We start from the raw sequence: 57,206 nt of genomic DNA, 5'->3' as shown, positions 1-57,206 counted from the left end.
ACATATGTTGAAACTAAGATGGACTATTCTACAGGTAAAGTAGAAGAAGTATTTAAGAAGTCTTATTCTGAAGGATTAAGAGCTAAGGTTAACTGCTATGGTGCAAATGATGTAACAGAGGGTGTTGCAATCATGCACAAAGAAGGCGTTGACGTTTCTATCACAGGAAACTCTACTAACCCTACTCGTTTCCAGCATCCTGTAGCAGGTACATATAAAAAAGAATGTATCGAGCAGGGTAAAAAATACTTCTCAGTTGCATCCGGCGGTGGTACAGGCCGTACACTCCATCCGGATAACATGGCTGCAGGACCGGCTTCTTATGGTATGACAGATACTATGGGACGTATGCACTCTGATGCACAGTTCGCCGGATCTTCTTCCGTACCGGCTCACGTTGAGATGATGGGTCTGATCGGAATGGGTAACAACCCGATGGTAGGTGCAACCGTTGCAGTTGCAGTTGCGATTGAAGAAGCTGCTAAAGAAGGTAAGTTCTAAATAAAAGATAAAAAAAGTATCAAGGAATGGCTTAAAACCGTGGTTTTGGGCCATTCCTTTTTGTGTAAATACATGGAAGGAACTATATAAAAAACTGCAAAATCATTTTCGTATGTTACTTATATGTTACACTTGGGTTAAGCAGACACTTACTATATCTTAAATAAGAGGAAAAGCATTTTGGGTCAAAAAAAGAAGGATGGGAACCTTTCCTATAAAGGTCGCTATCGCTTAGGTAACCAATTCATATTTAGGCATCCGGTAGTATTATTCATCGTAAAAGATAAAAATCGTTGTCGGCTTTTTCCTCCTTCATACTTAGCATGATAAAAACTGTGATTTTTATGGATTCTTTGGTAAGATCCCTTTTGGAAGAAGCTGAAAGCGATGAGTTAAATGGTTCAAATCATGGGTTAATGATGGTATAATTAAGTCGTAATTTAAGGAAAGTATAGCAATTAAGTTAAAATTGTGTAGAAGACTAAGAAAGTTTTTTTAGCAAAGTTATTGAATCCGATAATAATTCCAATACGCCTCTATAAAATCCATTAATATTTCTGCATAGTTCTCACTTCTAATGATTTTTCTTTAAATTATTATATACTGCAGAGGGAATGGCGTCTATCTGCATCCCATAGTTAAAATAGATTTTTAGGGTTACAAAAGAAAATCTCTTTTCGATATTCTAAGAATTAAGAAGGCAAGGATCTAAGGAATGGCTTAAAAACATTGGTCTGAACCAAAAGAGAAAGGAAGTTATTAAAAATTACTATCATCCATATCCAGCCTTTTTCTATATCCAAATCATATGTTATAATATAATTACGACAAAAAAGAATTCGGAGGGAGAAAAATTGATTTGTCCGAAGTGCGGGAAAGAAAGTGTAGAAGATGCTTTGTATTGTGAATGGTGTGGTACATCTTTAGAGTCTAAAACCAGTCACAAAATCTATCTCATTTACAACGATAAAAAAAGTATAAGAGTTTTACTTTGATAACTTTAGCATTTATGTTGGGCGGATTTTTTATATTAAGTAACAGCAATGAAGAGTTAGCGGAATATCATATTAATGGGCCGGGTCGATTCCTTACTGGAAATCCTCTCGGTTTAAGATTGGTTGGATGGATTCTTCTTATTGTATCCATGCTGATACTGATATTATATTTATATGGTTACAAAAAGCAAACGACCAAACCCATTATTAAATTAGATGCAGAAGGTATAGAGAGTTATTTTCGTAGTAATGGTTTTATAGGAAAGATTTGTTGGAATGAGATTACAAATTTATATCTTACATATGTACAAGGTGCAAGATACTTAATCATTGATTTTAAAACTAAAAAAGAAGTATACGAAGCTTCAAGAAAATATATGTGTCTCTATGAGAAGAGACAATAGATTTTTAAACAATATAGAGAATTGACTAAAGGCCTAATCTGCTTCTATAAGCTGATTTTAGAATCCAGCTTATAGAAGATCATTTCTTATAGAAAAGGAGGCAATAAAGTGATCGCTAAAGATCATTCTTATGAACATCATACCATTCAGAAACTGTTAAGTTCCCATTTTTTGTGATGATACGATTCCCGTTCTCTGTAAGATAGACAACTCTTCCAACCAATGTTTTTCCTGTTGAAGTGTCGACACCTTTAACCTTCTGGCCTCTGGGATGAATGGCCTGTTTCGTTAAATGAGCTGTCACTTTTACCAAATGCAGATCATCAATGGTTTTTGCTGTTCTCTGCTTGTCTTTGGTACATATAAATACATTACTTCCAATATGAATTGCATTATAAGATGTTGATTCTTTCGTACGATCCTTAAAATAGTCTTTTTCCATTGGGATTCCTTCTTTCTTAATTCTTCTATAATAGTATATCCAAAAGGGTATCCCGTATCTCATACCCTTCGAATGCAAGGCCTCCGAACTGGTGAAAATGGACGTAATGTCTGCTGGAGATGGCTGTTGCAAGACAAAAGGCGCCACCTACGATAGTTATTTACCACTATTGGAGGAGCGCATTTTAAAAGCGCGACGGAAATAGTGGTAAATAACTCATAACAAAAATAAAGCTTCTTTCATACTATTTATTCGGATAGGACTACATTATTCTGATGTTTGACAAGCTGGTCTGCTTTCTCTATAATGAAACTAATAACAAGCATAGGAAGGGGCGAGTGCAATGTTATTTGGAAAGTTTTGTATTGGATTTTGCTTTACACAATCATTTAGAACAAGACATTGTGTAGAGCCTAATCTAAAAAATGAGTTTTTGAGGGGTGGCTTCTAGATCAGCTTGTGTTGGTCTGAGAGTCTATTTAACACACCTTTTTATGAGCTTAAATGATTGAATTTTCGGCCGTAGACAATGTTTTGTCTGCGGCTTTTTGTTGTCTGTAATTATATTGCTTGCGTCCAATGGACGAAGCATCGGAAGCGGAGGGCCTGCCTGTGGGTAGATGGGTACCTCCGCTTTTATTTTTGAAAGGAGAATTTCAAATGGAAAATAACGAACAGGATTTAACAGTAGGAAATGTACCAAAAAAGCTGATACAGTTTGCATTTCCTCTGCTTGGAGCAAATCTATTGCAGTCATTTTATAGTATTGTGGATATGTTGGTTGTGGGCCGTATTGTGGGAAAGGCCGGGCTTGCCGCGATCAGTAATGCCTCAATGATCAGTTTTATCATCAATTCGATTTGTATTGGAGTGATAATGGGAGGGACTGTTTTAGCAGCCCAATATGTGGGCGCTGATGATAAACAGGGACAGAAGGATACTGTTGGAACTCTTTTCAGCTTAGCGTTTATTGCTTCGCTCATTGTTACAGTGATAAGTTTGCTGCTGTATTCACCGGTCCTTTCGCTTCTTAATGTCCCTTCGGAGGCCATGGATGATGCATGTAGCTATATGCAGATCATCTGCATGGGAACGGTATTCGTTTTTGGCTATAACGCGGTTTGCTCACTTATGAAGGGATTCGGGGATTCCAAAACTCCGCTTTACTTTGTGGCGGTGGCGGCAGCAGTTAATATCATTTTAGATTTACTTTTGGTGGGCCCTTTTGGTATGGGAACAAAGGGAGCAGCATATGCAACTATTTTTTCGCAAGGGATTTCCTTGATCCTTTCTGTGTTGTATTTGAAGAGAAAAAATTTTATATTCGATTTCAAGTTGAAAAGTTTCATGATTCACAAAGACAAACTGATTGTCATTTTAAAAATTGGCCTGCCGACAGCTGTTCAAATGATAGTTGTAAACATTTCATATATGCTGATCACAGGCATGTTAAATACTTTTGGCGTTTCAGTGGCGGCGGCTTCCGGAATTGGGTTGAAAGTGAATACCTTTGCGGGTATGCCGTGCTGGGCCATAGGGCAGGCGGTAACTGCTATGGCCGGACAGAATATGGGGGCCCGAAATATAGAAAGGGTAAAGAAAACTACACAGAGCGGTTTATGGATCAATATAGTTGTTACTCTGATGGTTATCGTATTGGTCCAGGTATTTGCTGAAGACATCATTATGCTTTTTGATCCGGCCAGTGCAGACGTTATTGAACAAGGGATTCTGTATCTTCGTATTTGTTGTGGTGTCAACAGCTTGATTTATGCGGTAATGTATACGGTTGATTCCTTTGCGATTGGTGTAGGTTCCGCCAATGTGGCGATGTGCAATGCTCTGTTAGACGCTGTGGCCGTGCGACTGCCTGTCTGCGGGCTGTTGGCATTTATCTTTCCATATGGGTTTATTGGAGTCTACATCGGGCAGGCATTTTCTCCCATTCTGCCTGCGATCGCCGGATTAACTTTTTTCATGAGAAAGAAATGGATGTCTCAAAAACTTATTTAGTAAGAAATTAGAATAGAAACGGTAAACTAGTGCTTGACAAAGTGAGCGACTGCTCACTATAATAGAGGTGAGCAGTCGTTCACTAGAATTTCAATCAGTCAGGAGGGATCATATGACCACAAAAGAACGAATCTTAGAGGAAGCTATGAAACTATTTTCCATTTATGGATACGATGCTGTATCAGTAAGAAAGATTGCCAGTTCCGTCGGCATAGGCAACAGCGCATTATATAAACATTATTCAAGCAAACAAGCAATTTTTGATGCGATCGTGGATCAATGTAAGAAACATTTTATGGATCAATGCAATTATGCCCAAGATACCATGTCGCCCAGCAAGGAAGACTTTGTCACGATGTGCCTTTCCATGTTTAAATTCCAGATTGAAGATGAACTGATTGTAATGTTTCGCAGAATTCTGTTGATTGAGCAATTTAAGAATGAAAACATGTCCAGGATATTCAAAGAATTTTTTATTGATTGTCCTATTAACTCTCAAAAACTCATATTTCAAGAATTAATGGACCACGGTGTGATGGTAAAGAAAGATGCAGAAGTTCTTGCTATGGAGTTGTATTCTCCATTCTTTATGTACCACACAATAAAATGTGATAAAGAAAAATTAGAACAATTGTTAAAAGCCCATGCAGAATATTTTTTTACAGAAAATATCATAGGAGAACAGAGAAGATGAAACAATATGCGTTGATCAATAAAAACATCGTGCGGCATAATTCTAGTTTGAAGTTAGCCTACAAAAATGCAAAGCTGGAATATGGAAAGGGAAAAAGGAAGCCATTAAAAAGTTATTTGGGAAAGGCGGTTCAGTTATCCTCAGAAATATTAATCGGAAGCGAAAAAAGAAGGCCAGATATGACTTCGTCGATTACAAGCAAAGAACTATTATTAAAACTTCAGGAATCAAAAGTCACTGGAATGAGTGGAAACAGTTATTTGCTGTTCGATAAAATCAAACGGTTTCTTGCGTCAGACACCAAGGATCGGATTTTAATTATTAATGCTGTAGAATGCGATCCCGGGCTGGTACATGACGAATGGCTGCTAAAAAATAGAATGAAAGAGATTGTGTATGCTATTGACTGTTTAAAGGACACATTATCCTTAAACAACATTATTCTAGCCGTCAAACAAAAAAATGTAAAGCCTGGTTATAATTATTCTGTTGCTGAAGTTCCGGCCAGGTATCCGATGGGAGAAGAACATTTTTTGATGAAAGAAACACTTCATATTCCATTAGAAAAAGGGCAATATCCAGCAGACTTTGGTATATTAGTACTAAACCTTCAAAGCATTTATCAAATTTCAAAAATCATAAATAACTGTTACGACGGCGGGAGATTTATTACAATTGCTGATTTATCACATGCAGCTGCCAAAGTCGCATATGTATACCCATCAGATAACATCATAAGTATTTTAGAAAAGCAATTTGCTCACAGTGCAGGGCAGACAGTTTATAAGGGGACTGGAATCTTCTCTTGTTCTGTTGCCAGCCAAAAAGAAGATTTTTCATACACAGGAAACTTTGCAGCTTTTTCAAAACTTCCTGAAATACACAATGCTAATAAATGCAGAAATTGCCATAGGTGTGATAGAAAATGTCCGGCAGGCATTAGGGTCTCAAAAGTTGTTCATGTATTAGATGACAATTTATCAGACTCATTACTGGATAAGAGTGCACTTGAAAAATGCATACAGTGCGGAATTTGTACATATTACTGCCGAGCTTCTAAAAATGTTTCCTCCTATATCACAACTGCATTGGATTTATAAATTGAGATTCAAAAATCTGAGTGTAACTAGCAATTTACGAGTATATAATGCCTGGATCAATGGAAATTATGTGAATGCCTACATTAGGAATATGGCTGTAAACACAGATTATAAGGATCAAACGATAACGGTTCAACTTTATTTTCTACGCAACATTTAGCTGAAAAATTTTATTTCACAACCGAGGCTCACCGCCTCGGTTTCAGACTACTGCTTGATCAACTGTTTCATAATTTCTAGTGCAGTACAATAACCATAATGGAATCCCTGTTTTTTGCACTGGAAACCGTATTCGGTTTTCAGATCAGACAGTTTTGACTTAAAGCAGTCGTCGAGGTCCAGGTCATCCAAAGAAGATTCAAATTTTGCTGAAGACTCAATCAGATAATTATTTTGGTCTTCATTTTCCAAATAATATTCATACATTAGTTTTTCCAGATCAAATTCCATTGTTGTAATTCCTCCTGATAGTGATATGACTAGCTGCAATTATGTTATAGTCCTTTAAGAAGAAAAATAGGAATGTGAGACAGCAAGAAAGTCTGGGACAAAAGCCCCAGACTCTGTTATAATTGCTGGATATTAAATGCCGTGGTCTGAGGAGGAATGCTGGGTGCCTGAAAATTAGCATGGGTTATCCTCACCAGCTGGCCCGGCCAAAGATCACGGAATCTGATCGGCAATCCAAAACGGTTTGTAAATGTGGTTGTATTTGTGATGATAAATTTAGTTTGGTTATTTCTGTTGTTTGGGTTCTCTGTATAGAGAAAGTTGTTGTCAAAATCAATCAAAGTAATCCGTCCGGTAGTAACAGAGGGAGATGGCTGTGGATTTCTTCTAACAGCAATTAAAAAAGCATTAGCCTGAGGAGGGATACTCCTCGTCATACGCGATGAGAAAACAGCATTAATCCACATACCTGCCCTTAGACAGCATAGACACATATTTCGTCCGTTGGTGTTTATTACAACTGTGTTTCTATTGAGATTTAATCTGATCGTTTGTATAGAAGTAATATTGTTTCTTTCACGCACAGAGTAAGAAACTAATATAAATCCGTTAGAATTATTAAAACAGGAAACTTCTTCTATGAAACCATTATTGATTCTCATAGTATTTCCCTGTTGGACCATGGTTCCTGGAACTTCATTGCTCATACAGATATTACCGCCAGTAGTTTTTTATATATTTTATGTGGATTTTAATAAAATGTGAGTTGGGGAGAGGTTCAAAGTACTTGATCCAGCCAATTCTACTGTTGGTTTATCTCTTTATAAACCCATGGGCGGTTGTGCCTTTTGTGATTTGCTGATATAGTTTGATTGTCTCAGGTCTCTGGAAATAAAAACTAAAAGGCGGTACATAAAAATGAAGGAACAAAAAATAGGCACGTTTATTCAACAATTAAGAAAAGAAAATAATCTGACCCAAAAGGAGTTGGGAGAGCAGTTGAATATTACGGATAAGGCAATATCCAAATGGGAGAGGGGATTAAGCTGTCCGGATATCTCATTGATCATACCATTGGCAAGGATCTTAGGAGTTTCAGCCAGTGAATTGTTAAACGGATGTAAAGATAGCGAACCTCCCAGTAAAAAAACTGAGACTATTATTGAAGAAGCACTGGAATATTCGGATCGAACGAGTAAAAATAGATTGGAAAAGATTAAGATGGGGGTATTGATTTTTTGCTCCGTGACGTTTTTGTTAACGGTTTTTATCTGTTTTATCTGTGATTTCTATATTACAGGAAGGCTGACATGGTCTTTGGTTGTCACTGCCTCCCTCGTATTCAGCTGGCTGCTTTTATTGCCTTTATTAAAGGCGAAACAGGGCTGTATAAAGATGACACTTTATGTACTCAGCGTTACGATATTCATTTATCTGTTTGTTTTAGGGCAGATTTTAAATCTTCCTCTGGTGTATACATTAGGTTCTGCTGTTTCAGGAGTCTCTTTAGCAGGAATTTGGTGTATGTACTTTCTGTTTTATCAATTAAAACACAGATTGTGGGGTGCGTTCGGAGGTTTATTTTTGTTGGCCATTGCTGTGAGCCTGACAATTAATCATTTGACATCCTATTTCTTGAAAGATTATACGTCAGATATGATCAGCGATGCGGTCAATGTTATTTCGCTGGTCATATTGTCAATGATCTGCTTTGCAGTCGACCGCTATGTGGCTAAGAAAAGATATTAAAACAGAAATATAGCAGGCTGTCATTTAAAATCCGGTTATACCGGATTTTTTTCGTAGCAAATGAGTTTTGTCGTAAACTCTACGGAGCGTTGATTGTGTTTTTATGCTGGGGTTTTTATAATGACAAATGAGGTGAGAAAGATGGATAATAAAAAAATAGGCAGATTGATCTGTGAATTGAGAAAAGAAAGACAGCTGACACAATTACAGCTGGCGGACTGTATGAATATCAGCGATAAAACAGTTTCAAAATGGGAGAGAGGCCTTGGATGCCCGGATGTGTCTCTACTTCCTAAATTATCAGAACTGTTTGGAATTGATTTGGAGAAGCTGCTTTCAGGGGATCTGTCCGCCAATGATATTTTAGGAGGAAATATGAAAAAAATGAAGTTTTATGTCTGCCCGGACTGCGGTAACTTGATAACAGCTATGACTGACAGCGGGATCACCTGCTGCGGCAAAAAACTAAAGGCAGCTCAGCCGAAAAAGGCAGCCAAGGATGAACAGCTTACGGTGGAAATGATAGAAAATGACTATTATATTTCATCGGAGCATGAAATGACCAGAGAACATTATATCTCATTTACTGCACTGCTTACGGGAGACAGTATCATACTAAAGAAGCTGTACCCCGAATGGGATCTCCAGACAAGGATTCCTGCGGTGGGACATGGAATGCTGATCTGGCAGTGTACAAAACACGGCTTCTTTTATCAGCTGTTATAGTCTGTCTTATTGTTTTCCATGGTTGGTTTGATTATAATAAAGGATAATGAGGATTATAAGCAATGACATAGAAGACAGCATCAATAAAACAAGAGGAGGATTTGAAGAGAGCTTTCAGGCGGAAAACTTTTATAACAACCAGACACAGGATGAAAAGCACTTGAAGCTCATCTTGGATTTCTTGGAAGTCAGACCAGGCAGGAAGATCCTTGATCTGGGTACAGGTACCGGTTATCAGCCGTTATGCATTGCATCACTTTCCGATGTTTTGTTGCGGATCCTGCACCAAATGAAAATGATGCAGAACGGTTTGTGGATGCATACATGCAGATGAAAAAGGACGGACACATAAAGTTTTATACAAAACGAGAGTGGGAAGAGATAGGGGAAGCGGCAGGGCTTCACTATATAGATGGATTTGAAACAAGCATCCGCTTTCCGAAAAAGCGGGAAACTGCATGGGGATTTGAAGACATTCTGAACAGATTTGACCATGATGTGATTGCGGGTTATAACCTAAAGATCACGGACGATGAAATATGGGTCACAGAGAGAGTCAATAATTTTCTGTTTCAAAAGCCAAGAACGGAGGAGGGGAGATAAAATGAAAAGGATGATGTTAGTCTCTATGTTCCAAAACGTTGCCAATATCTTAAAAACAATCGAACCTGATCTAAAAAACAAAACAGTAACCTATATTCCCACGGCCAGTAAAGTTGAGCCATTAGGGTTCTTTGTGAAAATTGGGAAATGGAGATTAAAGAGACTGGGATTGTCCGTTGATGAACTTGAAGTTTCTACCGCATCTTATGACACGATAAAAGACAAGTTAGAGAAGAACGATTATATTTATGTAACCGGAGGCAATACCTTTTTCTTGATGCAGGAATTAAAAAGGACCGGTGCGGACAGGCTGCTGGTAAGTGAAATAGAAAAAGGGAAGTTCTATATCGGTGAGTCTGCCGGGGCCATCGCAACAGCCCCTGATATTGAGTATTCAGCCCGAATGGACCATAAAGAAAAGGCACCGGAATTGCAGAATTCTTCGGGATTAAGCGTGACTGGCTTTTATGTTGTGCCCCATTACCAGAACCGGGAGTTCAAAAAGGCGGTAGAAGAGATTATCAATAACTATTCCGAGGAGTTGGATTTAAAAGTGATAAATGACAACCAGGCATTATTGGTTGAGGGGGATAAGATTAGAATACTAGGTGGTAAGGGAACCTTCCAGTGATCTGGTCCGTGTCAGAGGGAAAGTTTATTCTAAGCTGACATATTTCAGGCATTCCACTAGCTCCATATCCTCTGCAGTGACAATTGAGTTAGTATCCACTAACGAATCATAACGGAGATTGACGAATTCGTAAATAGCAGGTCCCTTAAGGAAAGGGGGCCTGTTTTTTGTTCCATAGGAAAGTTCTCCCTATGGAATAAAAAAAACCTGCGGTCAGTATGCACGCAACCAATCGCATTTAGCGCTTAAAATTGCTAAGTCCCTCAAAGAGTGAGGGGTTGGGGAGATGAAGTGGACCCGCCTACTTTGTTTTTGTACTTTTTTACTGAGAATCAGAACGTTGTTATTGATAATCCGACAATTTTGACATATAATTAACAGTGATTGATAAAAAATTAACCAAAATGCACAATTTGAAGGAGGTATCACATGTTAGATCAGGCCTATTATGACAAAACAGATGAAATCATAGCGTCTCACGGGCTTACACAGGCGGCGTTGATTCCGGTCATTCAGGACATTCAGGCTGAATACCGCTATCTTCCGCCTGAGCTTTTGAGTTATGTGGCAGGTAAACTGTCCATCGATGAGGCAAAGGCGTACAGTGTTGCGACATTTTATGAGAATTTTTCCTTTGAGCCAAAAGGAAAGTATATCATTAAAGTCTGCAATGGAACGGCCTGCCATGTCCGCAAGTCGGTTGCTATTCTGGAACGGCTGTACAGTGAACTGGGGCTTTCGGGGGAAAAAGCCACCACAGACGATATGCTGTTCACACTGGAGACGGTCTCCTGCCTGGGGGCCTGCGGACTTGCGCCGGTGCTCACGGTAAATGACAAGGTATATCCGGCTATGACTCCGGACGCCGCAGCTGAATTGATCCGAGAACTGAGAGGAGCTTAAATCATGAAAAAGATAGAAAACAGAGAAGCTCTCGGCCGGATCCGCGAAGCTTCCAGAGAACAGGTGAAAAAAAGTAAATGCAGAGTTCTGATCTGTGCCGGCACAGGCTGCCTTTCCGGCGGATCAGGGGAGATCTATGACCGGATGTGTGAACTGGTAAAAGAATATCCTGACGTGGAGATCCATTTTGGCCCTGAGATTGCACACGGGGATGGGGAGATCGGCATTAAGAAAAGCGGCTGTCACGGATTTTGCGAGATGGGACCGCTTATGAGGATTGAGCCCCACGGTATCTTATATACGAAAGTTCAGCCGGAAGACTGTGATGAGATTTTTCATAGGACTATAGAAAAAGGGGAGCCGATCCGTCACCTGCTTTTTAAGAGAGACGGTATTGAGTATCAAAAACAGGAAGACATTCCTTTCTATAAAAAACAGACAAGAAATGTGCTGAAAAACTGTGGCCACATTGATGCGGAGCATATCGAAGAATACCTGTCCGTGGGCGGGTATGAGGCTTTGGAGAAAGCATTATTTGAGATGAAGCCGGAAGACGTGATCCGTGAGATCACTGAGTCAAATCTTCGTGGACGCGGAGGCGGAGGCTTCCCCACAGGATATAAGTGGTCCCAGGTGGCCGGACAGCCGGAAAAAGTGCGCTATGTGGTCTGCAACGGAGACGAAGGTGATCCTGGTGCGTTCATGGACCGGAGTATCATGGAAGGCGATCCCCACAAGATGATCGAGGGAATCATGCTTGCGGCCTATGCAGTAGGGGCAGAAGAGGGATATATCTATGTCCGGGCAGAATATCCGCTTGCCATCAGCCGGCTGAAGCGTGCCATTGAACAGGCGGAAGAAAGCGGGCTGTTGGGAGATCATATCCTGGGAACGGATTTTTCCTTCCATTTACATATCAATAAGGGTGCAGGAGCTTTTGTGTGCGGAGAGGGAAGCGCGCTGACCGCATCCATTGAAGGCAACCGTGGAATGCCGCGGGTGAAGCCGCCGAGGACGGTGGAACAGGGTCTGTTCGGAAAGCCGACGGTACTGAATAACGTTGAGACCTTTGCCAATGTTCCTATGATCATCGGGGAGGGAGCACAGTGGTTTAAAGGGATCGGACCGGAGAAAAGTCCTGGTACAAAAGCGTTTGCCCTTACCGGAAGCGTCAAGCATACGGGACTGATCGAGGTTCCGATGGGAACGACTCTAAAGGAGGTTATTTATGACATCGGGGGAGGAATCAAGGGAGACGGCAAGTTCAAGGCCGTACAGATCGGAGGGCCGTCCGGAGGATGTCTGATCACACCCCATCTGGATGTAAAACTGGACTTTGATTCCTTGAAGAAAATGGGTGCCATGATTGGGTCCGGAGGGCTGGTTGTCATGGATGACAGCACCTGTATGGTGGAAGTGGCACGGTTTTTTATGAACTTTACCCAGAATGAGAGCTGCGGGAAATGTGTCCCATGCCGGGAAGGTACAAAACGGATGCTGGAGATCCTGGAGAGAATCGTGGGAGGAAAAGGAGAACCTGAGGATCTTGACCTTCTGGAGGAGCTTGCCACGACCATCACAGAGACGGCACTCTGCGGATTGGGAAAAAGCGCGGCGCTTCCTGTAATGAGTACTTTAAAACTGTTCCGGGATGAGTACGTGGAGCATGTGGTCGACAAAAAGTGTGTATCCCACAACTGCAGTGCTCTTCGGAGATTTGTCATCAGTCCGGAACGGTGCAAAGGATGCTCCAAATGCGCAAGAAACTGCCCGGCCGGCGCCATCAGCGGGCAGATCAAGGAGCCGTATGTAATTGATAATGATAAATGTATTAAATGCGGGGCCTGTGAGAGCGCCTGTGCATTTGGTGCGATCCATATTGAAGGGTAGGAGGAGACGAACATGAGTTATATGACGATCAATAACAGAAGGGTGGAATTTACAGACGAAAAAAATGTTCTGTCTGTGATCCGCAAGTCCGGAATAGATCTTCCTACCTTCTGCTATCATTCAGAGCTTTCCACATATGGTGCATGCCGCATGTGTGTCGTTGAGGATGACCGGGGAAGGATTTTTGCATCCTGTTCTGAGACTCCCCGGGATAAGATGGTGATCTATACCAACACCCCGAGACTGAAACACCACAGAAAAATGATCATTGAGCTTTTGCTGGCTTCCCACTGCAGAGACTGTACTACCTGCACGAAAAACGGAGTCTGTGTCCTACAGAAACTATCCAGGCAGCTGGGCATCAAGGAAGTGCGTTTTCCGAATAATAAAAAACAGCTGCCGAAGGATTTGTCTTCCGAATGTATTATCCGGGATCCAAACAAGTGTATTTTGTGTGGCGACTGTGTCAGGACCTGCGATGAAATCCAGGGAATGGGAATCCTGGACTTTGCGTTCCGCGGATCTAAGATGCAGGTGACGACGGCCTTTAACAAGGATCTGGCACAAACAGACTGTGTGGGATGTGGGCAGTGCCGTGCGGTCTGTCCAACCGGAGCCATTACGATCAAACAGAATATCGAGCAGGTGTGGGATGCGCTGTCTGATCCTGAGATCCGGGTTGTAGTACAGATCGCGCCGGCAGTGAGAGTGGCCGTGGGAGATAAGTTCGGTATTCCAAAAGGAGAAAATGTGCTCGGCCGGCTCGTGGCCGCACTGCGGAGGATCGGATTTGATGAGGTATATGACACCAATTTCGGTGCAGATCTGACGGTTATGGAAGAGTCCAAAGAACTGTTAGAGCGCCTGGAGGTGGGGGATAACCTTCCGTTGTTTACTTCCTGCTGTCCTGCGTGGGTGAAATTCTGTGAGAACAGGTATCCGCAGTTTAAGGATCACATTTCTACCTGCCGGTCCCCTCAGGAGATGTTTGGGGCGCTGATGAAAGAGGAAGCACGCATGAATGACGCCAGTGATTCCAGGAAGGTAATGGTGGTCTCCATCATGCCGTGTACTGCAAAGAAAGCGGAGATCACAAGGCCGGAGCACTTTAATGACGGAGAACAGAACGTGGACTATGTGATCACTACCACAGAAGCAGCCCGTATGATCCAGGAGGCCGGCATCGATCTGGCTCAGCTGGAGCCGGAGGCACTGGATATGCCGTTTGGTATCTCCTCCGGCGCAGGTGCGATCTTCGGTGTGACCGGAGGTGTAACGGAGGCAGTTCTGCGCCGGCTGATGAACAGTGACAGGGCAGAAGACCTGGAAGCCATCAGTTTTACCGGTGTACGCGGGGTGGACGGGATCAAGGAAGCTTCCGTGAAGCTTGGAGACCGTGACGTAAAGATTGCGGTAGTCAATGGACTGCGCTGTGCGTCTGAGGTGCTGGATAAGATAGAAGCAGGAGAAGTACATTATGATTTTGTAGAAGTCATGGCTTGCAAAAGAGGCTGCATCACAGGAGGAGGCCAGCCGGTGCCGATCGGACCGAGAACCAAGAAGGCGAGAGTGCAGGGTCTTTACAAGATCGATAAAATGGCCCAGATCAAACTTTCCAGCCAGAATCCTATCGTTGCGACTGTCTATGACGGCCTTTTAAAAGGAAAGGAGCATAAGCTGCTTCACAATGAATAAAACACAGAAATTGAATGAAATTAAACCATAGTTCGATTTTTCTATAAAAAGCTCTCTGACATCGATGCACAGAACGCATCTTATGTTGTCAGGGAGCATTTTTATGTCAGATGATGTAGGTCTGCCCGATTTGCTCTATTACTTTCATCTGATACCAGCAACCAGAGAGTGAAGCAGGTCCGGTTCTAGGTTTCCCAGTCTGAATGTATATAATAGGCAAAAATAATGTAGAAAAAGTAAGATCTCATTGAAGTTTTTGCCGGGGAGGCTTACAATAATACAAGATAGAATGGATGTCTCCATGTTGGCAGAAGGCTGGAAAGGGGTTATGCAATGAATGAAAATATATTTCTGAAGGATCAGAAAAAGTTAGGGCTGGCGGAGTATATGGACTATAATCTGGACGGCCGGGGCAATTTAGGGGAGGACATTCCAGTCGCTGTTTACCGGCTGATGGAATATTCCTTGAGGGAAGAATTGGAGGAACGATACGGCAGGGAGGAGCAGATCCGTGTTCTGAGAGGAGCAGGATTCCGAGCCGGCGTGTATTTCGCCAAAAAGATGCTGGACCTGACAAAGGAACTGAACCAATTTGTAGCGCAGCTGCAGGAGCGCATGGAAGAACTGAAGATCGGTGTTCTCCGTATTGAAAAATATGACGAAGAGAGTGGAAAGTTTATACTGACCATCTCAGAGGACGCGGACTGCTCAGGATTGCCGCTTTTGGGGGAGACCGTGTGTAACTATGATGAGGGGTTTATATCCGGGGTCATGACGGTCTACATGAAGAAGGAATATTCGGCAGAGGAAGTTGACTGCTGGGCCACTGGGGACAGGGTGTGCAGATTCCGGGTAGAGCCGAAAAAAAGTTGAAAGTAGTGGGGAGTTGACATGGAGAACAAGAATTGTGAGGTGCTGTTTGAATATCTGAGAAGTATCCTGTATGAACGGCCGATCACAGCGCCTGATATAGAAGCCCTGGATGAGCCCTACAGAAAGTTAGGACAGGGGCTTTTGGTCTTACAGCAGTCCGTAGAGGAGCTGCTTACATTTTCAGCGGATATTTCTCAAGGGAATCTCTCTGGTCCTGTTCCGTCCAGAGAGAATATGTTGTGTTCAAATATGAAAAATCTCCATGCAAACCTGAATCATTTGACCTGGCAGGCAAAGCAGGTCGCGGCCGGGGATTATTCTCAGCGTGTATCTTATCTTGGAGACTTTTCTGAGGCCTTTAATACGCTGACAGCCCAGCTAAAGGAGAGAGAAGCGCTTTTAAAAGAAAAAGCAGAAATAGCCAACAAAAGAGCCCAGGTAATCGAAGAATATAATAACTTGCTGGTGGATGTCATCAAAAAGAGAGAAGAGTGGATCCTGATAGTGGATGCAGATACCAGAGATATTGTATACTGCAACAAGAGGAAAGAGGAACAGCAGGTGGATCCTGACTTATGCGAATTCTGTAAAGACAGGCTTTTTTTCAGAGACAAGATTTTAAATTGGCAGGACGGCAAGCAGTATAAGGTTTGGGAACTGGGGGATGAGCAGAACGGCTACTATCGGATCACAACCTTTGCCACGGAATGGGCGGGCCATGATGCTTTCGTCCACATCGTGGATGACATTACAGATGAGAAAAAATTGGAGAGCAATCTGTTTAACAAGGCATATTATGATTCCCTGACCGGTATCCGCAACAGACTGTCCTTTGAAGAGTATATGGAAACACTTTTGAAAGAAAAGCAGATTGTTACTCTGTGCTATCTGGACCTGGACGGATTAAAATCTGTCAATGATCATTATGGGCATAATGAAGGGGACGATTATCTATGTAGATTCGTTTCTTATATTGAGAATTCCTTCCGAAGCTCGGACGTATTCGCACGGATCGGCGGAGATGAATTCTGCCTAATTCTTCCCTATAATGATAAAAAGATAGTGGAGGAGAGATTGGCGGCCCTTCTGAATAAGTTTGTGGAAGAGAATGATAAAGAATATCCCGTAAGCTTCAGTTATGGTGTGGTGAATGTAGAAGGTAAAGATAATACCATGACGATGGATGAGATTATAAAGGAGGCCGATGCTGCAATGTATCAGTGCAAAAAGGCAAATAAAAGAGATTTTCATCACACAAAAGAAGAACGTTAGTTTTAAAATAATAAGCGGAAACACCTCTGAAAACAGCTTTCCAGGCTGCGTTCAGAGGTGTTTTTATATGGATATTCCGGCCTGGGAAAGATAATCTCTGTCTAGGAGGAACTCTGATAGATCATCCGGTACTGCCGGGGAGACATATCCATCCGCTTTACAAACATATTGGTAAGGCTGCTGCTTGAGGAGTAGCCCACCTCATAGGCGATCTCAGCTACGGACTTGGTCGTTCTGGCGAGAAGAATCTTGGTCTGGTCAAGCCTCGTATTGATCACATATTCCTTCGGTGAAAAGCCTGTCTGCTGCTTAAAGCAGTGTGCCAGGTAAAAGGTGCTTAGATTTGCCACCTCAGACATTTCTTCCAGAGAAATATCTTTTCCTATATTCGAGCGGATATAGCGGATCACAGTGTCAATGGGATTATCCTCTTTGAGCTGCTGCCTGTCAGGGGCCAGCAAGCATTCAAAGATCTTATACACCCTCATGGAACTCTGAAACATGGTCTCGATGCCGTCATGCATATGAAACTTTACCATACTATATAACTGCTGTCCGATTAGTACGTTATGTTCCTGCTGGATCAGGGGACCGCTCTGGTTTAAGATATTTTGGCAGATATCATGGGCATTGGAACCGTCAAAGTGCATATACAAAAACTCCAATCCGTCATCGGCGTAATAATAGTGGGGCTCACTGCAGTCCAGCAAAACCACATCGCCCTTCTGGGCATCAAATACCATATCCCTGTATTCAAAATGAAAGACTCCCTCTCTGACGAATACGATCAGAAGAGGCGGAAAAGACTGCCGCTTCATATAGTAATTCTTATTGCAGAAATAGTGCCCGCACCAGGTGGGATAGAAATACAGCTGCTTCGCCGTTTCTGACGGGGTAAAAGAAAAACAAACGGACTGGGGTAGAATCCCCGGGTCAACACTTTTCATAATGATCTCTCCTTTTTTTAATTATTAACAAAGCAAGAATGATGAACTTTTAGACAAGATGCAGTATTTACCATAAGTCTATTATAGATTATAATGCAGTTACAGTAAAGGAAATGAACAAATAAAGCAAGGAAGATACATAAAATTTGTTCAATATATCCAAAATGCGCATTCTGTATCAATAGGGATTCCCTGTCCAATTAGGAAAACAAAAATAATGAAGTTTATGTGAAGGAGATATGTAAGATGTTAAACGGTGAAAAGAAGATCAAAAGACCTTACCGCTGGGCTATGGTTGGAGGCGGACGTACAGGAAATGTAGGCTATAAACACCGCCTGGGAGCTTTAAGAGACAATACGGCGTTTGAACTTGTGGCAGGAGCATTTGATATTGATTACGAACGCTGCAAGGATTTTGGTAAAAATTTAGGCGTCAGCGAAGACAGACTTTACCCTGACTATAAGACGATGTTTGAGGAGGAAGCAAAACGCCCGGATGGAATCGAAGTGGTTTCTATAGCAACACCGAACTTTACCCACTTTGAGATTACAAAAGCTGCTCTGGAAGCAGGGCTTCACGTGATCTGTGAGAAACCTTTATTCTTTAAGGTGGAACAGGGAGAAGAGATCAAAGCACTGGCAGAAAAGATGAACAAGATTGTGGGAGTTACCTACGGATTCTCAGGAAGCCAGCTTCTCTTACAGATGCGCCAGATGGTAAAGAACGGCGATCTGGGAGACATCCATATGGTAGAACTTCAGTATACTCACGGATTTGCGTGTGACGAGATCGGAGATAAGGAGTCAGAAGGACAGAAATGGCGTGTTGACCCTGAAAAATCAGGACCATCCTTTGTACTGGGTGATCTATCCACCCATACATTTTATATGTCCGAGCTGGTATGCCCGGAGCTGAAACTGAAAGAGCTCTTATGCGACCGCCAGAGTTTCGTAAAATCCCGTGCACCATTGGAAGATAACGCTTATGTGATGATGCGCTATGAAAACGGGGCAGTAGGACGTATGTGGGCATCCGCAGTAAACGCCGGATGTATGGACGGCCACAGGATCCGTATCGTAGGTTCCAAAGCATCTGTGGAATTTTCAGATAATCAGCCAAACGAACTTCTGTATCAGGTACAGGGGGAACCGATCCGCAAGATGATCCGCTCCATGCCTTATCTGTATGAAGAGTGCAATGCAGATGAGCGGCTCGGTGCACTGCACGCAGAAGGTCTTCCTGAGAGCTGGGCAAATATTTATCTGAAATTTGCCGTAGCAATGGACGCAAAAGACCGAGGCGATGAAGAGACCTTAAAGAATCTCGTTTATCCGGATATTAATGCCGGTATTGAAGGCATCCGATGGGTAACCAAATGTGTAGAATCTGCTGACAAAGGCGGAGTCTGGGTTGATTTTGAATAATTAGGAGGAAATGATATGCAGTTAGCAATATGTACCGATGTATTTGCAGAACTTTCTTATACAGATATGCTCGACAAGGTGAAATCTCTTGGAATTAATGCGGTGGAAATGACCGCAGGGGGCTGGGGTGCACGTAAGCACTGTAACACCGAAGAGTTGCTCTCAGATCCGGCTAAGCTGGAAGCCTTTCAGGAGGAACTTTCAAAAAGAGGAATGCGGATTTCTGCACTGAATACGTCCTGCAATCCATTGTGGCCTTCAGAAACCGGAGAAGGGTATAAAGATTCCATGTATGCATGTGCCGAATTGGCTGGAAAGCTTGGAGTTAAAAAAATTGTTGCAATGGCGGGACTTCCTGGCGGAAATGAGACAGATACAACTCCAAACTGGATCACATCCACTGTATCATGGCCGGACTTTATGGCACCCGCTTATGAATACCAGTGGAAAGTGACCATCGCTTTCTGGAAGGAATTTGCGGCCCACTGCAAGAAATGCGGTGTGGAACAGATCGCCATTGAAGAGTTCCCGGGAACCATGGTGTGGTCAGCCGAGACTATGTTAAAACTCAGGGAAGCGACAGATCCAATGATCGGCATTAATCTGGACCCGTCCCACATGATGATCCTTGGGGCTGATCCGATTGCGGCGGCCAGAGCGCTGAAAGGCTGCATTTTCCATGTACACGGAAAGGATGCCCGTATTGAACGGGGTCTTGCTGACACCAATGGACTCCTGGAGCCAAGGCCGGTGACAGAGTCCGCAAAACGTGTGTGGAACTATGTAGCAGTAGGATGCGGTAAGGATTTACAGTGGTGGAAGGAATTCTTCTCAGTTCTCAGCATGATGGGATATGATGGAGATGTATCCCTGGAGATGGAAGACCTGACCATGTCTGTGGAGGCAGGAGTTCTCACTTCTATCGATGCACTGAACCAGACCATCAGCAAGTAAACAGACCAGAGTATGTAAGACATAAGCGGATATTCATAACTCCTTTTTGGGATGAATATCCGTTTTGTCATAAAGGAGGTATTGTATTATGAAGATAGCATTTGATGTGGATGTGCTGGCAAAGCAGATGGATATCAACCAGATGGTGCATCAAGTCGCGGACTGGGGTTATAAGTACATCGAACAGTCTCCGCATCCAAGGATCAACCCATTCTATAAACACCCGCTGTTTTCCAGGGAATGTGAGGCAGAATACAGGAAAGCCCTAAAAGAGACCGGGATAGAGATTTCATCTTTTATTGTGGTGTACCGCTGGTCGGGACCCACGGAGGAGCAGAGACAGATGGCAGTGGCCAACTGGAAGCGGATGATTGAGATCGCCGTGGACATGGGAGTTCCGGTGATCAACACGGAACTCTCCGGGGATCCCAACCAGCAGGAGATCTGCAACGGCATGTGGTTTCGCTCCATGGAAGAGCTTTTACCGATTATTGAAAGGGAGGGGCTCCGGGTGGAAATACAGTCCCATCCGTATGACTTCTGTGAATTAAACAATGAGACCTGTGACCTGGTGAAATCCTTCCGCTCCCCGAACCTTGGGTATGTGTACTCTTCTCCTCACGGATTCTTTTATGACGAGGGAAAAGGAGATGTGCAATCCATGTTACAATATGCAGGGGAAGAACTGACCCATGTACTGTTTGCGGACACGTTCAACCAGACGTTGGACTGCCGCTATATCGCCAACCCGCCTTGGTTAAACGGAAGGGGAAAAGCGGATGTGACCATCCACCAGCATTTAGCTATGGGTGAGGGAGACGTGGACTTTGACGGGATCTTTGAGACGTTAAGGGATATGGACTTTGCCAACAGCCAGTTAAAGAAAGACGCGCCAAAAGCCGGAGGAGACAACATCGCATGTGTGTCCATGTTCGGATTCCCGGAAAAGATGGAGAAGCAGGCGCCGGAAGCGAGAGAACGGATCGAGAAAGAGCTTCTCTGATGAATAAGGAAGGGAGATAAGAATGAATAAAAAGAATAAGCCCAAGGAAAATTTAGCCCCCGGGAGACTCGGGTGGGGAACCAGATTTGCCTACGGATGCGGAGACACCGCGTGCAATGTGGTCTTCGGTATGATCAGTACACTGCTCACGTTATTTTATACGGATTATGTGGGTGTGAGTGCAGCGACGGTCGGTCTGGTCATGCTTCTGTCCAGGATGTTTGACGGAGTCTCCGATGCCATTATGGGGGTGATCGTTGAGAAGACAGACACTAAGTGGGGAAAATCAAGACCATGGCTGCTCTGGATGTGTGTGCCCTTTGCTATCTCAGCGGTTCTATTATTTGCGGTTCCAAACAGCACAGCCACTGTGCAGTTTGCCTATATGTTCGTGACCTATAATTTCTGCAACACGGTCTGTTATACAGCGATTAACCTTCCGTACAGCAGTCTGTCCGCTATGATGACCAGGATTTCTTCAGAGCGGGATATGCTGAGTGTGGTGAGAATGGGGCTGTCTCCATTCGGAAGGATCCTGGCAGTTACCTGTACTATGCCGGTAGTGAAATTATTCGGAAATGACCAGGCTGCATGGATCAAAACCATGGCTCTCTGGGCCTCTATCGCGTTGATCCTGCTTCTAGTCTGCTTTTTTAAGTGTAGAGAAACTGTCGTGATCGAGGCCAAGAAAAAGCAGTCCAAAGTGCCTGCCAGGAAGGCACTGAAAGCTTTAGTGACAAACCAGTATTTTTGGGCAGTGGTCATACTGTGGACGATGCAGAATGGTATCTACTGTGTGACTGGAACAATCCTTCCTTATTATTGCAAATATATTTTCCACAATGACACATGGATGTACAGCACCCTGTATCTGACAGAGACACTGATCATTGTGGGTGTAACTTTTATGAGTCCTCTGCTGCTGAGACGTTTTGGTAAGAGGAATATGTCCTTGGCCGGTGCCTGCCTTGCATTTATAGGGCATCTAATCTTCTTTATCAATCCACAGAATTTCGGATTTATGGTCTTCAGCTGTGTGATCCGGGGAATCGGGCTGGCACCTCTTAATTCCATAGTATTCGGGTTCCTTGGAGACGTGGTAGAATTCGGCCAATGGAAGACCCATATCCGGCAGGAGAGTCTGATCTTTGCAGGAAGTTCCGTTGGGATGAAGCTTGGGGCAGGGCTGACTTCTGCTATCATCACAAGCCTTTTGTCAGCTGCAGGTTATCTGAGCTCCACAGCCGGAAGTATGGTGCAGCCGGACAGCGCTATACATATGATTATTAACATCTATAAATTTGGGCCTATGGTCGTGTGGGTGGCAGTGATCATCACACTGTTTCTATATAAACTGGATAAGATGTATCCGAATATTATGGAAGAATTGACAGAACGGGAGTCCAGGGGAGAATTGTAAGAAAAAAGGCAAAGGATATTTCCTTTGTCTTTTTTGCTTTTATGAATATTGATTTGATACACCGGTGGTTCGAAGGTATAATGAGTAAAGAATTTGATGGCGGAAAAGAACATGAGGCAATCCAGAAAGGGGAAGCATGAATCTCTATGACAATATTCTAAGCTTTCAAGGAACATGGCGGCCTTATCAGAGCCGGATCCTGGAGTCTGCGGACACTTATTTAAAAGATGGAAAGATTCACATTGTGGCGCCTCCGGGGTCAGGCAAAACCACTCTGGGAATCGAGCTGATCAGACGTCTGGGCAGACCGTGCTTGATCTTATCTCCGACGCTGGTAATCCGGCAGCAGTGGCTCCAGCGAATCAGGGAAGCTTTTTTAGAAAGGGATGACGGAAATATTCTCTCGGACGATATCCGTCAGCCTGCTCTGATCACATCCCTGACATACCAGTCGCTTTATTCCGGCATGTCACAGGCAGATGAGGATTTCAGAGGCTTTGATCTCTTACGGACAGTGAGAGAGGCAGGCATCGGCACTATCTGCCTGGACGAATGCCACCATCTGCGCAGTGAGTGGTGGAAAGCACTGGAGAGTTTTTTACAGCAATTAGGGGATATCCAGGTGGTTTCCCTGACTGCCACGCCTCCCTATGACTCCACACCGGCTGCATGGAAACGGTATATCAGCCTCTGCGGGGAGATCGATGAGGAGATCATCGTGCCTGAGTTGGTCCGGGACCACAGCCTGTGCCCACATCAGGACTATGTATATTTCAGCCGCCCGACAAGGGAAGAAAAAGAAACGATCAGCAGATTCCGCAGGGAGACAGGACAGATCTTCAGGGAACTGCTTGAAAATGAGTCATTGAAAAAGGCTGTGGTGTCTCGTCGGGGAATCATGAATCTGGAAGATTCCGCGGATGAACTGTTGGAAGATCCCTCCTACCTGGTGTCTATTTTAAGCTTTTTGGACTCAGCAGGAATCCATTACCCGCACAAATGGCTGAAAATCTTGAATATTCATTCTTTACCCGGCTTTGATATCCCGAAACTGGAACAGCTCCTGCAGGGAATGCTGTTTGATGATACCGACAGCTATGAGTGGGAGCCCGGTCTACGCAATGACCTTTATAGGGATCTGAAACGGAGGAACTGTATTGAGCGTAAGAAAGTTACGCTTCTTGTCAATCCATCCATTGAAAAGATGCTGGTGAACAGCGCAGGGAAACTGGAAAGTGTTAGACAGATTGTTCTGACAGAATACGGAACTTTGGGGGAGGATTTGAAGCTGCTGATCCTGACAGATTATATACGCAGGGAATATGTAACTGCCATCGGTGATCTGTCACAGCCGGTAAGCAAGCTTGGAGTCCTGTCTTTATTTGAGCTGCTCCGCCGGGAATTGCCGCCAAAGCTCCGGCTTGGTGTTTTGTGCGGTGAGTTTTTGATACTTCCAGCTGAAGCGGAGGGTGCTTTGGAGAAAGCGGCGCAGACCCTGCTTATAGACAGCGGCAGAATCGTTTTCCGGGAGATGAATGATCGCTCAGGGCTTCCTCTGGGGTATTTGAATGTCACGATCCGGGGGAGAAGACAGGATGCAGTAAGGCTGGCCACACAGGTCTTTGAAGCCGGATATGTACAGGTCATGGTCGGGACAAAGTCTCTTCTGGGGGAAGGATGGGATTCTCCATGTATCAACACCTTGATTCTTGCCAGCTTTGTCGGTTCCTTTATCCTCAGCAACCAGATGAGGGGGCGTGCTATCAGAACAATGACAGGAAATCCGAAGAAGACGAGCAATATCTGGCATTTAGTGTGCATTGATCCAGAGAAGAAGGACAAGACGGGACAGCTTTTGGGACTTAAGGATACCCTGGTGTCCGAAGATTTTGCCATGCTGTCCCGCAGGATGGATGGAGTTCTCGGTGTTAGTTATACCGGAGATATCATCGAAAACGGAATCGAAAGACTTGGACTGGCCGGGGATGTCCCTGCACCGAAGCAGGTGGAAAAGATCAACAGGGATATGGCAGAACGGGCAGCGGACAGGGAATCCCTCCGGCAGAAATGGGAACAAGCCACAGTCATCAACAGAAAAATGGAAGTGGCTGATGAATGCGGAGTGCCGAAAGAGAATCTGAAGCCGGGTGTCTCCTTTTTTAATCTCATCGGTTTTCAGCTCATGAATATATTTGTGGAGATCTTTACCATCAGCATTTATACGAAAACAGCACATACATACAGTGTGTTTTCCTTACTGGCAGTGACAGCCGTATCTGTCCTGTTTCTATTTTTGACCGTTCGTTTTGGCGCCGGAATTGTCAAGCTGATGACTCCTCTGAAGCGTCTAAAAGCCATCGGCGAAGGAATCCGGGATGCGCTATTTCAAACACAACAGATTGAATCAGATACCAAGGTTGTGGTGGAGGAAGAACAGGGCCTTATGTTTTATGTCTGTCTCACGGGAGGGACAGTCAGGGAAAAAGACCTGTTTGCCGCATGCGTCAGTGAATTTTTGGGAGAGGTGGATAACCAGCGGTATCTGCTCTATGCGAAAAAGAGATGGAAAAGCATGCAGAATTATTTTTGTGTACCGGAGCTGTTTGCAAAAAATAGAGATGAAGCAGATTTATTTGCCTGGATCATGCAAAAGAGCATTGGCCCGTACAGATTGGTCTATACAAGAAACGAAAAAGGAAGGAAGATTCTTCTGAAGGGAAGGAAGCACGCTTATGCAAACCAGGTCAGACAGGCGGAGGACCGGATGTGCAGACGGAAAAAGAGGGTAAAGGGGGCACTGGAATGACGCAGATCATAACAAAATACCCCTGCCAAATGGCGGGGTATATGTATTACCGTATGGCTTTCATAAATTATTCAACGGTCAATGCATCTTCATTGTCGATGATACTGCCGTCTTTGGCTGCTGCTACGTAAAAGATGGAACGGTTTTCCGGCTGGTAGTAGATCTCCAGCGAGCTTAGGGAATTTAATTTGAACCCTTTTGATTTAATATCTTCTTTTACCATCTTTTCCACATCCGTTATAGAAACGTTATGGCCTTGAAACTGCACTTCTGTCTTGATCTTCATGGGGAACCTCCTTCGTTGTGGTTAAAAAGTCTTTACTATTATACACCTTGATTCTATATTATTCAAAGGAGCCGGATAGAATTCCGGCTCCTTAGTAATTTTTGGTATATCACCAAATCGACTTGATGCACTAAGATCTGGAAGATGTTTTGAGAAATGTTCTTATTTACTGCCGTTCATTTTGCATCATACAGAGAACAGGTAAACAATGAGGCTGCGAGAATTCCTATAAAAATAGTGGGATCTAAAATACTTTGATTATAGAAGCAGATGTGGAACTTTAAGTGGGAGTTAAACAAGGCTATGGAGATTCTCCAGAGGCATTGAAGAAAACCAGAAGAACCACAAAGGCTCGTTTTTGATCATCACCCACAATATGCGAATCCTGGACGCCCTTAAACGGTGTGCCCTGTAGGTATAAGTTTTTCTTATCTTTATCATTCGGAATTGAGATTGCTGTTTTTTTTCTGCATCTTTACAATAAACTCAGAAGAGCAGTGTAGAAAAAAGTATTTGGGAGGTTCGTTTTATGAGTGATGTTATGTTGTTAACCGGTGCGGGGCAGATTGGAATGGCGATTGCTAGAAGAATGGGTTATGGCAGGAAAATCGTGGTGGGTGATAAAGATCAGGATCAAGCAGAGGCAGCAGTTGAGATTCTTAATCATGCCGGATTTGATTCAGATTGGATGGAAATGGATCTTTCTTCAAGAGAGTCCATTTTGAATTTTATAAAAGAGGCAATGCGGTACGGAGATATTTCTATGTTCATTAATGCGGCAGGGGTTTCGCCCAGCCAGGCTTCCATAGAAACGATTCTCAAAGTGGATCTGTACGGAACAGCGGTGCTGTTGGAAGAAGTCGGAAAGGTGATTACAAAAGGCGGCGTCGGAGTTACGATTTCCAGCCAGTCCGGCCATCGGATGCCGGCTCTGTCACCTGAAATTGATGAACAGCTGGCAACCTGTCCTACAGGACAATTGTTATCTCTGGAAGTGCTGCAGCCTCGAAATTTGAGGAATACCCTTCATGCATATCAGATGGCAAAAAGGTGTAATGAGAAACGTGTCATGGCAGAGGCGGTCAAGTGGGGCGTAAAGGGGGCGAGGATCAATTCCATTTCACCGGGGATTGTGGTTACACCGCTTGCCATGGATGAATTTAACGGGCAAAGGGGAGAATTCTACAAAACGATGTTTGCAAAATGTCCAGCAGGCAGGCCAGGAACGGCAGATGAGATCGCTAACGTTGCCGGGCTTTTGATGAGCCATCAGGGCGCTTTTATTACAGGATCGGATGTTCTGATCGATGGCGGCGCAACAGCATCTTATTTCTATGGACCGCTGAGGCCTGATGGTAAGAAAGAAGCAGATAACTTACAAAATCATTGTTAAAATTAAGAGGACTTCAGCCTTTCTTAGTGATAAAATAGAATCCTGAAGCAGAACTATGGAATAACTGATTTTGAGTCAAACGGGGAGGATGGGCTTGCTGAAGTCTGAATGGTGTTATGGGAGAATGAACGGAAAGAATCAATTACTGGAAAACTTAGAGAAACTGCATACAACAGAATTGGGCGTTGGACGGATCAAAAAGAATCTCTCCCTGGACACAGATGATGTGGTCCAGTGGTGCCAAACGAAGATTAAATCCGCTGAAGCCGATATCAAAAGAAACGGGAAGAACTGGTATGTAGGCATAGACAACTGCGTCATTACGATCAATGCTTACAGTTATACCATTATCACGGCCCATAGGAGCCGCCAAGAAAACAAAAGGGAGAGTTAAGTTATGAAAAAACAGATTTTATTTGTATTATTGGACCAGTATGCGGATTGGGAGGCTGCCTACCTGTCTTCTGCGCTCTATATGCTGGGAGAAGGTCAGTATGAAGTTAAAACTGTATCTTTAACAACGGATACGGTTACATCGATCGGAGGGTTTCATATGGTGCCCGATTATGGCATTGACTCTGTACCGTCTGATTATGAAGCACTGATATTGATCGGGGGCATGGCATGGAGAAATGAAAATGCCGCGGAAATCAAGCCTTTGGTCTGTCAATGCCTGTCGGAGAAAAAGGTGCTGGGCGGCATCTGCGACGCCTCCGCATTTCTTGGAACAACCGGCGCCCTGAATCATGTCAGACATACGTGCAATGATCTGAACGACTTGAAACAATGGGCAGGCGCGGCGTACACGGGAGAAAAGCTGTACATGATGGAGCAGGCTGTCAGCGATAAAAATGTTATCACGGCAAACGGAACGGCTCCTTTAGAATTTGCCAAGGGGGTATTGCTCACTTTAAAAGCCGCCCCGGAGCCTAAGATCGCAGAATGGTTTAATTTGCACAAACTGGGGTATTATAATGCGCCGATGCCGAAGGACGCAACGGAGTGGAACGATTAAAGCCATATATGACCCTTATGGCAATACGAGAGAAGCAGCGGCAAGCAGACAATGAAAAGAAGGCTTGCCGCTGTTTCTTTTTTTTGTTCCATAGGAAAGTTCTGCGAACCTCCCTATGGAATAAAAAAGCCCTGCGGGCAGTATGCACACAAATGCGTAAGAAAATCATTTGACTACGTCAAATCGCATTTGGCGCGCAAAGTGCACAAGCCCCTCAAAGAGTGAGGAGGTGGGGAGATGAAGTGGCTTGCCCACTTTGTTCTTGAAAAAAAATATCAATTAAACTTTGCTTTCTCCATTGACATTATGGAGAAAGAGTTATATTATAAACATATGAATAATTGTTCATATGAATGATAGTAAGAAGAAAGTGGGTGAGAAATTGGCTGTAAATGACGTGGAATGCTGCGATACATTTCAGGTACACGATGATTTGCTGAAAATCGTAAGTGACAAGATGCCTGAGGAAGAAGAACTGCACGACTTAGCCGAGCTGTTTAAAGTATTCGGCGATTTTACAAGGATCAGGATTTTATTTGTCCTGTTTGAAGCGGAGGTCTGCGTGTGTGACTTGGCGGAGGCTCTCAACATGACCCAGTCTGCGATCTCGCATCAGCTGAAGATCCTGAAACAGGCAAAGCTTGTAAAGTCCAGGAGAGAAGGAAAATCCGTATTTTATTCACTGGCAGATGGTCACGTAAGGACAATCATTGCCCAGGGAAGAGATCATATTGAGGAATAATCATAAAAGAAGGGAAGGTTGTTATGAAGAAAAAATTTAAATTAGAGGATTTAGACTGTGCGAACTGCGCTGCCAAGATGGAAGAAGCAATTAAAAAGATTCCGGGTGTGAACGATGCAAGTGTAAGCTTTATGACCCAGAAAATGACGATCAATGCAGAAGACGAGCAATTTGATGAGATTATGCAGAAGGTGGTCAATGCCTGTGCCAAGGTAGAGCCAGACTGCAAGATTTTAATGTAGCAGAGATACCCCGGATGCATAGGATATGATTCCAGTTTTCGGGGTTTCATATTATAAATAAGGAGACTATAAATATGACCAAAAAACATAAAATAATGCTGGTCCGCATTGTCATAGCGTTTCTTTTGCTGGCAGGGCTGATGACAGCGGAGCATACAGGAGGGCTTGATGGCCTTAAGGGTTCCTGGCTTTTGTTTTTGATCTATCTGATCCCGTACTTAGTGATCGGGTATGACATTATTTTCAAAGCAGTCAGAAACATCAGCCATGGACAGATCTTTGATGAGAATTTTTTAATGATGATTGCTACCTTTGGGGCCCTTGGTGTGAAGGAGTATTCAGAAGCAGTGGCCGTCATGCTTTTTTATCAGGTTGGAGAGCTGTTTCAGAGTTATGCGGTGGGGAAATCCCGCCAGTCCATTTCCGCGATGATGGATATCTGTCCGGAGTATGCCAACATTGAGGCAGATGGAGAACTGACTCAGGTAGACCCGGATGACGTGGAAGTGGGAACGATCATTGTGGTAAAACCTGGCGAGCGGATTCCTCTGGATGGGATAGTGACAGAAGGAGAATCTCTGATTGATACTGCGGCTTTGACAGGGGAGTCTGTACCAAGAAAAGCGTCTGCAGGGGATGAGATCATCAGCGGCTGCGTCAACGGCAGCGGCACATTAAAAGTAAAGGTGACAAAAGAGTTTGAGGATTCCACAGTGGCAAAAATCCTGGAGCTTGTGGAAAATGCCAGCAGCAAAAAAGCTAAGGTAGAGAATTTTATCACAAAATTCGCCAAGTACTATACCCCGGTCGTGACAGTGGGAGCAGTGCTGCTTGCTGTGCTGCCACCACTGATCTTAGGAGGCGGATGGGGTGAATGGATCCAGAGAGCATGTATTTTCCTTGTTATTTCTTGTCCATGTGCACTTGTTATTTCTGTGCCTATGGGATTCTTTGGAGGGATTGGAGCCGCATCCAAGATCGGTGTGTTGGTAAAAGGAAGCAATTATCTGGAAGCAGTATCTGAGATGACTACCATCGTCTTTGATAAGACAGGGACACTGACAAAGGGTGAATTTAAGGTGACGCAGATCCTTCCGCAGAACTGTGGGGAGGAGGAACTGCTGGAGCTGGCCGCACTGGGGGAAGGTTATTCTAACCACCCGATTGCCGGTTCGATCAAAGAAGCGTATGGAAAGACGCTGGATATGAACCGTGTGTCTGATGCAGAGGAGATTGCCGGACACGGAATCCGTGTTATGATCGACGGAAAAGAGATTCTGGTGGGCAATGGCAAATTGATGAGACAGCAGAAGATTGATTATGCTTCCTGCAAGGAAGCAGGCACCGTCGTCTATGTGGCAAGGCAGGGCGAATTTGTCGGGGCAATCGTCATCTCTGACACCGTTAAGGAAGGGGCTAAAGAGGCTATCAGAAGCATGAAGCGTGTGGGAGTGAAGAAATGCGTCATGCTCACCGGAGACAGAAAAGAAGCGGCGGAATCCGTTGCGGCAGAACTTGGGATTGATGAGGTATATTCTGAACTTCTCCCGGGAGATAAGGTCTCTAAAGTGGAAGGTTTGTTGGAAAGACAGCGGGATAAAGAAAAGCTTGCGTTCGTCGGGGACGGCATCAATGATGCACCAGTCCTCACAAGAGCAGATATCGGCATCGCTATGGGAAGTATGGGATCTGACGCAGCCATTGAGGCCGCGGACGTGGTGCTCATGGATGATGACGTAAGGAAAATCGCGTCAATCGTGTATATCTCCAGAAAGACACTGCGCATCGTAAAACAGAATATTGTGTTTGCCCTGGCGGTCAAGGCGCTGGTATTGGCCCTTGGAGCCCTGGGTATGGCGAATATGTGGGAAGCAGTCTTTGCAGATGTGGGAGTTTCCGTCATTGCGATTCTGAATTCCATGAGGGCATTAAAAATAAACTTTGATGAATAAACAATAGGACCCAGGAAGCCGCAGACACCAATATGGATCTGCGGCTTCCTTTCTCAAATCTAATCACCTCAGGAGGTAGTATTTGAGTGACGGGATAAAATATTCATGATAAAATAGGGTTGTATCAAGAAAGCAAAAGAGGTGAGGCTGTTGAAACTTTGTATTGCATTGACTGGAATAGTTGCAGAAAACATCAGACTACAGGAGGATTTCAAATGGCTGTTCCAGAAAAACAAATATATCCCCGTACGGGAGATAACGAAACAATATATTTAAAACATGTGATCACAGATCCTAATATCATTGTCGGAGATTATACAATGTATAACGACTTTGTCAATGATCCGGTCTTATTTGAGACCAATAATGTTTTATACCACTATCCAATCAATCATGACAGGCTTGTGATCGGAAAGTTCTGTTCCATCGCATGTGGTGCCAAGTTCCTTTTCAACAGCGCCAATCATGCCATGTCATCCTTATCCACTTATCCATTTCCCCTCTTCTTTGAAGAATGGGAGCTTAGGATGGAAAATGTCACTGACGCATGGGACAACAAAGGAGATATCATCATCGGTAATGATGTATGGATCGGTTACGAGGCTGTCATTATGGCAGGTGTCACAATCGGTGACGGCGCGGTCATCGGAAGCCGCGCAGTGGTGACAAAAGATGTCCCGGCCTATACGGTTGTGGGAGGTGTCCCTGCCAAACCTATTAAAAAGAGATTTTCAGAAGAGACTGTCTCCTTGCTGCTTGAGTCCAAGTGGTGGGACTGGCCGAGGGAAAAGATTAAAAGAAACATCGTGGCCATTCAGTCCGGCTGTGTGAAACAGCTGGGAAAATAAGATCATAAGAGAAAACCGTCTGCCGGATCATACTTAAGGCAGACGGTTTTTTGGTAAAACGTGTGAAGTTAAGGCCTCTTAGGCATCTCAAACCCGGCCAGAGCCTTATTCAGAAAATCATGAAATGGTTTCATCCTTTGGAATATTTCTGCGGCATGCCGGATAAAACAATCTGTATCCATCAGGTCATTGTCCTTAAAAGGATATTCCACGTACCAGCTTTTGTATTTCAGATATTCGGCATGCGGATGTTCCTTGTCATATCCGCTGGGAACATTTTTTAGGGAATCGCCCTGTACAGTAAAAAAGGGTTCAAATTCATCAGAATGGAGTACATTATCCCACTCTTTTGGATTTTCTGATATATAGTCCCTTACCATGGCAGTCGCATCCTTAAACATGCCAGCAAAGAGCCCTCCTCCAAGGAAGGAATGGTCTCCCGGCATAATTAAAAGATAATATCCCACAGGTACGGGAAGTTTGCCCTTTGGGCCTATATGCGCCCGAAATGCCGGAAGATAGGGTTTCTTGTCATGGCTGAACCGGGTATCCCGGACGATTTTAAAGGTTAGTTCTTTTGGCTTAAAGTACAGAATGCTGCTGTCAAATTCTCCTATCTTATAGATCAATTCCTGCAGTAAGGCCTCAAACTGTGCATTTGCCTTTTGAAATTCTTTTTTATGTGCATGGTACCATTCACGGTTGTTGTTCTTATTTAAATCCGTTAAGTATGACAATATCATATTTGTATCCATAAGAATCCCCCTTTTATGAATTTTTTATGACAGAGAGTGACACGGAATCTAAAAAGTCTGAGACAAACTTTGTAACAGTTTCCGGAGATTCGTAGAGCCTGCAGAAAGAAAATTTTTGTGAGAGGCCGTCGATGTCCTCCATTGCATTTTTAAACTCCAGACGGACTTGGTCTAGGGCAGGTTCAGCGCTTGTGTAATCCAGATTTGAGGGATCCAGTCTGCGGCTTTGGACTGCATAGTTGATCCTGTTTTTGCACCGGCATTTGCCGCCTCCGTATTCGCCGCAGTAAGCTTCAAGAAAATCAGCCATTCTGTGGCGGATTCTTGAAAGCCTCTGCCGGTAAGCTTCCGGAGACAGCTCTAGGATCTCACCGGCTGTCCGGCTGTCCAGCTGAAACATGGTTCCAAGAATAAAGATGCACCGGCTTTCTGCATCGAGACACTGGAGCATTACATTGGTGCAGGACATTTTCAGCTCCTCTGCCAATATGGACTCCTCCACATTTTGTGTCAGATCAGGAATATCATAAAGCGGGGCGTTTTCAATATCATTTCCGTAAAATTCAAAGCTCAGCGGACGATGGGCAAACATGTGTTTTTTGTAGTTGAGTAGATGATTCTTAGAAATGCTGAAAACCCAAGTGGAAAAGGAACTCTCTTTTTTAAAGGTGGACAGGTGGGTCATAATCTTTAGGATAATGTCCTGTGTGGCATCTTCAGCATCTGCAAATGTGCCCAGCATCCTCAGAGATAGGTTAAAGATCAGGTCCTGGACGCTTAAAATGATGGCTTCCAGAGATTCTTTATCACCTGCAGCCGCTTTGTCGATCAATTCAGATAGTTCTTCGTTTGAATATTTTCTCATGTATGTTACCTCCTTATCTGATTAGACAGCAGACATACCTCTCTGTGACAGAAAAAATGGAAGTTCATGCCTGATATGATAACAAATCGCCGGCAAAAAAGGGAATGGGAACAGTGAATGCCATGCGGATTTCTTTTGTTTCTCAATTTTCTTAGTATCAGAATCTCAGCTGGAAACGAAGAACAAAGAAGAAACCTTATCATTGGTTTTAAAAAAACAGCATACAAACGGATGCTGTTTAATGTTATTCCATAGGATAGTTCTCCCTATGGAAGAAAAAAGCCATGAAGGCATGATGCGCACGATGTGCCAAGGAAGGCTGCTTTGCAGCTGTACATCGGCGCGTAAAGCGGACTTGTCCACTTTATTCTATAAAACTCCTAAAATTCCGCACTGTTAAAGCGAGATTCCCATGCTGCGGATATGATTTCTCTGAGCTTCAATGACAAGCTCTGCATGAAGGATTGATAAAGGTTCCATATCGCTGGATCTCCTGGAGGATGCAAGTGCGTCCAAAAAATCCTTTTCCCTGCAGGCAGGGACTGTGACCGGGCAGTAGCCTGATCTGGACAGGATCAAATTCCCCAAGGCTTCTGCGGTTTTTTCATTTCCGTCTGCAAAAGGATGGATATCGATCAGGCGTTTCTGCGCCATTGCCGCAAGCTCCACCGGATGCAGGGCAGATTTTGAGGAGTGGATCTGGTTTTCCAGATGGCTCATGAGCCGGGGCAGATCCTCCGGGGAAGGCGGGAGAAAGTCCGCATCCGGATCTTTTGCCGGGGAAGTGCGGTATCGGCCTGCCTGTGAGGAATCTGTTCCGCTATAGATGGTTCTGTGCAGATCCTTTATGAGGTTTTCTGTGATATCAGTGGTCTGGAGCTCGGCGGTTTCTATAGGTTTATCTGAATGGGTATCAGCCTTCAGTATGATTTCTTTGTACGCATCTGCCTGACGAAGCAGTTCCTGTAGTTTTGACATGGCGGTTCCTCCTGTAATTCAGTCGTTGTTGTCTGGAATTTAATTATACATGAATCTGAAAAAGACAGCAACGGCGGCAGGAAAAATATGCTATAATGACTTTTATATAAACTTTAAGATAAACAAAAGAGGTAGAAGACATGAATGAAAATATCCTCAGAAAAGCAATTTTGGACAGCACCGACAATATTATATATGTCAGTGACATTGATACTTATGAAGTTTTATACATCAATGGATCCGGGAAAAAACGGTATCAGATTACCGGAGATGATTATAAAGGGCAGAAGTGTTATGAGCTCCTTCAGGGGAAGCGGGAACCATGTGAATTCTGTACCAATGAGAGGCTGCGCGCGGAAGGCAGCAGCCGCTGGACCCGTTATAATAAATATCTGGACCGATACTTTGTGATCGTAGATTATCTCATAGAGCCTGTCCCTGGCTATCGTGTGCGGATGGAGATCGCAACGGATATCACGGACAAAGAGCGGCAGAAAAAGTTGCTGGGCAGTAAAGTGCAACAGGACGAAACACTTCTGCAGTGTATTAAAACTCTAAATGATACGCTGGATCTGGACTGTGCCATCCACAGGCTTTTGGAATTGATCGCGGAGCATTATGGCGGGGACCGGACTTATATTTTTGAAATTGACCACGATCAGAAAATTGCGTGCAATACTTATGAATGGTGTGCAGAGAATGTCACAAGTGAGATCGGAAATCTTCAGGAGATTTCACTGTCAACCCTGGAAAAATGGCTCAGACAATTTGAAAAGAGCGGAAGCTTTTCCGTATCATCCCTTGACCAGGAGATTGATCCGGAAAGTGAGGCATATGACATACTCAACGGGCAGGGGATTCATAGCCTGATGGCAGCTCCGCTGTATGAGATGGGAAAGGTCTGCGGATTTATAGGCGTGGATGACCCCAAAAGAAACAGGGAGAATCCAGACCTTTTAAAATCAGTGACCTATTTTATCGCCAATGACCTGCAGAAGCGCAGAATGGTTTCCAGACTGGAGCATTTAAGCTATGTGGATATTTTGACGGGGCTCTGGAACCGGAACAAATACATGGAAGAGGTGTTTGACATTGAAAAGCACGGCTGCAGCAATATCGGTGTCGCTTATGTGGATTTAAACGGCCTTAAAGTAGCCAATAACCGGTTTGGCCATGAGTACGGGGATAAGCTGATTATCTGTATGGCAGAGATCTTGAAGGCCGTGTTCCGGGAACAGATCTACCGCATAGGCGGAGACGAATTTGTTGTCCTGTGCAGGAATATCAGCCAGGAAGAGTTTCATAAAAAGGAACTAGTGCTGAGAAACAAGGTAAAGGAGCATAAAGAGATCAGTGCATCCATCGGAACTACATGGGAGGAAGCTATCACAGATATCAATGAGCTGATCAACCATGCGGATGAGCTTATGTATGCCAATAAACAAAAGTATTATGAATTTTCAGTTTATGAGGGATACAACCATGATTCCACAATTGCCAAACAGGTCATAAAAGATATTAACCAGGACAGGTACCGGGTGTTTTTGCAGCCCAAAGTGTATCTTGGGACAGGAAAACTTTCTGGAGCGGAAGCGCTGATCAGAAGAGTGGATAACAACGGAGATCTGATATTTCCGGATCGGTTCATCCCTTTATATGAAGCAGAAGGTGTGATCCGCCACATCGACTTCTACGCACTGGAATGTGTCTGCCGGCTCATAAATAAGATGCACAGCCAGGGCCATGACATAGGAAAGATTTCAGTGAATTTTTCCAGGGTCACTCTTCTGGAATATGATATTGTAGACCGGATCCTTGCAGTCTGTAGAAAATATGATGTGGACGCAGGACAGATTTGTATTGAGGTGACGGAATCCGTGTCGAAGCTTAAAACCTCAGAATTGGTGGCTCTGTCACAAAAGATCAAGGACGCCGGGTTTTATCTATCCTTAGATGATTACGGTGCTAAATATTCAAATATTACACTGCTCTCCAATATCAAATTTGATGAGGTGAAATTAGATAAGAGCATCATATCGGAGATCATGACCAATGAAAGGGCCAGAGCCATTGTCCGCTCTACTATTTATATGTGCAGGGGATTCGGAGCTACAAAAACCACGGCAGAGGGAATTGAGACAGAGGAGCAGATGGAGCTTCTAAAGAAACTTCAATGTGACTGCGGCCAAGGATATTATTTTTCCAGACCGATTGCCATTGAGGAATTTATAGAGAAATACATAAAATAGAGGGAAGTGCTGTTCTGTCAGAGGGACAGCCTTCCCTCTCCTTATGTTTCAGATTGAACTAAAAGAATTCTGAAAGATAGAAAATTTTACATTCCTTCGAATGCAAGCCGGAGAACTGGTAAAAATGGACATCATGTCCGCTGGAAAAGGCAGCTGCAAGACAAAAGGCACCACTTACGATAGTTTTTCTGAATTGCATCTATCAACAGATATTACATCTATTTTCTAATGAGTTACCAATAAGCCAGAACGAATATGTAACTCTTAGAGAACACACAAAAAAGTAAAATGATATAAGTCAAAAGAAGCCCTTCTCCAGCAGACATTACGTCCATTTTCTACATGATTGGAGTGAAGCATTCTAAGAGCTGAACGGAAATCATGTGGAAAATGTTATGGTATAATGGTCATTAAAGTTGCGGACTTTCCACAAAACGTGCTAAAATTCTCTCAGATATAAAAAAGGAGTTATTTATGGAACTTTCGATGATAGGAATTGATTATCATACGGCATCGGTGGACGAGCGGGAACCCTTTGCATTTACAGATTCAGGGGCGGTACGGTTTATGCAGTCCGTAAAGGATGCAGATCCAAAGGCTTCCTGTATTGTCCTGTCTACATGCAACCGGACTGAACTGTGGTTTTATCATCTGGGAAGAGATCCTCTTGAGTATTTGTTCTCACAGCTATCTATAATAGACGATTCCAAACGCAGGCTGTTTGTCAGACGATCCGGTGAGGAGGCGGTGCTTTATCTCATGGAGCTGGCCAGCGGGATTCATTCCCAGATTCTCGGCGAAGACCAGATCGTCTCCCAGGTCAGGGACGCCCTTGAAAGGGCAAGGGAATGCTGTAAACCGGATTCAGTGCTGGATACACTTTTTAGAATGGCGGTGACCGCCGCCAAAAAGGTGAAGACCGACACCCGGATCGGCAGCAGGGATACCTCTGTGCCGGAGAGGGCAGTGTCAATCTTGGAAGAGCGGTACGGTTCTTTTCAGGGGAAACGCTGCCTGGTCATAGGTAATGGGGAGATGGGACGTCTGCTGGCTTCCTGGCTTGTACATAAAAAAGCCCAAGTGTCCATGACCTTGAGACAATACAGAAAACAGGATGTGATGATTCCGGCAGGCTGCCAGGTAGTCCCATATAAGGAACGTTATGAGGCTATGGGTGCTATGGATTTTATCTTCAGCGCCACCAGGAGTCCTCATTATACGGTCTATGCACAGCAGGCTTCGGAGACATTTCAAAAACAGCACACTTATGTGTTTGCGGATCTGGCAGTTCCCAGGGATTTGGATCCGAAGCTCTCAGAACTTAACGGCTGTAAACTGCTTGGTATGGATGATTTGGGCATTCAGGCATCAGTCAATGAAAAAGAGATGCAGAAGGCTCGGAAGATTCTTCGGGAGCAGACCGGTGAATTTATGAACTGGTACTATTTCAGAAATTATATTCCTCTGGTCCATGCAGTCAGCAACGCTGCGGCAGAGCTGACCAACGCCAAGTTAAAGAATTCTTATAAGGAGCTTCGGAAGGAGGGAGCCGATGTCTGCAGGCTTAAACAGGAAGTGGAACGGGCTTCTGCATCAGCATTGGAACGGATCCTCTTCGGGCTTAAGGACATCCTGCCGAGAGAAGAATGGCCGCAGATTTTAAAGGCGCTGGAAGCCTCAGCAGAAGAGGTCAGTATTTATTAAGGAGGGCTTTTATGTCGTATTTTCCGTTATATATTGATATGCAGGATTTGCAGCTTATTATGGTGGGAGGGGGAAACATCGCCCTGCGCCGGCTCCGTACACTTAAGATGTTCCATGACCAGGTTACGGTCATCTCTCCTTTGGTATGCAGCGGAATCGAGGACATGATCTGCAGCGGGTTTGTCCAGTGGATCCAGAGGAGTTATGTTCCCGGGGATCTTAATGGCTTTGATATGGTGTTTGCGGCCACAGACTCACGGGCGGTCAACCACGCAGTTTTTCAGGAGGCCCGAAAAGCAGGCCTTCCGGTCAATATCTGTGACTGCAAGGAGGAATGCAGCTTTTATTTTCCTTCTGTCATAAAGAACGGGGATATTGTCATCGGAGTCACGTCGGGAGGTACAGACCATAAAAAGACAAAGCAGACAGCAGACAGAATCAGGAGTATGATATGGAACCAAAAAGATTGAGGATTGGAAGCCGCGAAAGCCTTTTGGCCGTGGCCCAGACAGAGCTTGTAATCAGACAGCTGAAGGAACATTATCCGGATCTTTCCGTGGAGCTGGTGACGATGAAGACTACCGGGGACAAGATTCTTCATAAGACATTGGATAAAATAGGGGGCAAGGGACTTTTTGTAAAGGAATTGGACCAAGCGCTGCTCGACGGCAGGATCGATATGGCAGTCCACAGTATGAAGGACCTGCCGATGGAGATTTCTCCTGACCTGCCCATTGCAGCGGTTCCCAAAAGAGGGGATCCAAGGGATGTGCTGGTACTGCCTGGTAAAGAGGACAGGGAGAACCGAGAGCAGGTGATCGGTTCTTCCAGCTTAAGAAGGGTCCTGCAGGCAAAGGAACTGTTTCCGGATGCAAAGTTTCAAAGTGTCCGGGGAAATATTCATACTCGTCTTAATAAGCTGGATCAAGGCCAGTACTCGGCATTGATTATGGCGGCGGCGGGGCTTAAAAGAGCGGGACTTCAGGACAGGATCAGCCGTTATCTTTCAGTGGAAGAGATGCTGCCGGCGGCAGGACAGGGAACCTTGTGCATTCAGGTGAGAAAGGATTTTGACCAGTCCTTTTTTTCCTGTATCCACGACAGGCAGACGGAGCTTGTGACTTTAGCAGAACGGAGCTTTGTGCGTACGCTGGATGGAGGCTGTTCATCCCCTATCGCGGCGTACGGCACTGTCTTGGGAAAGGGCTTGTGCCTTACCGGGCTATTTTATGATGAGGCGGAAAAGATCTACCGGAAACAGAGTGTCAAAGGCAGTTTGGAGGATGCAAAAGAGCTTGGGTGCTGTCTGGCGAAACAGATGAAATCGGAATCATAGAGGCAGAAAGAAGGAAGTTAAAATGGATATGACAATACGATCAAGAAGACTCCGGTCTACGCCGGTGTTGAGGAAAATGGTGAGGGAAACGAGAATGGATGCATCTTCTCTTATTTACCCGCTCTTTGTGACAGAAGGGGAAGATAAGAAAGAAGAGATCCCATCCATGCCGGGCCAGTACAGGTACAGTCTGGACCGGATGCCGGAAGTGCTCACTGAGATGGCGGATGCGGGAGTGCCAAGCGTTATGTTGTTTGGAATTCCGGGACAAAAGGATGAGTGCGGCACCGGGGCATGGGCAGAAGACGGTATTATTCAGAGAGCGCTTTTAAAAGCAAAAAAGGAAGTGCCGGACCTTTATTACATTACCGATGTGTGTATGTGTGAATATACGTCCCACGGCCACTGCGGCATTCTGACTGGAGACCAGGTGGACAACGATAAGACCCTTCCCATGATCGCCAAGACCGCCCTGTCCCAAGTGCAGGCCGGAGCCGACATGGTGGCACCGTCTGATATGATGGACGGCAGGGTAGGTGAGATCAGACATCTGTTGGACCAAAACGGCTACACGGATGTTCCGATCATGTCCTATGCTTCCAAATATGCCTCCGCATTTTACGGCCCGTTCCGGGATGCGGCCGGGTCTGCTCCTTCCTTTGGGGATCGGAAAAGCTATCAGATGGATTACCACAACCGCCTGGAGGCATTAAAGGAAGTAAAACAGGACTGCAAAGAGGGGGCTGATATCATTATGGTCAAACCTGCCCTGTCTTACCTGGATATCGTAAGGGAGGTGCGCAATACGGTGGACCTTCCTGTGGCTGCATACAGTGTCAGCGGGGAATATGCCATGATAAAAGCCGCGGCCATGAAAGGCTGGATCGATGAGGAGCAGATGATCTGTGAGACCACGGCCGGAATCTACCGGGCAGGCTGCGATATCCTGCTGACCTATTTTGCTAAGGAGATTGCAGGATTTATGAAGGAAGGGAGAATCGGATGATGAGTCGATCAGAAAGCTTGTTTGAGCGTGCGAAACGGGTGCTGCCGGGAGGTGTCAACAGCCCGGTCAGGGCATACCAGTCTGTGGGAGGCTGTCCACGCTTTATCAAAAAGGCGGAAGGCACTTATGTGTACGATGAAGAGGGAAAACGGTACCTTGACTACATAGGTTCCTGGGGGCCGATGATCTTAGGGCATAATCATCCAGAGATCCAGGAAGCTGTAATCGGGGCCGCAAGGAACGGCCTGAGTTTTGGCACGGCTACGGAGATGGAAGTCCAAATGGGTGAACTGCTCTGTGAGCTGGTTCCCTGTTTTGACATGGTCCGTATGGTCAATTCCGGCACAGAGGCGGTTATGAGCGCTATCCGCGCCGCAAGAGGATTCACAGGCAGGGATAAGATTATCAAGTTTGAGGGCTGCTACCATGGGCATTTTGACGCACTGCTGGTCAAGGCAGGCTCCGGTGTCATGACTGCGGGGATCCCGGACAGTTCCGGGGTGCCAAAGGGCTGTGCCAAGGATACCCTGACTGCCGTTTATAACGATATGGACAGTGTGAGAACATTATTTGAAGATAACCAGGGCCAGATCGCGGCCTTGATCATAGAGCCGGTGGCGGCCAACATGGGAGTTGTGCTTCCAGAGGAAGGCTTTTTAAAAGAACTGCGAAAGATTTGTACACAAAACGGCACCCTTCTGATCTTTGACGAGGTGATCACAGGCTTCCGGCTGGGACTTCAGGGAGCCCAAGGGGCTTACGGGGTCACTCCGGATCTGGCCACGTTTGGAAAGATCATCGGAGGCGGAATGCCGGTTGGATGCTACGGAGGACGAAGGGAGATCATGGAGATGATCGCTCCCCTTGGAAGTGTCTACCAGGCCGGAACGTTAAGCGGCAATCCCGTCGCCATGGCCGCAGGTCTGAAAGAACTTTCAATCTTAAAGGAGCACCCGGAGATCTATGGACATCTGGAGGAGCTTGGGGAGACTTTCCGGAGCGGTGTAAGAGATATTCTTAAAAAGCACGGGGCAAAGTGTCAGATCACAGGGACCGGATCCTTAAGCTGTCTGTTCTTTACGGATATCCCGGTGACCAATTATGAAGAGGCGAAAACCTCGGATGTACAGGCATTTGCCGACTATTTCCACTATATGCTGGACCATGGCATCCACCTGGCGCCGTCCCAGTTTGAGGCTATTTTCTTTAACAATGCCATGAAGCCAAAGGATGTGGATCAGACCCTGCGAGTGATGGATTCCTATTTCGCCCTCAAGGAATAAAACGTACCGATCAAGGAGAATTTGTATGGGCAGAGGATTAAAAGACCGTGTGATCATCAAACAGAATAAGGAGCTTAAATGCGGTTACACCACAGGTTCCTGCGCGGCGGCAGCGGCCAAAGGAGCGGCAAGGTGCCTTCTTTTGGGAGGAAAGGTGCAGAACGTTTCCCTGCTGACTCCTGCGGGTATCCGGCTCTCACTGCCCCTTAAGGATTTAAAGATCTCCGAGGAATCTGTTTCCTGCTGTGTGAAAAAGGACGCAGGGGATGACCCGGATGTGACAGACGGCATCCATATTTATGCGGATGTAACAAAGATTCCTTCCCCTGAAATTCTCATTGAAGGGGGAAAAGGCATCGGGAGAGTCACAAAAAAAGGCCTTTCCCAGGCACCGGGGGAGTCGGCCATCAACCGTGTGCCCCGGGCTATGATCACGGAGGCGGTCAGGGAAGTCCTTGACTGTTCGGATTTTGAAGGGGGACTGAAAGTCACAGTGTGGACGCCGGAGGGGGAAGAGACAGCAAAAAAGACGTTCAACCCCCGTCTCGGAATTGAGGGCGGCATATCGATCCTCGGTACCACAGGGATCGTGGAGCCCATGAGTGAGGAAGCCCTCGTGAAAAGCATAGAAGTTGAGATGCGGATCCGCCTTTGTGAGGGAAACGGTTATCTTTTGGTGACGCCGGGAAATTATGGCGCGGATTATGTAAAGGAACAGTACAAAATAGAAAAGGATCAGATCTTAAAGTGCAGCAATTATGTCGGTGAGACCATTGATATGGCAGTAAATCTAAGGGCTAAGGGCATTTTGTTTGTCTCACACATCGGAAAATTCATCAAGGTGTCAGGCGGGATCATGAATACCCACTCAAGAGAGGCTGACTGCCGTTCGGAGCTTTTGGCGGCTGCGGCGGTCAGGAGCGGTGTTGGACTTCAAACGGTAAAGCAGATCCTTGAGGCAAAAACAACGGAGGAGGCTTTAGACTATCTGCATTCAGAAGGTCTTTTGAAACCGGCTATGGACGATGTGATAAGGAGGATCGGAGAGAACCTTTCCCGGCGTGCCTATGGAAGAATCAAAACCGGGGCGGTGGTATTTTCCAATGTTTACGGATTCCTTGGACAGACAGAGCACACAGATACATTATGGAAGAGACTGAAGGAGAAAAAATGAGTGGAGTTTTATATGGAATCGGAGTAGGGCCTGGGGACCCGGAGCTTATGACCTTAAAAGCGGTGCGCAAGATCAGGGAATGCAGTGTGATCGCAGTTCCCGGCAGACAACCGGAGGATAGTACGGCATTTCAGATTGCGGTGAAGATCTGCCCGGAGATCAGGGAAAAGGAATTGGCAGGGATTCATATGCCCATGACAAGGGATGAGACAAAGCTACGGGAAAGCCATGAGACAGGCGCCAGTGTTCTTAGGGAATATCTTTTGAAGGGGGAGGATGTGGCATTTTTAACCCTGGGGGACCCCACCGTATATTCCACCTATCTTTATCTGCACCGGATGCTCAGAAAGCAGGGATTTACGGCAAAGATCATCAACGGAATTCCTTCCTTCTGTGCGGCGGCGGCCAGGATGGATACCGGGCTTGCGGAAAAAAACCAGCCGCTTCATATTATTCCGGCAGCTTATGAGGTGGAAAACAGCTTAAAGCTTTCAGGGACCAAGGTATTTATGAAGGCGGGAAAAAATCTGTCGAAGCTTAAGGAGAAGCTGGTACAGCGAAATCTTTCCGGGAAAATGGTGGAAAACTGCGGCATGACAGATGAAAAGCTCTATGGATGTACCGATGAAATTCCGCTGGAGGCAGGGTATTATTCTCTGATTATTGTAAAGGAACAGGAGGAAACCAAATGATTCATTTTGTAGGAGCGGGCAGTGGGGCGCCGGATCTGATCACCGTAAGGGGAAAGCGTTTTCTTGAGACAGCGGATATTGTGATTTACGCAGGCTCCCTGGTGAACCCTCAGCTGCTTTCTTATACAAAATCCGAATGTGAACTTTACAATAGCGCAAAAATGACTCTGGAAGAAGTGCTTCAGGTGATGGAGGAAGGGGAGGCGGCTAGAAAAGACACCGTCCGCCTGCACACTGGAGATCCGTGTCTTTACGGGGCAATCCGGGAGCAGATGGATCTTTTGGATGAGAAGGGCATCGGTTATGATTCCTGTCCAGGCGTCAGTTCCTTTTGCGGGGCGGCATCTGCCCTGAACCTGGAGTATACGCTTCCCGGTGTGTCACAGAGTGTGGTCATAACCCGAATGGCAGGCCGGACACCGGTACCGGAAAAGGAAAGTATAGAATCCTTTGCGGCCCATCAGGCCACTATGGTCATCTTTTTGAGCACCGGCATGTTGGAGGAGCTTTCCGGCAGACTGGTGGACGGCGGTTATAGGGAGGAAACCCCCGCGGCCATTGTATATAAAGCGACCTGGGAAGATGAGATGACCAGACTCTGTACGGTGGGGACCCTCTCTGAGACTGCCAAGCGGTACGGGATCACAAAAACAGCCCTGATAATTGTGGGGGATGCTGTCTCTCATCACCACTATCAGCGGTCCAGGCTTTATGATCCGGAATTTACCACAGGGTACAGAAAGGGAAAGCAGAAATGAAGACAGCCATCATCTGTTTCAGCCAGCAGGGGCTGAGGATTGCACAGAAATTGCAGACAGGACTGGAATGTCATGGGTTTGAAACAGAGATTTCGGTGAAATCCAGGCATATACAGGAGGATGACATCTTTTGTATAGAAGAACCGCTAAACGACTGGACCGGGCGGCAGTTTAACCAGAAAGAAGCTTTTATCTTTGTTGGGGCCTGTGGCATTGCGGTGCGGGCTGTCGCTCCTTTTGTAAGGAGTAAGGATACGGATCCGGCCGTGATCGCCATTGACGAAAAGGGAACCTTTGCCGTGCCCCTGCTGTCCGGCCATTTGGGAGGAGCCAATCGTCTTGCAGAGCAGGCCGCATCTGTTACTGGAGCTGTCCCGGTCATTACCACGGCTACTGACGTTCATCAGCTGTTTGCAGTGGATTTGTTTGCAAAGGACAACGATCTGCACATCACAGACCTTGCAGCGGCAAAGGAAATTTCGGCCTCACTTCTGGCGGGTATTTCGGTGGGATTTCACAGTGATTTTCCTGTATCAGGAAAGCTTCCCGCAGGGCTGGTTACAGCCAGGGACACGGAGTCTGGCATCTGTATCTCGGTGAGAGACAACTGTCGTCCTTTTCCTAATACGTTAAGGCTGGTACCAAAGGCAGTGGTGCTTGGAATTGGATGCAGGAAAGGAACCAAAGCAGAGACAATCCGGCAGTCAGTGCAGAGGATGCTGAAAAATGAGAGGATAGAACCCAATGCAGTAGGGCTGGCGGCGAGTATTGACCTGAAAAAGGAGGAGCCAGGGATCCTTGCCTTCTGCAGGGAAGAGGGGATGCCTTTTGTAACCTATGATGCCGGGGAACTGATGGAGGCTCGGGGTGTGTTTTCGGCATCCGATTTTGTCAGCAGTGTGACAGGAGCAGACAATGTGTGCGAGAGAAGCGCCGTACTGGCGGCAGGGAAGGGCGGCCGCCTCATAGCGGGAAAGCAGGCTGGATGCGGGGTCACGGCGGCCCTTGCATTAAAAGAATGGAGGATTAGGTTTGAGTCATAAAGTATATGTGGTCGGCATCGGTCCTGGCGATTTTGAACAGATGACCGTCAAGGCGGCAAGAGTTTTAAAGGAAAGTGATGTGATCATCGGGTATACCGTATACATCGACCTGGTAAGAGACCATCTTCCGGGCAAGGAGTTTTTGTCTACCCCTATGACAAAGGAGGCAGACCGGTGCCGCATGGCATTTTCGGAAGCACAAAAGGGCAGAACCGTATCCATGATCTGCAGCGGCGATGCGGGAGTCTACGGCATGGCCGGGCTGATGTATGAGATCGGTGCCAAATATCCGGACATCGAGCTTGAGATCGTGCCGGGAGTCACGGCGGCCACTGCAGGGGCCGCGTTGCTTGGGGCACCGCTGACCCATGATTTCTGTGTGATCAGTTTAAGTGACCTGCTGACACCTTGGGCGCTGATTGAGGAGCGCCTTCTGGCAGCCTCCAAGGCAGATTTCGCTGTCTGCCTTTATAATCCGTCCAGCAAAAAGAGACAGGATTATCTGAAAAAAGCATGTGACCTGATGCTTCAATATAAATCTCCGGACACGGTGTGCGGCATAGGAAAGATGATCGGAAGACAGGGCCAGGAAAAGGAACTTATGACGCTTGAAAGACTGAGGGACACCGGCGTGGATATGTTTACTACCGTATTTGTGGGTAATTCCCAGACCAAGGTCGTGTCCGGTGCCATGGTCACTCCAAGAGGATACAAAGATGTATAAAGTATTTTTATTTGCAGGAACCACAGAGGGGCGGAAGCTGGCAGAATTTTTGTGCCGGTCCGGCGTGATGGTGTATGCATTTACTGCAACAGAATACGGGGAGAGCCTCATGGAGCAGGGGAAACATTTGATCTTATCCCATCAAAGACTTACCGCAGAGGAAATAGAGGATCAGATTGTCACTCAAAGGCCGGATCTGGTTTTGGACGCCACACATCCCTATGCAGAGAAAGTCACGGACAATATCCGCTTTGCCTGTACGAAAACACAGACGGAGTATGTACGCCTCATCAGAGATGTGGCATTAGAGTGCGCAGAAGATGTGATTTATGTGGATTCTGCCAGGGAGGCGGCGCAGTTTCTCTCACAGACGGAGGGAAATATCCTGCTTACCACCGGGAGCAAAGATCTGGCCCAGTATACAGAAGTCACCGATTATGAGAAAAGAATCTTTGCCAGAGTGCTCTCTCTGCCGGATGTGGTCGAAAATTGTGCCAGGCTGGGATTTCAGGGAAATCATCTGATCTGTATGCAGGGGCCCTTTTCCAGGGAGCTGAATACGGCTATTCTCAGACAGTTTCACTGCAGCTGGATGGTGACGAAGGATTCCGGAAAAGAGGGGGGATTCTTTGAAAAGCAGGAGGCAGCCAGAGAGGCGGGGGCCAGGCTTGTAGTCATCGGCCGTCCGAGAGAAGAGTCTGGGGTTACGTTAAGAGAGTGCGTAAAGCTGCTTCAAAAGCGGTTTCAGATCCCGTTTTGTCCAGAAGTCTGCGTCGTAGGCGTAGGCATGGGCGGCACAGAGACTATGACCCTGGAAGCAATAAGCGCCTGTAATAAAGCAGATCTTCTGATCGGAGCCGGTCGGCCTTTAGAGACAGCAAAAACAGCGGCCGGAGAGCACAGACAGGCAGATCTGTTTCAGGAATACCGGGCGGAAATTATCCTGTCTTATATCAAGGAACATCCTTTTTATGAACACATCGTCATTGCCATGTCCGGAGATCCGGGATTTTACAGCGGGGCAAAAAAGCTCTGCGAGCTTCTTTCAACAGAGACCGAATGGGATATTAAGCTTGTCTGCGGAATTTCATCTTTATCTTACTTTATGTCCCGGCTCCATTTATCATGGGAAGATGCTGTGTTTGTAAACAGCCATGGCCAAAAGGCAGATTTCATTCACAGGATCGCTTCCAACGAAAAAGTCTTTGCCATTCTTGGCACAGGAACTGAAGTCAGAAAGCTGGCAGGGGAGCTTTTGGACTATGGAATGAACGATGTGACCCTCCATGTGGGGGAACGGCTTTCTTATCCGGATGAAAAAATAAGATCCGGCAGGCCCTCAGAATTTCTTGACTGCAAGACAGACCGTTTAAGTGTACTCTGTGTCCAGAATTCGAAGGCAAAGAGCCCACACAGCACCCATGGGCTTAGAGATGATCTGTTTGTGCGGGGAAAGGTGCCCATGACCAAGGAGGAAGTACGGAGCATCACTCTTTCTAAGCTTTGTCTGACAGAGGATGCGGTGTGCTATGATATCGGGGCAGGGACAGGCTCTGTGTCGGTGGAGATGGCAATGAGAACCCCAAGGGGACGGGTCTACGCAGTGGAGAAAAATCCTCAGGCGGCAGAACTTTTATATGAAAACCGCAGGAAATTCCGGGCAGATACGATGCAGATCATCAAAGGAATAGCACCGGAGGCATTAAGCGGCCTGGAGCCTCCGACTCATGTGTTTATCGGCGGTTCTTCCGGAAGCCTTTTTCCGATACTGGAGACGCTTCTTTTGAAAAATCCAAGGGTTAAAATCGTCATAAACTGTATTACCCTGGAGACGCTTTCTGAGGCAGTCCAGGCTTTCAAAAGGCTTCCGGTGGCGGACCTGGATGTGGTGAACGTTTCAGTGGCAAAGGCTAAAAAAGCGGGCAGCTATCATCTGATGATGGGAGAGAATCCGGTTTTTATCCTTTCTGGTATGGGAAATCCGGAGGTGGAACATGAAGCTTGACAGAATCATGATCACAGCACTGGCAAGCGCAGGTGGGAAAACTATGATCACCTGCGGTATCCTCGCCGCTCTGGCAGAAATGGGAAAAAACCCGGTTTCCTTTAAATGCGGGCCGGACTATATTGACCCCATGTTCCACCGGAAAGCCATCGGGACAGAATCGTGGAATTTGGATCCCTTCTTTTCTTCCCCAGATCAGATCAGAAAGTTCCTTGCCGGCCATGCAGAGAATGCAGGGATCGCTGTGATGGAAGGCGTTATGGGATACTATGACGGTCTCGGAGGAACGACCACAAAAGCCAGCGCCTATGAACTTTGCAAAATCACCAAAACGCCGGCGCTCCTTGCAGTGAATGCTAAGGGCATGAGCACGTCCGTTCTTGCACAGATCCACGGATTCCTGTCATGGCAAAAAGACAGCGGGATTCGGGGGATCCTTCTGAACCGGATCTCGCCTATGATGTATCCGCGTCTGAAGAAACTCATTGAGGAGCAGCTTCACATCCCGGTTGCCGGATATGTGCCAGAGGTCCGCGGATGTACGTTGGAAAGCCGCCATCTCGGGCTGGTCCTGCCGGATGAGGTCAGGGACATCCGGGAAAAGCTTTGCCTTCTTGCTGGTATCATGAAAGAAACCATTGAATGGGATACACTGTTTCAGATCGCAGAAAATGCCCCCAAACTGGAGGAAGATACCAAGACACCACAGCCTTTTTCTCTAAAAAAGGCCGGGTACCGTCCGGTCAAGATCGGAGTGGCCCAGGATGAAGCATTTTGTTTTATTTACAGGGAGAATCTGGAGCTGCTTAGGAAAATGGGAGCGGAAATCGTTCCGTTTTCTCTGCTTCACCACAGGCATCTGCCCAAAGATCTGGACGGGCTGATTTTGTATGGAGGTTATCCTGAACTGTATGGCAGGGAACTGGAGGCCAACAAATCCATGAGACAGGAAGTGTTTTCTAAGGTATCCTCAGGGCTTCCCTGTATGGCAGAGTGCGGCGGATTTTTATATCTGCACAGAGAAATGGAAGATCAGGACGGCATTCTGCGAAAGATGGCAGGAGTGATCCCGGCAAAAGCATTCAAACGGGACAAGCTGGTAAGGTTTGGCTATATTCATTTAACCCAGAAAGAGGGATCCATGTTTGGAGTCAAAGGGGCAGAGCTTAATGCCCATGAATTCCATTATTATGACTCGGATGGCTGCGGAGATGGCTTTTGTGCCAAAAAGCCGGTGGGGAGCCAGAACTGGGAATGTATCCATGGAACCGAAACGTTGTTTGCCGGATTTCCTCATTTTTATTACTATGGAAACCAGGAACTGCCAAAGGCGTTTTTGATGAAATGCCATGAATATCAGACAGAAAAGAGGAGACAGGATGGATATGAGGGAAATCTGCGGTAACATCATGCTGCCGGATGAAAAAGCGATGAAAGAATGCAGGAGGCGATGGGACAGTATAGCAAAGCCCCTTCACAGTCTTGGGAAATTAGAAGACCTCATTGTTAAGATTGCAGGGATCACAGGGGACTGTAACTTAGACCTTTCTAAAAAAGCGCTGGTGTGCATGTGTGCTGACAACGGTGTGGTAAAGGAGGGCATCTCCCAGTCCGGTCAGGACGTCACCGCCATCGTGTCAGAGAATCTGCTTACGGGAAAGGCTACTTCCAGTGTCATGTGCAGGCATCTGAATGTGGACCTGTTTGCCGTGGATGTGGGGATCGCCTGTGAAACCAGACTGATCCAGAAAAAAACAGCTTATGGCACAAAAAATATGGTTAAGGAGCCGGCTATGACCAGAGAGGAAACCTTAAGCGCTGTCAATGCTGGGATATCCATGGCCTATGAGCTGAAAAAGAAGGGATACCAGATCATCGCTACAGGGGAGATGGGGATCGGCAACACCACAACCAGCAGCGCCGTGGCCTCCGTTCTTCTAAACCGCTCCGTAAGTGAGATGACCGGACGGGGAGCGGGCCTTAGCAGCCAGGGGCTTAGCAGGAAGATCCGTGTGATCGAACAGGCGGTAAACTTACACAATCCAGATCCGCAGGACCCGGTGGATGTGCTCTCTAAGGTGGGAGGGTTTGATCTGGCGGCCCTTTTTGGGCTGTTTCTTGGGGGAGCCGCGGCAAAGATTCCTATCGTAATGGATGGCTTTATCTCCGGCACTGCGGCCCTGGCGGCGGTAACCATATGTCCGGATGCTGTCCACTACATCCTTCCTTCCCACAGGTCAAAAGAGCCTGCCGCCAAGATCCTTTTAGATGCCCTTGGATTGGAGACCTGTCTGGACTGCTCCATGAGCCTTGGGGAGGGGACCGGGGCGCTGGCCCTGTATCCGCTTTTAGATCTGGCGCTGGCAGTTTATCACGGGATGAGTACCTTTGAGGAAATCGATGTAGAGCAGTACGTCCCTCTTGTCTGAAAGGAGATCTTATGTTTACCTTAGTCACTGGCGGCAGCGGAAGCGGAAAATCAGAATATGCCGAAAGCCTCACTGAATCCTGGGAAACGCCCAAAATCTACATAGCGACCATGTTTCCCTATGACAGGGAGAGCGAAAAGAAGATCCAGAGGCACCGGGAAATGCGCAGACACAAAGGATTTCACACTGTGGAGTGTTTTACCGGCCTGTCAGGGCTTTGTCTGCCGGAAGGATCTCATGTGCTCTTAGACTGTATGTCAAATCTGGCAGCCAATGAGAAGTATATGGAAAATGGGGCCGGATCAAGAACCGTTAAAGAGATCTTGTCTGGGGTGGAAAAACTCCTTATGAAGGCAGAGGATGTCTGCATCGTCACCAACGAGATTTTCTCCGACGGAATGGAGTATGCCCCGGAAACAGTCCGGTATCAGGAGTATCTGGGCTTACTTAACTGCCGGATGGCACAGATGGCTGATCAGGTGGTGGAGGTAGTCTGCGGCATTCCGATCGAACAGAAAGGAAGAGACAAACAATGAAGCAGATGTGGAACAGCTTGAAAATTGCGTTTTCGATGTATTCCAGAATCCCTATGCCAAAAAGTGAATGGACAGACGAAAATATGAAATATACCCTCTGCTTTTTTCCGGCGGTGGGGGCTGTGATCGGTCTTCTTGTGATCCTCTGGGCAAAGGCCGGAGCTTTTCTTGATCTGGGAATCCTGGCCTATACAGCAGGTCTGGTGTTGATTCCTGTTTTTGTCACAGGTGGAATCCACATGGACGGTTTCCTGGATACGTCGGATGCATTGAACTCCTATCAGGACAGGGAAAAAAAGCTGGAGATTTTAAAGGATCCCCACTGCGGTGCGTTCGCGGTCATTGCCTGCGTCTGCTATTTTATTGCCTGGGGAGGTGCTGTCAGCGAGATCCGCCCGGACCTGCTCCCAGTATTTAGCTGTGGCTTTGTTTTGTCACGGGCACTGAGCGCATATTCCATAGCATCCTTTCCAATGGCAAAGGAAACAGGGCTTGCCGCCGCCTTTTCCGGGGCGGCAAAGAAACAGACCGTCCGCATTTCATCGGTTTTCTGGGCTTTCGGCTCTCTGGTACTGATGTGTCTGTTTCATCTCATTGCCGGTATGTTATGTATTTTGGCAGCGCTATTTACATTTCTCTGGTATTACCGGATGTCAAAGAAACAGTTCGGCGGCATCACTGGGGATCTTGCGGGGTGGTTCCTGCAGGTAAACGAGCTGGCTCTGGCGGTATGCCTGGCTGTCCTGGCAAACATTATCTAAAGGAGAGAGACATGATATTGATTATAGGAGGAGCTTTTCAGGGGAAAAAAGCATATGCACAAGAGATCCTGGGCCTTTTGCCGGAACAGATGGCAGATGGTGCCCAGTGTGGTTTAGAGGAGATCTATTCCTGCCACTGCATCTATCATTTTCATGAGTGGGTCAGGCGCAGGATGGCGGATATGGGAGACTGGGAAAGGGAAGCAAAACATATTTTTGAGGCAAATCCCGATGTGGTCATCATTGCCAATGAGTTGGGCTGCGGAGTTGTCCCGGTGGATGCATTTGACCGAAACTTCCGGGAGACGGAAGGAAGGCTCTTAACATGCCTGGCCAAAAAGAGTACAGAGGTGCACAGGGTTGTGTGCGGCATAGGGACGGTGATCAAGGGATGATGACCGGTTATCTGATCCGTCATGGCAGGACTCCTGGAAATCTGGACGGGCGGTATGTGGGAAAAAGAACCAATGAGGAGCTGAGTCCGGAGGGAAAAGAACAGTGTAAGAACAGGGTCTGCCCTCGGGCGGACGTGATCTATACAAGTCCTTTGAGACGGTGTGTACAGACCGCCTCCCTGCTTTATCCTGACCGTGATGTTATCACCCAGGAGCTGCTTTCTGAGTGCGATTTTGGTATTTTTGAAGGGAAGAATTATAAAGAATTGTCTGGAGAACCCCTGTATCAGCAATGGATCGACAGCAGAGGGACACTTCCTTTTCCCGGAGGGGAGAGCAGGGAGCAGTTTCAGACCAGATGTCTGCAGGGATTTTTCTTTTGTTTAGAACATTGTATGCAGAATCGTTATAAAACCTTTGCCATGGTGGTCCACGGAGGAACGATCATGAGCATTCTGGATGCGCTGGTTGTCCCACACAGGGAATATTTTGAATGGCAGGTCAAAAACCTGGAGGGATTTAAGATACAGATAGAAGAACAACAGTGGATTGCCGGAAACCGCAGCATCCGCACAGTTAGAAAGGAAGCAGACGTATGGAGGTAAGAGCAGCGGCATTATTTCTCGGAGTATTTCTGGATTTTTTGATCGGAGATCCCCACTGGCTCTATCATCCTGTCCGTCTGATCGGATCAGCCATATCCTTTCTTGAAAAAGGGCTAAGAGCTATTTTACCTAAATCTGAAGGGGGAGAACGGCTGGGGGGTATTATTCTGATCTTATTGATCGGCTCATTAAGCTTCTGTATTCCATTTTTTCTTCTGAAACTATGTTACGGATGGAATCAGGCTGCCGGTTTTCTTTTAGAATCCTTCTTTTGTTATCAGATGGTTGCCGCAAAGTCATTAAAGGACGAAAGTATGAAAGTTTTTGAAGAGCTTCAAAAGGGTTCCATCCCCGGCGCCAGAAAAGCGGTTTCTATGATCGTAGGGAGAGATACCAAAGAGCTTACGAAAAAGGGTATCATCAAGGCAGCGGTAGAAACGGTGGCGGAAAACACCTCTGACGGGGTGGTGGCTCCGCTGTTCTACATGGCATTGGGCGGGGCACCGCTTCTGTTTCTTTACAAAGGCATCAACACTATGGATTCTATGGTCGGTTATCGCAGCGATACCTATCTGAACTTCGGGAGATACCCGGCGAAACTGGACGATCTGGCAAATTTCCTGCCGGCCAGGATCTCCGCATGGCTGATGATCGCCGCCTGCTTTTTTACAAAAGACGATGCCTCTATGGCTAAAAGGATCTACAGAAGAGATAAAAGGAATCATAAAAGCCCCAACGCCGCCCATACAGAGGCGGTGACAGCTGGAGCCCTGCACATTCAACTGGCAGGGAACGCATGTTATTTCGGAAAGCTTTATGAAAAACCGACCATCGGCGATGATTTAAGGGAACCGGAACCGGAGGACATCAAAAGAGCCAATGGGCTGATGTATGGATGCAGTCTTTTGGCGGCGGCTGTTTTTGGAGTTGTTCTTATCATCCTGGGATTAAAATTCTGACTGGAGGGAGTATGGGCATGAAAAATCATAAACACGGGGGAGATATTTACCAGCACAGGGATGTGATCGATTTTTCCGCGAACGTGAATCCCCTTGGTACGCCAAAGAGCGTCAGGGAGGCGGTAAGGCAGTCGGCAGACCATGTGGAGCATTATCCGGACGTCCGGTGCCAGAGGTTAAAGGAAGCCTTATCTGCCTATGAGCAGGTCCCGGAATCCTGGCTGATCTGCGGAAACGGCGCGGCTGATCTGATCTTTGCCCTGGCGCTGGCAGTCAAGCCCAAACGCGCTCTGGTACTGGCTCCTACGTTTGCGGAATACGAACAGGCGCTTTCCAGCGTGGGCTGTGAGATAGACTATGTTTACCTGAAAGAGAAGGAAGGCTTCCGGGTAACAGGCGGGATCCTCTCACAGATCACGGACTCGTTAGATATGGTGTTTTTATGCAACCCAAACAATCCTACCGGGGAACTGATCCAGAGAGAGCTTCTGATAAAGCTGCTGGAAAGATGCAGAAAAAATCACGTACTTGCGGCGGTGGATGAGTGCTTTTTGGATTTTGTGCCGGATGGCAGAGACTATGAATTGTCTGGTCTGTTGGGAGAATATTCAAACCTGTTTTTGCTCAAGGCCTTTACAAAACGTTATGCTATGGCAGGCATCCGTCTTGGATATGGAATGTGTTCAGATGCCGGGGTCCTTGAAAAAATAGAGGAAGTCACCCAGCCATGGAGAGTATCGGCCCCGGCACAGGCCGCAGGGACAGCGGCGCTTTTGGAAACGGCTTATGTGGAGGCTTCTGTCCGTTTTGTGGAGGAACAAAAAAGCCTTTTGAGAAATGCGCTGACAAGTGCCGGATTCCAGGTGTATGGCTCCCGGGCCAATTATTTGTTTTTTAAGGGACCGGAGGATTTTTATGACATCTGTTTGAGAGAAGGGATTCTGATCAGGGACTGCAGCAACTACCAGGGACTTTCCAGAGGGTGGTTTCGCATCGCGGTCCGTACGCGAGAGGAAAATAAACAGCTGATCCAGTTGCTTCAGACGTTTACGAAAGGAGAAACATCATGGCAAAGACGATTATGATTCAGGGAACCATGTCAAATGTAGGAAAGAGCCTTCTCACTGCAGGCCTTTTAAGAATCTTCAAACAGGATGGATACAAAGCGGCGCCGTTTAAATCCCAGAACATGGCGCTGAATTCTTACATAACAAAAGACGGGCTGGAAATGGGACGGGCACAGGTCATGCAGGCAGAAGCGGCAGGAATCGAACCTTCGGTATCCATGAATCCAATCCTGTTAAAGCCATCCAGTGACACTGGCTCTCAGGTGATCGTAAACGGCAAGGTCCTGGGAAATATGAGTGCCAGGGATTATTTTGCGTATAAAAAGACTTTGATCCCAGAAATACAAAAAGCCTTTGATGATGTAAGCCGGGAAAACGATATTGTTGTCATTGAAGGGGCAGGAAGCCCAGCGGAGATCAATTTAAAACAGGACGATATCGTCAACATGGGCATGGCGAAGCTTGCCAAGGCACCGGTGCTCTTAGTGGGGGACATCGACCGGGGAGGTGTCTTTGCCCAGCTGATCGGGACGGTTATGCTTCTGACCAAAGAAGAGCAGAAGAGGATCAAAGGACTTGTCATCAATAAATTCCGGGGAGATAAAACCATCCTGGACCCAGGTGTAACCATGCTGGAAGAGAAGGCACAGATCCCAGTGGTAGGTGTAACTCCTTACATGGACATCGACATCGAAGACGAGGACAGCCTGACGGAACGGTTTGAAAAGGTGACGGAAAAAGGTCTGGTGGATATCGCCGTGATCCGGCTTCCGAGGATCTCAAACTTTACGGATTTTAATGTCTTTGAGCTGATTCCACATGTGTCTCTGCGCTATGTCAAAAAGCCCAGGGATCTGGGAAACCCAGATATGATCCTGCTTCCCGGCAGTAAGAATACCATCGAGGACCTTTTATGGCTACGCCAATCCGGATTAGAAGATATGATCCTCCGTAAGGCCGGCCAGGGTACGATCATTTTCGGTATCTGCGGCGGGTATCAGATGCTGGGGGAGGTCCTGTCCGACCCATGCCATGTGGAGACGGGAGGAATGGTCAAGGGAATGGGACTACTGCCCATTGACACTATATTTTCCAGAACAAAGACAAGGAGCAGGGTCAAGGGAAGTTTTCTTGCCCTGGAGGGAGATCTTTCTTTGCTCTCAGGTGCACCAATTGAAGGCTACGAGATCCATATGGGGAATTCCATCCAGCACGGAGAAGCCAAGCCGCTTACATTCTTTGAGGATAAGGTCAATGGGATCACAAAGCTGTGCGGGACCTGGGAAGGAAATGTTTACGGTACCTATCTCCATGGAATTTTTGATGTGGGTGATACGGCAGAGAAAGTCGTCCGGGCCATCGGAGAAAAGAAAGGGATCGATCTGTCAGAGATACCGGTGACGGACTTTGGGCAGATGAAAGAGAGCCAGTATGATCATTTGGCGGAGGAACTGAGAAAACATCTGGATATGGATAAGATTTATGAGATTCTTAACGAAGGGGCGGAGGATTGATGAAGATTGAGCTGGAAAATGTGAAGCCTGCACAGATCGAGGCGAGAAGTTTTGAGATTATTACAGAGGAACTGGGGGATGTTTCCCTGATTCCAGGCACGGAGCCGATTGTAAAGCGCTGTATCCATACCAGTGCGGATTTTGACTATGCCCAAAATCTCTGTTTTTCCGAACACGCGGTTGAGAAAGCGCTGGAGGCCATCAGAGACGGCGCCTCGATTGTGACAGATACACAGATGGGCAGAGCAGGAATCAACAAAAAGAAGCTTCTTAAGTACGGTGGATCTGTGCACTGCTTTATGGCAGATGAGGACGTGGCTGTAAAAGCAAAGGAAGATGGGACCACAAGAGCGGTGGCCAGCATGGATAAGGCGGCTTCCATGGGAGAGAGGTT

General features: G+C 46.1%; 57 protein-coding genes (2 of these 57 running past the window's edge). 49 read left to right on the top strand and 8 right to left on the bottom strand.

The window, feature by feature from the left end; genetic code table 11:
- Together AR1Y2_RS09760 and AR1Y2_RS09750 are read left to right on the top strand one after the other, a co-directional pair.
- A protein-coding gene (locus AR1Y2_RS09760) for a GGGtGRT protein (RefSeq protein ID WP_137328792.1) crosses the window boundary here: on the top strand, positions 1-501 show its 3' portion. The gene continues 510 nt to the left of window position 1, outside the view; only the last 501 of its 1,011 coding nucleotides appear in the window; its start codon lies beyond the left edge, outside the window; the stop codon is at positions 499-501.
- A 991-nt stretch (positions 502-1,492) separates the two neighbouring features.
- Positions 1,493-1,900, top strand: coding sequence for an STM3941 family protein (locus tag AR1Y2_RS09750; protein ID WP_137328791.1), 408 nt, complete (start codon positions 1,493-1,495; stop codon positions 1,898-1,900).
- A 115-nt stretch (positions 1,901-2,015) separates the two neighbouring features.
- Here the strand turns inward: AR1Y2_RS09750 and AR1Y2_RS09745 are convergent, their stop codons facing one another.
- The gene (locus AR1Y2_RS09745; protein WP_137328790.1) at positions 2,016-2,342 is read right to left on the bottom strand and encodes a hypothetical protein; all 327 of its coding nucleotides are present in this window, start codon (positions 2,340-2,342) and stop codon (positions 2,016-2,018) included.
- A gap of 660 nt (positions 2,343-3,002) precedes the next feature.
- Here AR1Y2_RS09745 and AR1Y2_RS09740 point away from each other — a divergent pair.
- The 3 genes from AR1Y2_RS09740 to AR1Y2_RS09730 all read left to right on the top strand — a co-directional run bounded on the left by AR1Y2_RS09740 (position 3,003) and on the right by AR1Y2_RS09730 (position 6,149).
- Positions 3,003-4,355, top strand: coding sequence for an MATE family efflux transporter (locus AR1Y2_RS09740; protein ID WP_137328789.1), 1,353 nt, complete (start codon positions 3,003-3,005; stop codon positions 4,353-4,355).
- A gap of 112 nt (positions 4,356-4,467) precedes the next feature.
- A complete protein-coding gene (locus tag AR1Y2_RS09735) occupies positions 4,468-5,049 on the top strand; it encodes a TetR/AcrR family transcriptional regulator (protein WP_137328788.1) in 582 nt (193 codons plus the stop codon).
- The gene (locus AR1Y2_RS09730; RefSeq protein ID WP_137328787.1) at positions 5,046-6,149 is read left to right on the top strand and encodes a 4Fe-4S dicluster domain-containing protein; all 1,104 of its coding nucleotides are present in this window, start codon (positions 5,046-5,048) and stop codon (positions 6,147-6,149) included. The genes AR1Y2_RS09735 and AR1Y2_RS09730 overlap by 4 nt, the downstream gene beginning before the upstream one ends.
- Before the next feature lie 207 nt (positions 6,150-6,356).
- Here AR1Y2_RS09730 and AR1Y2_RS09725 read toward each other — a convergent pair whose 3' ends face one another.
- Together AR1Y2_RS09725 and AR1Y2_RS09720 are read right to left on the bottom strand one after the other, a co-directional pair.
- Positions 6,357-6,599, bottom strand: coding sequence for a hypothetical protein (locus AR1Y2_RS09725; RefSeq protein ID WP_137328786.1), 243 nt, complete (start codon positions 6,597-6,599; stop codon positions 6,357-6,359).
- Between the two features lie 116 nt (positions 6,600-6,715).
- Entirely contained in the window at positions 6,716-7,306 is a 591-nt protein-coding gene (locus tag AR1Y2_RS09720) for a hypothetical protein (RefSeq protein WP_137328785.1), read from the bottom strand.
- A gap of 211 nt (positions 7,307-7,517) precedes the next feature.
- Between AR1Y2_RS09720 and AR1Y2_RS09715 the strand changes: the two genes are divergently transcribed.
- The 10 genes from AR1Y2_RS09715 (at position 7,518) to AR1Y2_RS09675 (ending at position 16,941) form a co-directional block, all read left to right on the top strand.
- A complete protein-coding gene (locus tag AR1Y2_RS09715; RefSeq protein ID WP_137328784.1) occupies positions 7,518-8,348 on the top strand; it encodes a helix-turn-helix domain-containing protein in 831 nt (276 codons plus the stop codon).
- Between the two features lie 141 nt (positions 8,349-8,489).
- Positions 8,490-9,074 (top strand): helix-turn-helix domain-containing protein, encoded by a 585-nt coding sequence (locus AR1Y2_RS09710; RefSeq protein WP_137328783.1) that lies wholly within the window; start codon positions 8,490-8,492, stop codon positions 9,072-9,074.
- Positions 9,075-9,120: 46 nt separating this feature from the next.
- A complete protein-coding gene (locus AR1Y2_RS18030; RefSeq protein ID WP_243118721.1) occupies positions 9,121-9,408 on the top strand; it encodes a protein-L-isoaspartate O-methyltransferase in 288 nt (95 codons plus the stop codon).
- Complete coding sequence (locus AR1Y2_RS18025; protein WP_243118720.1) at positions 9,399-9,677, top strand: hypothetical protein; 279 nt, start codon at positions 9,399-9,401, stop codon at positions 9,675-9,677. The genes AR1Y2_RS18030 and AR1Y2_RS18025 overlap by 10 nt, the downstream gene beginning before the upstream one ends.
- 1 nt (position 9,678) lies before the next feature.
- A complete protein-coding gene (locus AR1Y2_RS09700; protein ID WP_137328782.1) occupies positions 9,679-10,308 on the top strand; it encodes a Type 1 glutamine amidotransferase-like domain-containing protein in 630 nt (209 codons plus the stop codon).
- 429 nt (positions 10,309-10,737) lie between these two features.
- Positions 10,738-11,211 carry a complex I 24 kDa subunit family protein gene (locus AR1Y2_RS09695; RefSeq protein WP_137328781.1) on the top strand — a complete coding sequence of 158 codons (474 nt, stop codon included), beginning with the start codon at positions 10,738-10,740 and terminating at the stop codon, positions 11,209-11,211.
- 3 nt (positions 11,212-11,214) lie between these two features.
- Entirely contained in the window at positions 11,215-13,101 is a 1,887-nt protein-coding gene (locus AR1Y2_RS09690) for an NADH-quinone oxidoreductase subunit NuoF (protein ID WP_175403630.1), read from the top strand.
- Between the two features lie 12 nt (positions 13,102-13,113).
- A complete protein-coding gene (locus AR1Y2_RS09685) occupies positions 13,114-14,796 on the top strand; it encodes a [FeFe] hydrogenase, group A (protein WP_137328779.1) in 1,683 nt (560 codons plus the stop codon).
- Between the two features lie 333 nt (positions 14,797-15,129).
- The gene (locus tag AR1Y2_RS09680; RefSeq protein WP_137328778.1) at positions 15,130-15,669 is read left to right on the top strand and encodes a V4R domain-containing protein; all 540 of its coding nucleotides are present in this window, start codon (positions 15,130-15,132) and stop codon (positions 15,667-15,669) included.
- 18 nt (positions 15,670-15,687) lie between these two features.
- On the top strand, positions 15,688-16,941 hold the full coding sequence (locus AR1Y2_RS09675) for a sensor domain-containing diguanylate cyclase (protein WP_137328777.1): 1,254 nt from the start codon (positions 15,688-15,690) through the stop codon (positions 16,939-16,941).
- A gap of 101 nt (positions 16,942-17,042) precedes the next feature.
- On the opposite strand, the gene AR1Y2_RS09670 is transcribed toward AR1Y2_RS09675, so the two are convergent.
- A complete protein-coding gene (locus tag AR1Y2_RS09670) occupies positions 17,043-17,888 on the bottom strand; it encodes a helix-turn-helix domain-containing protein (RefSeq protein WP_137328776.1) in 846 nt (281 codons plus the stop codon).
- Positions 17,889-18,134: 246 nt separating this feature from the next.
- Between AR1Y2_RS09670 and AR1Y2_RS09665 the strand changes: the two genes are divergently transcribed.
- The 5 genes from AR1Y2_RS09665 to AR1Y2_RS09645 all read left to right on the top strand — a co-directional run bounded on the left by AR1Y2_RS09665 (position 18,135) and on the right by AR1Y2_RS09645 (position 25,496).
- Positions 18,135-19,313, top strand: a complete 1,179-nt coding sequence (locus AR1Y2_RS09665; protein ID WP_137328775.1) for a Gfo/Idh/MocA family protein — start codon at positions 18,135-18,137, stop codon at positions 19,311-19,313.
- Between the two features lie 15 nt (positions 19,314-19,328).
- On the top strand, positions 19,329-20,267 hold the full coding sequence (locus tag AR1Y2_RS09660) for a sugar phosphate isomerase/epimerase family protein (protein ID WP_137328774.1): 939 nt from the start codon (positions 19,329-19,331) through the stop codon (positions 20,265-20,267).
- An 88-nt stretch (positions 20,268-20,355) separates the two neighbouring features.
- Positions 20,356-21,270 carry a sugar phosphate isomerase/epimerase family protein gene (locus tag AR1Y2_RS09655; protein WP_137328773.1) on the top strand — a complete coding sequence of 305 codons (915 nt, stop codon included), beginning with the start codon at positions 20,356-20,358 and terminating at the stop codon, positions 21,268-21,270.
- Positions 21,271-21,292: 22 nt separating this feature from the next.
- A complete protein-coding gene (locus AR1Y2_RS09650) occupies positions 21,293-22,690 on the top strand; it encodes an MFS transporter (protein WP_137328772.1) in 1,398 nt (465 codons plus the stop codon).
- 136 nt (positions 22,691-22,826) lie between these two features.
- Positions 22,827-25,496: a DEAD/DEAH box helicase family protein gene (locus AR1Y2_RS09645; protein ID WP_137328771.1), complete on the top strand. Its 2,670-nt coding sequence runs from the start codon at positions 22,827-22,829 to the stop codon at positions 25,494-25,496.
- Between the two features lie 67 nt (positions 25,497-25,563).
- Here AR1Y2_RS09645 and AR1Y2_RS09640 read toward each other — a convergent pair whose 3' ends face one another.
- Positions 25,564-25,782, bottom strand: coding sequence for a DUF6465 family protein (locus tag AR1Y2_RS09640; protein WP_137328770.1), 219 nt, complete (start codon positions 25,780-25,782; stop codon positions 25,564-25,566).
- Between the two features lie 529 nt (positions 25,783-26,311).
- Here AR1Y2_RS09640 and AR1Y2_RS09630 point away from each other — a divergent pair.
- The 7 genes from AR1Y2_RS09630 (at position 26,312) to AR1Y2_RS09600 (ending at position 31,974) form a co-directional block, all read left to right on the top strand.
- Complete coding sequence (locus AR1Y2_RS09630; RefSeq protein ID WP_137328769.1) at positions 26,312-27,175, top strand: SDR family oxidoreductase; 864 nt, start codon at positions 26,312-26,314, stop codon at positions 27,173-27,175.
- 124 nt (positions 27,176-27,299) lie between these two features.
- Complete coding sequence (locus AR1Y2_RS09625) at positions 27,300-27,569, top strand: DUF3781 domain-containing protein (protein ID WP_137330240.1); 270 nt, start codon at positions 27,300-27,302, stop codon at positions 27,567-27,569.
- A gap of 3 nt (positions 27,570-27,572) precedes the next feature.
- Entirely contained in the window at positions 27,573-28,190 is a 618-nt protein-coding gene (locus AR1Y2_RS09620) for a type 1 glutamine amidotransferase family protein (protein WP_137328768.1), read from the top strand.
- Between the two features lie 349 nt (positions 28,191-28,539).
- Positions 28,540-28,932: an ArsR/SmtB family transcription factor gene (locus AR1Y2_RS09615; protein WP_137328767.1), complete on the top strand. Its 393-nt coding sequence runs from the start codon at positions 28,540-28,542 to the stop codon at positions 28,930-28,932.
- A 23-nt stretch (positions 28,933-28,955) separates the two neighbouring features.
- Complete coding sequence (locus AR1Y2_RS09610; RefSeq protein ID WP_137328766.1) at positions 28,956-29,174, top strand: cation transporter; 219 nt, start codon at positions 28,956-28,958, stop codon at positions 29,172-29,174.
- A 74-nt stretch (positions 29,175-29,248) separates the two neighbouring features.
- Complete coding sequence (locus tag AR1Y2_RS09605) at positions 29,249-31,126, top strand: heavy metal translocating P-type ATPase (protein WP_137328765.1); 1,878 nt, start codon at positions 29,249-29,251, stop codon at positions 31,124-31,126.
- A 215-nt stretch (positions 31,127-31,341) separates the two neighbouring features.
- Positions 31,342-31,974 (top strand): CatB-related O-acetyltransferase, encoded by a 633-nt coding sequence (locus AR1Y2_RS09600; RefSeq protein WP_137328764.1) that lies wholly within the window; start codon positions 31,342-31,344, stop codon positions 31,972-31,974.
- 68 nt (positions 31,975-32,042) lie between these two features.
- Here the strand turns inward: AR1Y2_RS09600 and AR1Y2_RS09595 are convergent, their stop codons facing one another.
- The 3 genes from AR1Y2_RS09595 to AR1Y2_RS09585 form a co-directional block, all read right to left on the bottom strand.
- Positions 32,043-32,729, bottom strand: a complete 687-nt coding sequence (locus tag AR1Y2_RS09595) for a DUF2461 domain-containing protein (protein WP_137328763.1) — start codon at positions 32,727-32,729, stop codon at positions 32,043-32,045.
- A 13-nt stretch (positions 32,730-32,742) separates the two neighbouring features.
- Positions 32,743-33,594 carry an RNA polymerase sigma factor gene (locus AR1Y2_RS09590; protein ID WP_137328762.1) on the bottom strand — a complete coding sequence of 284 codons (852 nt, stop codon included), beginning with the start codon at positions 33,592-33,594 and terminating at the stop codon, positions 32,743-32,745.
- A gap of 396 nt (positions 33,595-33,990) precedes the next feature.
- Complete coding sequence (locus AR1Y2_RS09585) at positions 33,991-34,572, bottom strand: Fic family protein (protein WP_137328761.1); 582 nt, start codon at positions 34,570-34,572, stop codon at positions 33,991-33,993.
- 140 nt (positions 34,573-34,712) lie between these two features.
- On the opposite strand from AR1Y2_RS09585, the gene AR1Y2_RS09580 reads away from it, so the two are divergent.
- From AR1Y2_RS09580 to AR1Y2_RS09475, 22 genes are all read left to right on the top strand, one after another.
- A complete protein-coding gene (locus tag AR1Y2_RS09580) occupies positions 34,713-36,821 on the top strand; it encodes a putative bifunctional diguanylate cyclase/phosphodiesterase (protein ID WP_137328760.1) in 2,109 nt (702 codons plus the stop codon).
- Between the two features lie 474 nt (positions 36,822-37,295).
- Positions 37,296-38,525 carry a glutamyl-tRNA reductase gene (gene hemA / locus AR1Y2_RS09575; RefSeq protein ID WP_137328759.1) on the top strand — a complete coding sequence of 410 codons (1,230 nt, stop codon included), beginning with the start codon at positions 37,296-37,298 and terminating at the stop codon, positions 38,523-38,525.
- A gap of 11 nt (positions 38,526-38,536) precedes the next feature.
- The gene (locus AR1Y2_RS09570) at positions 38,537-38,995 is read left to right on the top strand and encodes a precorrin-2 dehydrogenase/sirohydrochlorin ferrochelatase family protein (protein WP_137328758.1); all 459 of its coding nucleotides are present in this window, start codon (positions 38,537-38,539) and stop codon (positions 38,993-38,995) included.
- A complete protein-coding gene (hemC, locus tag AR1Y2_RS09565) occupies positions 38,977-39,861 on the top strand; it encodes a hydroxymethylbilane synthase (protein WP_137328757.1) in 885 nt (294 codons plus the stop codon). The genes AR1Y2_RS09570 and hemC overlap by 19 nt, the downstream gene beginning before the upstream one ends.
- Before the next feature lie 22 nt (positions 39,862-39,883).
- Positions 39,884-40,867: a porphobilinogen synthase gene (gene hemB / locus AR1Y2_RS09560; protein WP_175403629.1), complete on the top strand. Its 984-nt coding sequence runs from the start codon at positions 39,884-39,886 to the stop codon at positions 40,865-40,867.
- Positions 40,867-42,150 (top strand): glutamate-1-semialdehyde 2,1-aminomutase, encoded by a 1,284-nt coding sequence (gene hemL, locus AR1Y2_RS09555; protein ID WP_175403711.1) that lies wholly within the window; start codon positions 40,867-40,869, stop codon positions 42,148-42,150. Before hemB ends, hemL begins: the two co-directional genes overlap by 1 nt.
- A 25-nt stretch (positions 42,151-42,175) precedes the next feature.
- Positions 42,176-43,324: a cobalt-precorrin-5B (C(1))-methyltransferase CbiD gene (gene cbiD / locus AR1Y2_RS09550; RefSeq protein ID WP_137328754.1), complete on the top strand. Its 1,149-nt coding sequence runs from the start codon at positions 42,176-42,178 to the stop codon at positions 43,322-43,324.
- Entirely contained in the window at positions 43,321-44,016 is a 696-nt protein-coding gene (cobI, locus tag AR1Y2_RS09545; RefSeq protein ID WP_137328753.1) for a precorrin-2 C(20)-methyltransferase, read from the top strand. Before cbiD ends, cobI begins: the two co-directional genes overlap by 4 nt.
- The gene (gene cobM, locus AR1Y2_RS09540) at positions 44,013-44,774 is read left to right on the top strand and encodes a precorrin-4 C(11)-methyltransferase (RefSeq protein WP_137328752.1); all 762 of its coding nucleotides are present in this window, start codon (positions 44,013-44,015) and stop codon (positions 44,772-44,774) included. The genes cobI and cobM overlap by 4 nt, the downstream gene beginning before the upstream one ends.
- The gene (locus AR1Y2_RS09535) at positions 44,771-45,817 is read left to right on the top strand and encodes a cobalt-precorrin 5A hydrolase (RefSeq protein WP_137328751.1); all 1,047 of its coding nucleotides are present in this window, start codon (positions 44,771-44,773) and stop codon (positions 45,815-45,817) included. The genes cobM and AR1Y2_RS09535 overlap by 4 nt, the downstream gene beginning before the upstream one ends.
- Positions 45,818-45,857: 40 nt before the next feature.
- The gene (gene cobJ, locus AR1Y2_RS09530; RefSeq protein ID WP_243118906.1) at positions 45,858-46,541 is read left to right on the top strand and encodes a precorrin-3B C(17)-methyltransferase; all 684 of its coding nucleotides are present in this window, start codon (positions 45,858-45,860) and stop codon (positions 46,539-46,541) included.
- On the top strand, positions 46,534-48,546 hold the full coding sequence (gene cobK / locus AR1Y2_RS09525) for a precorrin-6A reductase (protein ID WP_137328749.1): 2,013 nt from the start codon (positions 46,534-46,536) through the stop codon (positions 48,544-48,546). The genes cobJ and cobK overlap by 8 nt, the downstream gene beginning before the upstream one ends.
- A complete protein-coding gene (locus AR1Y2_RS09520; protein ID WP_137328748.1) occupies positions 48,536-49,951 on the top strand; it encodes a cobyrinate a,c-diamide synthase in 1,416 nt (471 codons plus the stop codon). Before cobK ends, AR1Y2_RS09520 begins: the two co-directional genes overlap by 11 nt.
- Positions 49,926-50,975 (top strand): nicotinate-nucleotide--dimethylbenzimidazole phosphoribosyltransferase, encoded by a 1,050-nt coding sequence (gene cobT, locus AR1Y2_RS09515; RefSeq protein WP_137328747.1) that lies wholly within the window; start codon positions 49,926-49,928, stop codon positions 50,973-50,975. The genes AR1Y2_RS09520 and cobT overlap by 26 nt, the downstream gene beginning before the upstream one ends.
- A gap of 11 nt (positions 50,976-50,986) precedes the next feature.
- Positions 50,987-51,511 carry a bifunctional adenosylcobinamide kinase/adenosylcobinamide-phosphate guanylyltransferase gene (locus tag AR1Y2_RS09510; protein ID WP_137328746.1) on the top strand — a complete coding sequence of 175 codons (525 nt, stop codon included), beginning with the start codon at positions 50,987-50,989 and terminating at the stop codon, positions 51,509-51,511.
- Positions 51,508-52,272: an adenosylcobinamide-GDP ribazoletransferase gene (locus AR1Y2_RS09505; protein WP_137328745.1), complete on the top strand. Its 765-nt coding sequence runs from the start codon at positions 51,508-51,510 to the stop codon at positions 52,270-52,272. The genes AR1Y2_RS09510 and AR1Y2_RS09505 overlap by 4 nt, the downstream gene beginning before the upstream one ends.
- 11 nt (positions 52,273-52,283) lie before the next feature.
- Positions 52,284-52,667 (top strand): bifunctional adenosylcobinamide kinase/adenosylcobinamide-phosphate guanylyltransferase, encoded by a 384-nt coding sequence (locus AR1Y2_RS09500; protein WP_137328744.1) that lies wholly within the window; start codon positions 52,284-52,286, stop codon positions 52,665-52,667.
- Positions 52,598-53,272: a histidine phosphatase family protein gene (locus AR1Y2_RS09495; RefSeq protein ID WP_243118719.1), complete on the top strand. Its 675-nt coding sequence runs from the start codon at positions 52,598-52,600 to the stop codon at positions 53,270-53,272. The genes AR1Y2_RS09500 and AR1Y2_RS09495 overlap by 70 nt, the downstream gene beginning before the upstream one ends.
- Positions 53,263-54,231, top strand: coding sequence for an adenosylcobinamide-phosphate synthase CbiB (gene cbiB / locus AR1Y2_RS09490; protein WP_137328742.1), 969 nt, complete (start codon positions 53,263-53,265; stop codon positions 54,229-54,231). The genes AR1Y2_RS09495 and cbiB overlap by 10 nt, the downstream gene beginning before the upstream one ends.
- Positions 54,232-54,248: 17 nt before the next feature.
- On the top strand, positions 54,249-55,316 hold the full coding sequence (gene cobD, locus AR1Y2_RS09485) for a threonine-phosphate decarboxylase CobD (RefSeq protein ID WP_137328741.1): 1,068 nt from the start codon (positions 54,249-54,251) through the stop codon (positions 55,314-55,316).
- Positions 55,298-56,812 carry a cobyric acid synthase gene (locus tag AR1Y2_RS09480; protein ID WP_137328740.1) on the top strand — a complete coding sequence of 505 codons (1,515 nt, stop codon included), beginning with the start codon at positions 55,298-55,300 and terminating at the stop codon, positions 56,810-56,812. The genes cobD and AR1Y2_RS09480 overlap by 19 nt, the downstream gene beginning before the upstream one ends.
- Positions 56,812-57,206 carry the 5' portion of a precorrin-8X methylmutase gene (locus AR1Y2_RS09475; protein ID WP_137328739.1) on the top strand. 238 nt of this gene lie beyond the right edge of the window, so only the first 395 of its 633 coding nucleotides appear in the window; its start codon is at positions 56,812-56,814; its stop codon lies beyond the right edge, outside the window. Before AR1Y2_RS09480 ends, AR1Y2_RS09475 begins: the two co-directional genes overlap by 1 nt.

The sequence above is a fragment of the Anaerostipes rhamnosivorans genome, assembly GCF_005280655.1.
In the GTDB taxonomy this organism is placed as follows: Bacteria; Bacillota; Clostridia; order Lachnospirales; family Lachnospiraceae; genus Anaerostipes; species Anaerostipes rhamnosivorans.
This window is presented reverse-complemented; position numbering and strand designations above follow the sequence as displayed.

Excerpts from the sequence above, each read along its gene's own strand:
- AR1Y2_RS09745 (WP_137328790.1), bottom strand. The coding sequence starts at position 2,342 with ATGGAAAAAGACTATTTTAAGGATCGTACGAAAGAATCAACATCTTAT.
- AR1Y2_RS09740 (WP_137328789.1), top strand. The coding sequence starts at position 3,003 with ATGGAAAATAACGAACAGGATTTAACAGTAGGAAATGTACCAAAAAAG.
- AR1Y2_RS09735 (WP_137328788.1), top strand. The coding sequence starts at position 4,468 with ATGACCACAAAAGAACGAATCTTAGAGGAAGCTATGAAACTATTTTCC.
- AR1Y2_RS09730 (WP_137328787.1), top strand. The coding sequence starts at position 5,046 with ATGAAACAATATGCGTTGATCAATAAAAACATCGTGCGGCATAATTCT.
- AR1Y2_RS09725 (WP_137328786.1), bottom strand. The coding sequence starts at position 6,599 with ATGGAATTTGATCTGGAAAAACTAATGTATGAATATTATTTGGAAAAT.
- AR1Y2_RS09720 (WP_137328785.1), bottom strand. The coding sequence starts at position 7,306 with ATGAGCAATGAAGTTCCAGGAACCATGGTCCAACAGGGAAATACTATG.
- AR1Y2_RS09715 (WP_137328784.1), top strand. The coding sequence starts at position 7,518 with ATGAAGGAACAAAAAATAGGCACGTTTATTCAACAATTAAGAAAAGAA.
- AR1Y2_RS09710 (WP_137328783.1), top strand. The coding sequence starts at position 8,490 with ATGGATAATAAAAAAATAGGCAGATTGATCTGTGAATTGAGAAAAGAA.
- AR1Y2_RS18030 (WP_243118721.1), top strand. The coding sequence starts at position 9,121 with ATGAGGATTATAAGCAATGACATAGAAGACAGCATCAATAAAACAAGA.
- AR1Y2_RS18025 (WP_243118720.1), top strand. The coding sequence starts at position 9,399 with ATGCAGATGAAAAAGGACGGACACATAAAGTTTTATACAAAACGAGAG.
- AR1Y2_RS09700 (WP_137328782.1), top strand. The coding sequence starts at position 9,679 with ATGAAAAGGATGATGTTAGTCTCTATGTTCCAAAACGTTGCCAATATC.
- AR1Y2_RS09695 (WP_137328781.1), top strand. The coding sequence starts at position 10,738 with ATGTTAGATCAGGCCTATTATGACAAAACAGATGAAATCATAGCGTCT.
- AR1Y2_RS09690 (WP_175403630.1), top strand. The coding sequence starts at position 11,215 with ATGAAAAAGATAGAAAACAGAGAAGCTCTCGGCCGGATCCGCGAAGCT.
- AR1Y2_RS09685 (WP_137328779.1), top strand. The coding sequence starts at position 13,114 with ATGAGTTATATGACGATCAATAACAGAAGGGTGGAATTTACAGACGAA.
- AR1Y2_RS09680 (WP_137328778.1), top strand. The coding sequence starts at position 15,130 with ATGAATGAAAATATATTTCTGAAGGATCAGAAAAAGTTAGGGCTGGCG.
- AR1Y2_RS09675 (WP_137328777.1), top strand. The coding sequence starts at position 15,688 with ATGGAGAACAAGAATTGTGAGGTGCTGTTTGAATATCTGAGAAGTATC.
- AR1Y2_RS09670 (WP_137328776.1), bottom strand. The coding sequence starts at position 17,888 with ATGAAAAGTGTTGACCCGGGGATTCTACCCCAGTCCGTTTGTTTTTCT.
- AR1Y2_RS09665 (WP_137328775.1), top strand. The coding sequence starts at position 18,135 with ATGTTAAACGGTGAAAAGAAGATCAAAAGACCTTACCGCTGGGCTATG.
- AR1Y2_RS09660 (WP_137328774.1), top strand. The coding sequence starts at position 19,329 with ATGCAGTTAGCAATATGTACCGATGTATTTGCAGAACTTTCTTATACA.
- AR1Y2_RS09655 (WP_137328773.1), top strand. The coding sequence starts at position 20,356 with ATGAAGATAGCATTTGATGTGGATGTGCTGGCAAAGCAGATGGATATC.
- AR1Y2_RS09650 (WP_137328772.1), top strand. The coding sequence starts at position 21,293 with ATGAATAAAAAGAATAAGCCCAAGGAAAATTTAGCCCCCGGGAGACTC.
- AR1Y2_RS09645 (WP_137328771.1), top strand. The coding sequence starts at position 22,827 with ATGAATCTCTATGACAATATTCTAAGCTTTCAAGGAACATGGCGGCCT.
- AR1Y2_RS09640 (WP_137328770.1), bottom strand. The coding sequence starts at position 25,782 with ATGAAGATCAAGACAGAAGTGCAGTTTCAAGGCCATAACGTTTCTATA.
- AR1Y2_RS09630 (WP_137328769.1), top strand. The coding sequence starts at position 26,312 with ATGAGTGATGTTATGTTGTTAACCGGTGCGGGGCAGATTGGAATGGCG.
- AR1Y2_RS09625 (WP_137330240.1), top strand. The coding sequence starts at position 27,300 with ATGAACGGAAAGAATCAATTACTGGAAAACTTAGAGAAACTGCATACA.
- AR1Y2_RS09620 (WP_137328768.1), top strand. The coding sequence starts at position 27,573 with ATGAAAAAACAGATTTTATTTGTATTATTGGACCAGTATGCGGATTGG.
- AR1Y2_RS09615 (WP_137328767.1), top strand. The coding sequence starts at position 28,540 with ATGAATGATAGTAAGAAGAAAGTGGGTGAGAAATTGGCTGTAAATGAC.
- AR1Y2_RS09610 (WP_137328766.1), top strand. The coding sequence starts at position 28,956 with ATGAAGAAAAAATTTAAATTAGAGGATTTAGACTGTGCGAACTGCGCT.
- AR1Y2_RS09605 (WP_137328765.1), top strand. The coding sequence starts at position 29,249 with ATGACCAAAAAACATAAAATAATGCTGGTCCGCATTGTCATAGCGTTT.
- AR1Y2_RS09600 (WP_137328764.1), top strand. The coding sequence starts at position 31,342 with ATGGCTGTTCCAGAAAAACAAATATATCCCCGTACGGGAGATAACGAA.
- AR1Y2_RS09595 (WP_137328763.1), bottom strand. The coding sequence starts at position 32,729 with ATGGATACAAATATGATATTGTCATACTTAACGGATTTAAATAAGAAC.
- AR1Y2_RS09590 (WP_137328762.1), bottom strand. The coding sequence starts at position 33,594 with ATGAGAAAATATTCAAACGAAGAACTATCTGAATTGATCGACAAAGCG.
- AR1Y2_RS09585 (WP_137328761.1), bottom strand. The coding sequence starts at position 34,572 with ATGTCAAAACTACAGGAACTGCTTCGTCAGGCAGATGCGTACAAAGAA.
- AR1Y2_RS09580 (WP_137328760.1), top strand. The coding sequence starts at position 34,713 with ATGAATGAAAATATCCTCAGAAAAGCAATTTTGGACAGCACCGACAAT.
- hemA (WP_137328759.1), top strand. The coding sequence starts at position 37,296 with ATGGAACTTTCGATGATAGGAATTGATTATCATACGGCATCGGTGGAC.
- AR1Y2_RS09570 (WP_137328758.1), top strand. The coding sequence starts at position 38,537 with ATGTCGTATTTTCCGTTATATATTGATATGCAGGATTTGCAGCTTATT.
- hemC (WP_137328757.1), top strand. The coding sequence starts at position 38,977 with ATGGAACCAAAAAGATTGAGGATTGGAAGCCGCGAAAGCCTTTTGGCC.
- hemB (WP_175403629.1), top strand. The coding sequence starts at position 39,884 with ATGGATATGACAATACGATCAAGAAGACTCCGGTCTACGCCGGTGTTG.
- hemL (WP_175403711.1), top strand. The coding sequence starts at position 40,867 with ATGAGTCGATCAGAAAGCTTGTTTGAGCGTGCGAAACGGGTGCTGCCG.
- cbiD (WP_137328754.1), top strand. The coding sequence starts at position 42,176 with ATGGGCAGAGGATTAAAAGACCGTGTGATCATCAAACAGAATAAGGAG.
- cobI (WP_137328753.1), top strand. The coding sequence starts at position 43,321 with ATGAGTGGAGTTTTATATGGAATCGGAGTAGGGCCTGGGGACCCGGAG.
- cobM (WP_137328752.1), top strand. The coding sequence starts at position 44,013 with ATGATTCATTTTGTAGGAGCGGGCAGTGGGGCGCCGGATCTGATCACC.
- AR1Y2_RS09535 (WP_137328751.1), top strand. The coding sequence starts at position 44,771 with ATGAAGACAGCCATCATCTGTTTCAGCCAGCAGGGGCTGAGGATTGCA.
- cobJ (WP_243118906.1), top strand. The coding sequence starts at position 45,858 with ATGACCGTCAAGGCGGCAAGAGTTTTAAAGGAAAGTGATGTGATCATC.
- cobK (WP_137328749.1), top strand. The coding sequence starts at position 46,534 with ATGTATAAAGTATTTTTATTTGCAGGAACCACAGAGGGGCGGAAGCTG.
- AR1Y2_RS09520 (WP_137328748.1), top strand. The coding sequence starts at position 48,536 with ATGAAGCTTGACAGAATCATGATCACAGCACTGGCAAGCGCAGGTGGG.
- cobT (WP_137328747.1), top strand. The coding sequence starts at position 49,926 with ATGGATATGAGGGAAATCTGCGGTAACATCATGCTGCCGGATGAAAAA.
- AR1Y2_RS09510 (WP_137328746.1), top strand. The coding sequence starts at position 50,987 with ATGTTTACCTTAGTCACTGGCGGCAGCGGAAGCGGAAAATCAGAATAT.
- AR1Y2_RS09505 (WP_137328745.1), top strand. The coding sequence starts at position 51,508 with ATGAAGCAGATGTGGAACAGCTTGAAAATTGCGTTTTCGATGTATTCC.
- AR1Y2_RS09500 (WP_137328744.1), top strand. The coding sequence starts at position 52,284 with ATGATATTGATTATAGGAGGAGCTTTTCAGGGGAAAAAAGCATATGCA.
- AR1Y2_RS09495 (WP_243118719.1), top strand. The coding sequence starts at position 52,598 with ATGCCTGGCCAAAAAGAGTACAGAGGTGCACAGGGTTGTGTGCGGCAT.
- cbiB (WP_137328742.1), top strand. The coding sequence starts at position 53,263 with ATGGAGGTAAGAGCAGCGGCATTATTTCTCGGAGTATTTCTGGATTTT.
- cobD (WP_137328741.1), top strand. The coding sequence starts at position 54,249 with ATGAAAAATCATAAACACGGGGGAGATATTTACCAGCACAGGGATGTG.
- AR1Y2_RS09480 (WP_137328740.1), top strand. The coding sequence starts at position 55,298 with ATGGCAAAGACGATTATGATTCAGGGAACCATGTCAAATGTAGGAAAG.